This window comes from Parvibacter caecicola, from assembly GCF_003725335.1.
GTDB lineage: Bacteria > Actinomycetota > Coriobacteriia > Coriobacteriales > Eggerthellaceae > Parvibacter > Parvibacter caecicola.
Map to the genome: position 1 here is coordinate 1 of NZ_QIBY01000014.1, position 56391 is coordinate 56391.

The 56391-nt window shown below is 64.6% G+C and carries 43 protein-coding genes and 1 tRNA gene; 36 read left to right on the forward strand and 8 right to left on the reverse strand.

What is annotated here, in order from left to right:
* Positions 1-129: 129 nt before the first annotated feature.
* The 6 genes from DMP11_RS07735 to DMP11_RS07760 all read left to right on the forward strand — a co-directional run bounded on the left by DMP11_RS07735 (position 130) and on the right by DMP11_RS07760 (position 6280).
* The gene (locus DMP11_RS07735; RefSeq protein ID WP_123185923.1) at positions 130-1128 is read left to right on the forward strand and encodes a hypothetical protein; all 999 of its coding nucleotides are present in this window, start codon (positions 130-132) and stop codon (positions 1126-1128) included.
* A gap of 358 nt (positions 1129-1486) precedes the next feature.
* Complete coding sequence (locus DMP11_RS07740) at positions 1487-2383, forward strand: patatin-like phospholipase family protein (protein ID WP_211329091.1); 897 nt, start codon at positions 1487-1489, stop codon at positions 2381-2383.
* Between the two features lie 301 nt (positions 2384-2684).
* Positions 2685-3839: a TrmH family RNA methyltransferase gene (locus DMP11_RS10535; RefSeq protein WP_235869426.1), complete on the forward strand. Its 1155-nt coding sequence runs from the start codon at positions 2685-2687 to the stop codon at positions 3837-3839.
* A gap of 402 nt (positions 3840-4241) precedes the next feature.
* Complete coding sequence (locus DMP11_RS07750) at positions 4242-5618, forward strand: NCS2 family permease (protein ID WP_169301869.1); 1377 nt, start codon at positions 4242-4244, stop codon at positions 5616-5618.
* Positions 5619-5800: 182 nt separating this feature from the next.
* The gene (locus tag DMP11_RS07755) at positions 5801-6121 is read left to right on the forward strand and encodes a Veg family protein (RefSeq protein ID WP_123185924.1); all 321 of its coding nucleotides are present in this window, start codon (positions 5801-5803) and stop codon (positions 6119-6121) included.
* Positions 6122-6204: 83 nt separating this feature from the next.
* Positions 6205-6280 (forward strand) — tRNA-Ala (locus DMP11_RS07760).
* Between the two features lie 520 nt (positions 6281-6800).
* Here the strand turns inward: DMP11_RS07760 and DMP11_RS07765 are convergent.
* The 4 genes from DMP11_RS07765 to DMP11_RS07780 form a co-directional block, all read right to left on the reverse strand.
* Positions 6801-8204 (reverse strand): sensor histidine kinase, encoded by a 1404-nt coding sequence (locus tag DMP11_RS07765; protein ID WP_123185925.1) that lies wholly within the window; start codon positions 8202-8204, stop codon positions 6801-6803.
* Positions 8201-8968, reverse strand: coding sequence for a winged helix-turn-helix domain-containing protein (locus DMP11_RS07770; protein ID WP_123185926.1), 768 nt, complete (start codon positions 8966-8968; stop codon positions 8201-8203). The genes DMP11_RS07765 and DMP11_RS07770 overlap by 4 nt, the downstream gene beginning before the upstream one ends.
* 38 nt (positions 8969-9006) lie before the next feature.
* The gene (locus tag DMP11_RS07775; protein ID WP_123185927.1) at positions 9007-10038 is read right to left on the reverse strand and encodes a Na/Pi cotransporter family protein; all 1032 of its coding nucleotides are present in this window, start codon (positions 10036-10038) and stop codon (positions 9007-9009) included.
* A 374-nt stretch (positions 10039-10412) separates the two neighbouring features.
* Positions 10413-11399 (reverse strand): L-lactate dehydrogenase, encoded by a 987-nt coding sequence (locus tag DMP11_RS07780; protein WP_123185928.1) that lies wholly within the window; start codon positions 11397-11399, stop codon positions 10413-10415.
* Between the two features lie 269 nt (positions 11400-11668).
* Here DMP11_RS07780 and DMP11_RS07785 point away from each other — a divergent pair, with 269 nt between their 5' ends.
* The 27 genes from DMP11_RS07785 to DMP11_RS07920 all read left to right on the forward strand — a co-directional run bounded on the left by DMP11_RS07785 (position 11669) and on the right by DMP11_RS07920 (position 50489).
* Positions 11669-16438 (forward strand): acyl-CoA dehydratase activase-related protein, encoded by a 4770-nt coding sequence (locus DMP11_RS07785; protein WP_183621457.1) that lies wholly within the window; start codon positions 11669-11671, stop codon positions 16436-16438.
* A gap of 201 nt (positions 16439-16639) precedes the next feature.
* Entirely contained in the window at positions 16640-17509 is an 870-nt protein-coding gene (rsmI, locus tag DMP11_RS07790) for a 16S rRNA (cytidine(1402)-2'-O)-methyltransferase (protein ID WP_123185929.1), read from the forward strand.
* A 2-nt stretch (positions 17510-17511) separates the two neighbouring features.
* Entirely contained in the window at positions 17512-17721 is a 210-nt protein-coding gene (dmpI, locus tag DMP11_RS07795) for a 4-oxalocrotonate tautomerase DmpI (protein ID WP_123185930.1), read from the forward strand.
* A gap of 13 nt (positions 17722-17734) precedes the next feature.
* Positions 17735-18304 carry a M48 family metallopeptidase gene (locus DMP11_RS07800; RefSeq protein ID WP_123185931.1) on the forward strand — a complete coding sequence of 190 codons (570 nt, stop codon included), beginning with the start codon at positions 17735-17737 and terminating at the stop codon, positions 18302-18304.
* Between the two features lie 183 nt (positions 18305-18487).
* Positions 18488-20164: an LCP family protein gene (locus tag DMP11_RS07805; protein ID WP_161555335.1), complete on the forward strand. Its 1677-nt coding sequence runs from the start codon at positions 18488-18490 to the stop codon at positions 20162-20164.
* Between the two features lie 171 nt (positions 20165-20335).
* Positions 20336-21556, forward strand: a complete 1221-nt coding sequence (locus DMP11_RS07810) for an LL-diaminopimelate aminotransferase (RefSeq protein WP_123185933.1) — start codon at positions 20336-20338, stop codon at positions 21554-21556.
* A 183-nt stretch (positions 21557-21739) separates the two neighbouring features.
* Entirely contained in the window at positions 21740-22159 is a 420-nt protein-coding gene (locus DMP11_RS07815; RefSeq protein ID WP_123185934.1) for a peptide deformylase, read from the forward strand.
* Between the two features lie 159 nt (positions 22160-22318).
* Positions 22319-22639 carry a 50S ribosomal protein L21 gene (gene rplU, locus DMP11_RS07820; RefSeq protein WP_123185935.1) on the forward strand — a complete coding sequence of 107 codons (321 nt, stop codon included), beginning with the start codon at positions 22319-22321 and terminating at the stop codon, positions 22637-22639.
* 20 nt (positions 22640-22659) lie between these two features.
* The gene (rpmA, locus tag DMP11_RS07825) at positions 22660-22911 is read left to right on the forward strand and encodes a 50S ribosomal protein L27 (RefSeq protein WP_123185936.1); all 252 of its coding nucleotides are present in this window, start codon (positions 22660-22662) and stop codon (positions 22909-22911) included.
* A gap of 114 nt (positions 22912-23025) precedes the next feature.
* The gene (gene obgE / locus DMP11_RS07830) at positions 23026-24420 is read left to right on the forward strand and encodes a GTPase ObgE (RefSeq protein ID WP_123185937.1); all 1395 of its coding nucleotides are present in this window, start codon (positions 23026-23028) and stop codon (positions 24418-24420) included.
* The gene (gene proB, locus DMP11_RS07835; protein WP_123185938.1) at positions 24420-25559 is read left to right on the forward strand and encodes a glutamate 5-kinase; all 1140 of its coding nucleotides are present in this window, start codon (positions 24420-24422) and stop codon (positions 25557-25559) included. The genes obgE and proB overlap by 1 nt, the downstream gene beginning before the upstream one ends.
* Before the next feature lie 10 nt (positions 25560-25569).
* Entirely contained in the window at positions 25570-26850 is a 1281-nt protein-coding gene (locus DMP11_RS07840) for a glutamate-5-semialdehyde dehydrogenase (RefSeq protein ID WP_123185939.1), read from the forward strand.
* Positions 26851-28353, forward strand: a complete 1503-nt coding sequence (gene nadD / locus DMP11_RS10540; RefSeq protein WP_214646989.1) for a nicotinate-nucleotide adenylyltransferase — start codon at positions 26851-26853, stop codon at positions 28351-28353. It abuts the gene before it with no gap.
* Positions 28337-28789, forward strand: coding sequence for a ribosome silencing factor (rsfS, locus tag DMP11_RS07855; RefSeq protein WP_123185940.1), 453 nt, complete (start codon positions 28337-28339; stop codon positions 28787-28789). The genes nadD and rsfS overlap by 17 nt, the downstream gene beginning before the upstream one ends.
* A gap of 186 nt (positions 28790-28975) precedes the next feature.
* The gene (locus DMP11_RS07860; RefSeq protein WP_123185941.1) at positions 28976-31105 is read left to right on the forward strand and encodes a sodium-translocating pyrophosphatase; all 2130 of its coding nucleotides are present in this window, start codon (positions 28976-28978) and stop codon (positions 31103-31105) included.
* 245 nt (positions 31106-31350) lie between these two features.
* Positions 31351-33969, forward strand: a complete 2619-nt coding sequence (locus DMP11_RS07865) for an ATP-binding protein (protein WP_123185942.1) — start codon at positions 31351-31353, stop codon at positions 33967-33969.
* Between the two features lie 142 nt (positions 33970-34111).
* A complete protein-coding gene (gene secA, locus DMP11_RS07870) occupies positions 34112-36913 on the forward strand; it encodes a preprotein translocase subunit SecA (RefSeq protein ID WP_123185943.1) in 2802 nt (933 codons plus the stop codon).
* A 55-nt stretch (positions 36914-36968) separates the two neighbouring features.
* Positions 36969-38063 (forward strand): peptide chain release factor 2, encoded by a 1095-nt coding sequence (gene prfB, locus DMP11_RS07875; RefSeq protein WP_123185944.1) that lies wholly within the window; start codon positions 36969-36971, stop codon positions 38061-38063.
* 8 nt (positions 38064-38071) lie between these two features.
* Positions 38072-38887: a transketolase gene (locus DMP11_RS07880; RefSeq protein WP_123185945.1), complete on the forward strand. Its 816-nt coding sequence runs from the start codon at positions 38072-38074 to the stop codon at positions 38885-38887.
* An 18-nt stretch (positions 38888-38905) separates the two neighbouring features.
* Positions 38906-39889, forward strand: a complete 984-nt coding sequence (locus DMP11_RS07885; protein ID WP_123185946.1) for a transketolase family protein — start codon at positions 38906-38908, stop codon at positions 39887-39889.
* A 215-nt stretch (positions 39890-40104) separates the two neighbouring features.
* Positions 40105-40947 carry a cell division ATP-binding protein FtsE gene (gene ftsE / locus DMP11_RS07890; protein ID WP_235869427.1) on the forward strand — a complete coding sequence of 281 codons (843 nt, stop codon included), beginning with the start codon at positions 40105-40107 and terminating at the stop codon, positions 40945-40947.
* On the forward strand, positions 40940-41851 hold the full coding sequence (ftsX, locus tag DMP11_RS07895; RefSeq protein WP_123185947.1) for a permease-like cell division protein FtsX: 912 nt from the start codon (positions 40940-40942) through the stop codon (positions 41849-41851). The genes ftsE and ftsX overlap by 8 nt, the downstream gene beginning before the upstream one ends.
* 27 nt (positions 41852-41878) lie before the next feature.
* The gene (locus DMP11_RS07900; RefSeq protein WP_235869428.1) at positions 41879-43165 is read left to right on the forward strand and encodes a S41 family peptidase; all 1287 of its coding nucleotides are present in this window, start codon (positions 41879-41881) and stop codon (positions 43163-43165) included.
* Positions 43166-43172: 7 nt separating this feature from the next.
* The gene (locus DMP11_RS07905) at positions 43173-45197 is read left to right on the forward strand and encodes a ribonuclease R family protein (RefSeq protein ID WP_123185948.1); all 2025 of its coding nucleotides are present in this window, start codon (positions 43173-43175) and stop codon (positions 45195-45197) included.
* 90 nt (positions 45198-45287) lie between these two features.
* Positions 45288-46667: a sodium-dependent transporter gene (locus tag DMP11_RS07910; RefSeq protein ID WP_123185949.1), complete on the forward strand. Its 1380-nt coding sequence runs from the start codon at positions 45288-45290 to the stop codon at positions 46665-46667.
* A 511-nt stretch (positions 46668-47178) separates the two neighbouring features.
* Positions 47179-50142 carry an FAD-dependent oxidoreductase gene (locus DMP11_RS07915; RefSeq protein WP_211329092.1) on the forward strand — a complete coding sequence of 988 codons (2964 nt, stop codon included), beginning with the start codon at positions 47179-47181 and terminating at the stop codon, positions 50140-50142.
* A gap of 2 nt (positions 50143-50144) precedes the next feature.
* Positions 50145-50489 (forward strand): hydrogenase maturation nickel metallochaperone HypA, encoded by a 345-nt coding sequence (locus tag DMP11_RS07920; protein WP_123185950.1) that lies wholly within the window; start codon positions 50145-50147, stop codon positions 50487-50489.
* Between the two features lie 65 nt (positions 50490-50554).
* Here the strand turns inward: DMP11_RS07920 and DMP11_RS07925 are convergent, their stop codons facing one another.
* Positions 50555-51853 (reverse strand): aminoacetone oxidase family FAD-binding enzyme, encoded by a 1299-nt coding sequence (locus DMP11_RS07925; protein ID WP_123185951.1) that lies wholly within the window; start codon positions 51851-51853, stop codon positions 50555-50557.
* A gap of 201 nt (positions 51854-52054) precedes the next feature.
* Between DMP11_RS07925 and thyX the strand changes: the two genes are divergently transcribed.
* The 3 genes from thyX to DMP11_RS07940 all read left to right on the forward strand — a co-directional run bounded on the left by thyX (position 52055) and on the right by DMP11_RS07940 (position 54555).
* The gene (gene thyX, locus DMP11_RS07930) at positions 52055-52741 is read left to right on the forward strand and encodes an FAD-dependent thymidylate synthase (protein ID WP_123185952.1); all 687 of its coding nucleotides are present in this window, start codon (positions 52055-52057) and stop codon (positions 52739-52741) included.
* 9 nt (positions 52742-52750) lie between these two features.
* Positions 52751-54040 carry a DUF1385 domain-containing protein gene (locus DMP11_RS07935; RefSeq protein ID WP_214646988.1) on the forward strand — a complete coding sequence of 430 codons (1290 nt, stop codon included), beginning with the start codon at positions 52751-52753 and terminating at the stop codon, positions 54038-54040.
* Between the two features lie 143 nt (positions 54041-54183).
* Positions 54184-54555, forward strand: coding sequence for an Hpt domain-containing protein (locus DMP11_RS07940; protein ID WP_123185953.1), 372 nt, complete (start codon positions 54184-54186; stop codon positions 54553-54555).
* Positions 54556-54558: 3 nt separating this feature from the next.
* Here the strand turns inward: DMP11_RS07940 and DMP11_RS07945 are convergent, their stop codons facing one another.
* From DMP11_RS07945 to DMP11_RS10430, 3 genes are all read right to left on the reverse strand, one after another.
* A complete protein-coding gene (locus tag DMP11_RS07945) occupies positions 54559-55272 on the reverse strand; it encodes a hypothetical protein (RefSeq protein ID WP_123185954.1) in 714 nt (237 codons plus the stop codon).
* 54 nt (positions 55273-55326) lie between these two features.
* A complete protein-coding gene (locus tag DMP11_RS07950) occupies positions 55327-56196 on the reverse strand; it encodes a TIGR03915 family putative DNA repair protein (protein WP_123185955.1) in 870 nt (289 codons plus the stop codon).
* On the reverse strand, positions 56196-56391 hold a 196-nt coding region (locus DMP11_RS10430), incomplete at its 5' end, for a hypothetical protein (RefSeq protein ID WP_211329093.1). The genes DMP11_RS07950 and DMP11_RS10430, both read right to left, overlap by 1 nt.

The following is a 56391-nucleotide window of genomic DNA, read 5'->3' on the forward strand; positions in this document are numbered from 1 at the left end:
CCCCAACCCCAACCCCAACCACTCATCCCTCCTTGCCCCGTTGCGCAATATTGCAGGTTGATGGCTAATCCGGGCCGGAGAGGGGAGTGCCGCTACCATGAGGCGAAAAGCTTGAGAAAGGCGGCGCAGATGGCTTCTGGCAAGAAAAAGATGACAGTGGGGAAGGGCTTGGCCATTGCGGTCGGCTCGCTGCTGGGGCTGGCGGCTGTGGCGGTGGCCGGCTTCAACATCTATATCCACGCCACGTACGCCGATTTCTACCAACAAGCGCGCCAGGAATTCCCCATTCCCGACATCAACGGCGGTTTCGTGCCCCAAGACATGGCGTGGCTTGAAGGCAGCCAGCAGTGGCTGTTTTCCGGGTACATGGGCGACCACGGCCCTTCGCCACTGTACCGCACTTCCGAGAGCGGCACTAATGTGGTCAAGTTCTTCGTCACCAACCCCGACGGTAGCACCTATGTCGGCCACGGCGGGGGAGTGACGGCCGACGGGCAATTCACCTTCCTCACCACCGAGGGCGGTTACCTGGTGCTGAATACCCAAGAGGTGGCCACTGCCGAGGAAGGGGCGCAGGTGCAGGCCATAGCGCAGGTGGACATCGGCATCGATCCCGCTTTCATCAACATCCAAAACGGCGCCCTGTACACCGGTGTGTTTTACTACGAAACTGATTATCCCACGCCGGCCGAGCAGCACCTCACCGCGCCCGATGGCACCCAGAACAAAGCGGTGATGTACGTGTTCGACGCCGACGCGGATGGCGAATTCGGCTACGCCAACGGGCCCAGCCGGGTGTTCTCCATACCCGACCGCGTGCAGGGGGTGTGCTTCAACTCGCAGGGGCAGATGGTGCTTTCGTGTTCGTGGGGGCTGCAGGCGTCGTCGTTGCCCACCTACGATGTGGAAGGCTTGCAACAGCGGGGCACCTATCGCGCCATGGGGGCCGATGTGCCGCTGTACTTCCTGGATTCCAGCAACAAGGTGGCGGATTTCTTGGCGCCGCCCATGAGCGAGGGGCTGGTGCAGAAGGACGGCCGCGTATGGTATGCCAGCGAATCCGCCTGCAACAAGTACATTTTCGGAAAGCTCTACGCCTCCGGTTTCGTGGTTAGTTTGCCGCTGTAGGCTGCCCGCACCGCGCTGTGGGCAGCGGGTCTTCTCTCGGCGTCTTCCGCTGTCTTCGGCGCCTGCGGGATTGCCCCCGCTTCCGCCCGTGGGGCTGCGTCGCAGCGCCCCGCGTGCCGGAACTAGCCGCCTATTTCCGCCCCGGCGCCCCTGAAACGCTTTGCGCTCGCCTCCGTGCCGGAACTAGCCGCTTAATTCCGCCACGGAGGCGCCAGAAGCCGCGGTTGAGCTCGCTCTGCCGCGCCCGTGCCGGAACTAGCCGCCTATTCCCGCCACGGTGCGGCGTAAGGGGCCCGTTCCCGTCCGCCGATTGGAGCACTGCTGCAACCGGTGCGGTGCCTACAATCGAATCATGAGCATGGACATCAACATACCCGATGTTGCCCTCGTTTTCGAAGGCGGCGGCATGCGAGCCAGCTATACGGCCGGCTTCGCGGTCATGCTGCTGGAGAACGGCCTTAACTTCCCCAAGGCATACGGCATTTCCGCCGGGGCCAGCCACGCGGTGAATTACCTCTCCCGCGACGCCGCCCGCACCAAGGCCTCGTTTGTGGACCTAGTGAACGACCCGCAGTTCGGCGGTTGGCGCAGCTTTCTGCGCGGCGAAGGCTACTTCAACGCCCACCACCTCTACGAGGGCATTATCTGCGAGCGCCGCTTCCCTGACGAGCCTATGGGCTTCGATTTCGCTACCTTCGCCGCCAACCCGGCCGATTGCCATATCGAGGCATTCGACTGGGAAGACGGCGAAACGATTGCTTGGACGAAAGCGGATATGCTCACCCCCTTCGATGCCGGCGTGCGGGTGCGCGCTTCGTCCACCATGCCCATTTTCATGCCGCCCACCCCGGTGGAGGGGCGCATCTTTATGGATGGCGGCATGGGTTCTAGCTGGGGCGTTTGCCTGGACGCGGCGCTGGCTGACGGATTTCAGCGCCTGGTAGTGGTGCGCACGCAGGAGCGCGCTTACCGCAAAAAGGAGATGGGTGCTGCCGCTCAGGTTGCATTCCGTGCGCTTTTCCGCAAGCACCCGCTGGTGGCGGAGAACACTATAGAGCGGTGGCGCCATTACAACCAGTTGCTCGACCGCATCGATGCGCTGGAGGCAGAAGGGCGGGCGTTCGTGTTCGCGCCCGAGCGCATGGACATCACCAACCGGGAAACCGATTTCGCCACCTTGCAGGCCACCTACGAGCGCGGTTATAACCAGGCGAACCGCGAACACGAGCGCTTGACCCGCTGGCTGCAGAGCTAGAAAGCCGAGTGAGTCGCCCGAACGCTCCGCGCCGCTTCATACCGCCCTTGCGATTCCCGTTCCGATTGCCGCTCGGCCCGCTCCGCGCGCTCCTGCGCGTTTTTGCCATATCCTCGTTTTTATTACGACGGCTGTCACGAATTGGAGGATGTGGTAATTTTTCCCGCTCGTTTTTGCCATATCCTCGTTTTTTCGCCCGATTTCGCACTTTTGAAGAGGATGTGGCAATTTTCGCGGCTCATTTTTGCCATATCCTTGAATTCGTGACTTTTCATGCAGGAAAAAAGAGGGTGTGGCAAAAATGATCATTCGGCTGGAAACGTTGGACGATGCGCGGCTGGACGTGTTCGCGCGCCTGACCGATGTGCAGTTGCGCAGCCGGCTGGAGCCCGAGCGGGCCATCCTCATCGCGGAGTCGGACAAGGTGGCGGCCCGTGCCTTGGAAGCGGGGCTTCAACCGGTGTCGCTTTTGGTGGGGGAGAAGTGGCTGCAACCGCTGTCAGGGCTGTTGGACCAGGTAGAAGCGGCGGCGCCTGGCACGCCGGTGTTCGTGCTGCCGCCGGAAGAGCTGCAGCGGCTCACTGGATTCGAGCTCACCCGGGGCCTTTTGGCCACGTTCCGCCGCCCCGCCCCGCTCACGGTGGCCCAGGCGGTGGAGGGCGCGCGGCTGGTGGCGGTGCTGGAGAACATCACCAATCACACCAACGTGGGGGCCATCTTCCGCAGCGCGGCGGCGCTGGGGGCCGATGCGGTGCTAGTGTCGCCTGCCTGCTACGACCCGTTCTACCGCCGCGCGGTGCGCGTTTCCATGGGCACGGTGTTCCAGATTCCCTGGGCGCGCATTCCCGCAGACGGTGAGGGGGAGGATGTGCAAAGGCCGGAAGGGAAAAGGACCGAGCGCGAGACGATGGGCGAGGACGGGGCCGATGGGGGCCGAAGCCGCGGCGGCGATTGCGGAACGCTGTTTGGAACCGGAGGGGCCGGTGAGTCCGGGGAGGACGAATCCAGCGGACGCGGCGGTATGGGCGCCAAGGGGTTTCAATCGGCGGAATACGAGAGCGCTCGGAAGGGGAGCGGTGGAAAGGCGGCCTCTGGTGGCGACCGCGTGATCCTTGCGGCCGATGGTGCGCCTTCGGTGCACCGGGGCGCGACGGTGCGGGCGGGGGCAGCCGCCGGCGTGCAGCAGCTGCAGCGGCTGGGGTTCACGGTGGTGGCCATGGCGCTTGAAGAGGATTCCCTGCAGCTTTCCGCGCCGCTGTTGCAGCGGGCGCCCCGTGTGGCGCTGGTGTTCGGCACCGAAGGGGTGGGGCTGGAGCCGGCCACCATCGCCGCCTGCGACGCCACGGTGTGCATCCCCATGTTCCACGGGGTTGATTCTCTGAACGTGGCCGCGTCGTCTGCCGTGGGTTTCTATGCCCTCAAGGGCCGTCCCGGCGAGGCGCTGCCCTGTTTCTAAGGGGGGTTGGGCGGCCAGTAGCCCAAACAGACATGGAATGCCCGCCCCGCAATGCACCTGTTTTGCGGTTCTGCCCCAATACGTCCATACCCGAGGGTGGCCATTGCTCGACCGTGCGCTCCAACGCGCCCGGCCCAATGCATCTGGTTCGCGGGCAGCTGCGGCACGGCCATCCTGCTCCTGTCTGGCCGCTCCGTCCCGGATGCACCCAGGTTTGTGGGCCGGCACCGGCCTGGCGAGTGGGCGTTCTTCTGGGGGCGGGCACGTCCCGCCAAAAACTTGCACTCTGCTTCAAAAAAGTTACGTTCCCCGGCCCCGCGTGCGGTGCTCTGCCCGTACAATGGGCCTGTTGCGCTTTAAAGGAAGGCGCTTATGTTTCCGTGAAAGGGAAAGAGGGTGTTCATGGCTCAAGGAGAATCGTTTTTGGAACGTTGCTTCAAGCTGAAGGAGCACGGCACAAATGTTAAAACCGAGGTTATGGCTGGTGTCATCACCTTCTTGGCCATGGTTTACATTCTGGCTGTGAACCCGAGCATTTTGTCGGCTTCGGGCATGGAGCCGGGAGCGGTGTTCACGGCTACGGCTGTTTCGGCTTGTTTCGCCACGTTGTTCATGGCGTTTTACGCCAACTACCCCATTGCCCTTGCATCGGGCATGGGCCTGAACGCCTACTTCGCCTACTCGGTGTGCATTCCGCTGGCGAAAGAGGGCATCAACGACCCCTGGACGGTGGCGCTCACCGCAGTGCTGGTGGAAGGTCTCATTTTCATCCTGCTCACGCTGTGCAAGTTCCGCGAAGCGCTGGTGAACGACGTTCCCACTAATCTTAAAAACGGCATTGCTGTGGGCATTGGCCTGTTCATTGCGCTGGTTGGCCTGGAAAACGGTGGCGTGGTGGTGGCCGATGCGGCCACTCTGGTGAACTTGGGGTCGTTCGCTTCGCCGAGCATGGCCCTCGCGGTGATCGGCCTCATTGCCTGCGCCATCATGTACAACTACCGGGTGCCCGGTTACATTTTGTGGAGCATTCTGGGCACGTGGGTGCTGGGCATGATTGCCCAGCTCATCGGCTGGTACCAAGTAGACGTGGCGGCGGGCGTGTATTCGCTGTTCCCCGATTTCTCCAGCGGCATTAACCTGCAGGCCCCGTACCTGTTTGCCTTCAACTGGGAATTTGTGGCGAACCACCTGGTGGACTTCGCCGTAATAGTGTTCTCGTTCCTGTTTGTTGACCTGTTCGACACCGCCGGCACCTTGATCGGCGTTGCCAGCAAGGGCAACCTGCTGGATAAGGAGGGGCGCCTGCCCCGCGCCAAAGAAGCCCTGATGGCCGATGCTGTGGGCACCGTGTTCGGCGCTGCTGTGGGCACCTCCACTTGCACCAGCTACGTGGAAAGCTCGGCCGGTGTTGCAGCGGGCGGCCGCACGGGCCTCACTTCGCTCACTACGGGCATCCTATTCGCAGTGGCGCTGGTACTTTCGCCGGTGTTTTTGGCCATTCCCAGCTTCGCCACCGTGCCGGCGCTGGTTTGGGTGGGCCTGCTGATGATGTCGTCGGTCACCAAGATGGACTTCTCGGAAGACCCGGCTGGCGCCATCGGTGGCTTTCTCGCCATCATCATGATGCCCTTCACCTACTCTATCGCCAACGGCATCATGTTCGGCATCTTGGCCTTCGTCATCGTGCGGGTGTGCCAGGGTCGCGCCAAAGATGTGCACTGGGTTATGTGGATTGCGGCGGCGCTGTTTGCGCTGCGCATTATCACGCTGGTGGTATAGCGCTGCCTTTTAAGGCTCTTCAGCAATGGCCCCGTAGCGATGCGGGGCCATTTTCGTGCTTGGAGGTTGTTCGTTGTGCAGCGAGCGGTTGCCTATTGTCGGCGGTGGTTAACAGGCCTTGACAGGCGTGGTATCGTGTTCATTTGTCACGTGTGTTTTTGGCAGTAGTTAGGATTTCATCCATGGATTTGGCTAAGCAGGCGCAGCTCGTTGGTTCCATTCACGATACCCTCAACGACTTTCTGGGACAGCGGCTCAAGGTGCGGGCGAACATGGGACGCTCGAAGATCGTGGAGAGCGAGGGTGTTCTGACTCAGGTGCATCCGCAGCTGTTCATCATGGAGATTGACCGCAAGCGCGGTCGTACAGCGCGCCAATCGTATCAGTATGCTGACGTGCTGACCGGTATGGTGGAGCTTTCTCAGAACGATGAGCCCCTGTTCGCTCCGTTCGTGGAAGAGACACCGCTCGAAGACGAGATGCCGGAGCAGATTCTGCTGTAAGCGGGTTTTCCCCGTTTTGCGGTTGACAAACCGCACCGCTACCTTCAGAATGTTCACTTGCCCATTTGCGGGCACAAACCTTTGGGGCATTAGCTCAGCTGGGAGAGCGCAAGGTTCGCAATCTTGAGGCCAGGGGTTCGATCCCCCTATGCTCCACCATAAATGTTACGGTCGGCTTTTCAGCCGACCGTTTTTGTTTCCATGCTGCGGAACGGCCGGGCACCCCATCTTGCCCTTCATCTCCTTCCTTCGCGTACCTTAAGTACGCTCAGTCGGAATTCAGGGCGATCTGGGGCACCGGGCCGCCCCTCGCTTGGACCTGGCAGTTTCGCGCTGTTGGCAGGTGACGGGGTGACAGGGCATGACAGGGGACGGGGATAATGTCAGGATTTTGACATCCTGGCTGGGCCGACCCGGCGGGGCGAAGCGAGGTCCGGCCAAGTGGAGTAGAGGGGAAATCCACTCGACCGCAGGTCGAGTTAGTTCCCCTCGTACGGAGCGTCGAGCGCAGCCCTGTCGGGTCGGCCCACCCTCCAGAAGCGCCGCCACCTGCGTGCCAAAAGTGAACGTCCCCCTGGCATAGGCCCACCCTCCAGAAACATTTAGGCAGAGATAGAATCTCTGCCCTACGAAAGGCCCTCCGCCTGCTCTGGAAATATGACGTTATCCCCGTCCCCTGTCATGGGGTGGGGAGGTGGACGGTGAAGGTGGCGCCTTGGCCTTCTTCACTTTGCAGCTCGACGGTGCCGCCGTGGTGGAGGGCGGCGTGCTTCACGATGGCCAGCCCCAGCCCGGTGCCGCCGGTTTCCTTCGAGCGGCTTTTGTCCAGGCGGTAGAAGCGCTCGAACACCTTGTCCTGGGCATCGGCGGGGATGCCGGGGCCGCTGTCGCCCACCTGCACCAGTGCCTCTGTGCGCCCTTCGGCATCGAGGGCCGTGGCCGTTTTCACTGTTACGCGGCCGCCGGGGCGGTTGTAGCGGATGGCGTTTTCTACCAGGTTGTGGATCATCTGCTCCAGCAGGGTTTCGTTGCCCTGCACTTGCGCCGGCTGCAACTGCAGCCCTACGGCCACATCAGCCTCCCGCGCCAGCGATTCCAGCCGCCCCGCCGCCCGCTCGGCCACCGACGCCAGATTCACCGGCGCCGCTTCGTCGGCGGCGAGGGCCTTTTCGTCCAGCCGCGATAGAATCAGCACATCGTTAATGAGTGCCCGCATTGCCTGGGACTCCTGGTAGATGACGCTGCCGAATTTCCGCACCTCGTCGGGGGGCACCATGCCGTTGGCCATCAGCTCGGCGTAGCCGGAAATTACCTGCAGCGGCGTTTTCATTTCATGGGACACGTTGGCGGAGAAGTCGCGACGTAAACTTTCCGCCAGCGCCAGCTCTTGGTTTTGGGCCCGCAGGGTGCGCTGTTGCGAATCGATGCGTTCCAGCAGCGGTGCCATTTCCGCGTAGCCGCCCCCCTGTAGGGGCGACGAGGCGTCGATGCGATCGAGCGGCCGCATGAGGTGACGGGTGAGCAGCCGCGACAGGGCAAGCACCAGCGCCACTGCCGCCAACAGCGTAAACGCCACTGGCACCATCAGCCCGTTGGCGAAAAACGCCACGATGGAGTCGCGGGTTTCGGCCAGTCGTATTACCGAGCCGTCCGAGAGCGGTGCGGCGGCGTAGAGGGTGTCGGTGCCCACGGTGGCGGACATGCGGCTGGTGGCCCCTTCACCGCTGGCCAGCGCCTCGCGCACTTCGGGGCGGTTGCCGTGGTTTTCCATCTGCGGTGCGTCGGCTGCCTCAGCAGCGCTGTCGAACAAAACGGTGCCATCGGCGCCCACCAGCGTGTAGCGTACTGTGCCGTCGAATTGCTCGGCCAGCACTGCCGGCCGCTTCGAGGCAGGTTCACTGTCCAGAAGCACGGCCGCACGGTGGGCCTGGTTCAGCAGCCCGTCGGCTGCTTTATGTTCGAAGGACAGGTAGAAGATGGCGGCCAGCGCCAGCGAGAAAGCCACAATGCCGGTGAGGGTGAAGGCAAGGATGCTGCGGAAGATGCGCCCCGAGAGGCTGGGGGCGGCGGGGGAGCCCCTCATCGGCCGCCCCCTTCAAACCGGTAGCCCACCCCGCGCACGGTGCTGATGAGGGCTTCGGTGCCGGGGGCCGCTTCGGCCAGCTTCTGGCGCAGGGTCTTCACGTGGGCGTCCACCGTGCGGGTTTCGCCGGCGAAATGGATGTCCCATACGTCTTGTAGCAGCTGGTTGCGGGTGAGTACCCGCCCTTCGTTTTTCATAAGGGCTTCAAGTAGGGCGAACTCTTTAACGGTGAGGGGAACGGGCCGCCCGCCCGCCACTGCGCGATGGGCAGCCAGGTACAAGGAGATGCCGCCGGAATGCAGCGGTTGCTCCTCCCTGCGGCTGGGTTCGCCGTGGTTGGCGGGGGCGGCTTCGCCACTGCCCGCTGCCGCGCCGCTGGAAGGCAGCGAGCTTCGGCGCAGCAGGGCGTTCACCCGCGAGAGCAGCTCCATCATGCCAAAGGGCTTTGCCAGATAGTCGTCGGCGCCAGCATCAAGCCCGCATACGGTGTCGTACTCGGCGCCTTTCGCGGTGAGCATCATCACCGGCAGCGCGGCGGTGGCGGGGTTTCCCCGCAGTTGCCGCAGCAGTTCCAGCCCGTCGTCGCCGGGCAGCATGATGTCCAGCAGCACGGCATCGGGGGGTTCGGCGGCGCACAGGGCGGCGAACCCTGTGCCATCGGGGAAGGTGCGCACCGTGTGCCCGGCCTGGTGCAGGGCGTAGGCGGCTAAATCGCGAATGTGCTGATCGTCTTCCACGTAGTAGATGAGGCCCTGTGCTGCCATTTCGCCCTCTTTGCTCGTTCCGCGCTCGGATGCCTCCATCAGGCGGCGTTGCCGGCCAGCTCGTCGCGGCTGCCCAGCGGGTTGCGCGGGGTTTGGTCTTTCTCGGGAAGTATAGCCGAAACAATTTTCGCCATCAGGGGAACGAAGGGAAGCCACAGAGCCGTCATGGTGACGTTGAACAGGGTGTGGGCGTTGGCGATTTGCCGGGCAATCACATCCATCTCGGCGCCAGTGGGCGGGATGGCGGCCACCACGCTGGCGAACGGCCCCACCAGCCACACGAACAGCAGACAGCCGGACAAGTTGAACAGGCAGTGGGAGAGGGCCACCCGTTTGGCATCGCGGCTTTGGCCGATAGCGGCCAGCAGCGCGGTGATGGTGGTGCCCAAGTTGTCACCCAAGAGGATAGGGATGGCGCCGTCCAGCCCGATAATGCTGCCGCCGTCGGCCGCCGGTTGCGCTGCGAAATTCTGCAGCACCGCGATGGTGGCGCTGGAGCTCTGCACCACTAAGGTCATGATGGTGCCCACGGCAATGCCCAGCACGGGGATGCCGGTCACTTGGGCAATCATGTCGGTGAACACCGGGTTCTCGGCCAGGGGTTTCATCACGGCGCCCATGGTGTCGATGCCAAGGAACAGGAGGCCGAAGCCGAACATCGCTTGGCCTCCCAGCTTCAGCCGCCCCTGCTTGGCTAGCTGCATCAGCACAAAGCCGCCGATGACGAAGGCCAGCACGTAGTCGGAGAGCTTGAAGGCGATGATCTGGGCCGTGATGGTGGTGCCGATGTTGGCGCCCATGATGATGGGGATGGCCTGGGGCAGCCGCATCATGCCGGCGCTCACGAAGCCGATGGTCATCACCGTGGTGGCGCTGGAGCTTTGCAGCACCGCGGTGGCCACGGCGCCGGTGATTACCCCCAAAAGGGGGTTGCGGGTGACGGCGGCCAAAATGCCGCGGATGCGCTCGCCGGCCGCCTCTTGCAAGCCGCCGCTCATCAGCCCCATGCCGTATAGGAAAAGGGCCAGGCCGCCAAACAGTCCCAGACCCAGTTGCAGCATCTCCTGCATGCGCTCTCCCTTCGCCCCGTCGGGGCCCTGCCCGGGCGCTTTGCGGCGCCCGGCCTTCCGTCAGATGCTACTTAAGATATGAAAGGTGTGCGAGGGGGCGGTGAGAGGTTTGTAAAGAGAGCGTGAAGTTTTGTGGGGGTGAGGCGGCCAGTTGCGGCAGCGAGGTTAGATGGAGCGGAGGGGGAGCCCAGGGTGGCCAGAGGCTGGACGCTCTGACGTAAGCGAGGTTTTGGCCGGATAAAAAATAGTCCCTGAGCTGGCAATCGATGAGATAATGCCTGCTCAGGGGTCTGGACAAAAAACCATTTGCGTCAGGGAGAAACGCCGCAAAACGCCGCGAAATGCCGTAAAGCTCCGGGAAGCATCGCGAACGCCTATTCCGCCGCCTCGCCCGCGTCCGAGCCCGCGCCAATGAGGTCCAGCGCGTCAATCACCTCCCGCAGCATGGCGGCGCTGGCCTTCAGCTCCTGCTGCTCCTGGTAGTTCAGCGACGGCGGGATGCGCACCTCGATGCCTCTCTTCCCCACGATACAGGGAGTGGAAAGCGCCATATCGGAAATGCCGTACTCTCCCTGCATGTAATTGGACACCGACAGCACCGATTTCTCGTCTCTCACGATGGCGCCGCAGATGCGGGTGACCGCCATGGCGATGCCGTAGTAGGTGGCCTTTTTCTTGGCGATGATCTCGTAGGCGGAGTTGCGCACGATGTCGCTCATGGATTGACGAAAGTCATCGTAGCTGCCTTTGGCACGCATGTGGTAGAAGTCTTCCAGCGGGATGCCGGCCACATGGGCGCTCGACCAGGCGATGAGCTCGCTGTCGCCGTGCTCGCCCAAGATGCGGGCGTGTACGTTGCGCGGATCCACCGACAGCTTCTCGCCAATGATGTGCTTCAAACGGCCGGTGTCCAGCACGGTGCCGCTGCCGATTACCCGCGACTCCGGCAGCCCCGAGAGCTTCACCGTCACATAGGTGAGGATGTCCACCGGGTTCGACACCACCAAAATGATGCCGGCGCACTGGCGTGCGCGAATCTCCCCCAAGATGCCCTTGAACACCTCGACGTTCTTGTTCACCAGGTCGATGCGGGTTTCGCCAGGTTTCTGGCCGATGCCAGCCGTGATGATGATCACGGCGGCGTCGGCTATGTCGTCATAGCTGCCGGCGTAGATCTCCATGGGGCTGGAGAATGCCGTGCCGTGGGAGATGTCCAGCGCTTCGCCTTCGGCTCGGGCGTGGTCCACGTCCAGCAACACCATCTCGGTAAAAAGCCCCGACTCCATGAGGGCAAAGGCCGAGGCGGAGCCCACGAACCCGCATCCGATGATGGCCACTTTCCGGTTGTTGACTTCCTCCATTGCGTGTCCTTTCTCGCGGCCCCGATGGGGCGTTTTCGTCAGGGTCATTGTAGAGGCCTCCCCACACGGCGGCGGCGTCCGTCACCAATCAGTTAGGCGTCTGGCGCATGGTTGTCCTGGCGGCGCCCTGTCCCGGTTGCATGGCGCATGAATATTCGCTGCTGGCAGGAAATGGTGGGGTCACGACAGATAAAACCCCCTATAATTCTAAGGTTGAAAAAGAATAGAACCGGATGGTTTTTCGGGGGCCGAGGAGGGCCCGGTTTACGATGCTGAAGAACAACAAAGTGAATAACTATGTAACGGTGGGACAGGAAGAGGCGGCCAATCAGTGCGCTGTGCGGGTGACCCGCGTGGAGGAGGCCGAAGCGGCGCCCGCAAACGCCTCTTTGACCTTCGCCATGGCTGACGCGCCGGAGGCGACGGGGGAAGAGGTGCTGCACATCGGCATCGACGTGGGTTCCACCACGGTGAAGCTGGCGGTGCTGGACAACAGCTGCGAGATACTGTGGGCGGTGTACCGCCGCCACCACGCCGATGTGCGCGCCACCATCGTGGAGGTGCTGAAAGAGGCGGCGGCCCAATTCCCCACGCGTCTCATGACCATCGCCATTACCGGCTCGGGCGGCCTGCTGCTTTCCCAGTGGCTGTCTATCGAGTTCGTGCAGGAGGTGATCGCCTCCAAAACCGCCGTGGAAACCTTCATCCCCGCCACCGACGTGGCCATCGAGCTGGGGGGCGAGGATGCGAAGATTATCTACTTCGACAACGGCATCGAGCAGCGCATGAACGGCACCTGTGCCGGCGGCACCGGCGCCTTCATCGACCAGATGGCGGCGCTGCTGGACACCGACGCCGGCGGCCTGAACGAGCTGGCCAAAAGCCACACCACCATTTACCCCATCGCCAGCCGCTGCGGCGTGTTCGCCAAAACCGACGTGCAGCCGCTGCTGAACGAGGGGGCCCGCAAGGAGGACATCGCCGCCTCCATCTTCCAATCAGTGGTAACCCAAACCATCTCCGGCCTTGCCTGCGGGCGCCCCATCAGGGGAAACGTGGCGTTTTTGGGCGGTCCGCTGCAGTATCTGCCCCAGTTGCGCGAGCGGTTCTACGAAACCCTGGGGCTTGCCGACGAGGCCATTATCGTGCCCGATAACGCGCACCTGTTCGTGGCCTGCGGTTGCGCCCTGGCCGGAGCTGCGGCCGGCGCCAAGGTGGAGCGGCTGGCGGATGTGCTGAAGCGGCTGGAGAACTTGGGCGACATGCAAGGCTCTGAAGTGGTGCGCTTGGCGCCGCTTTTTGCCGACGAGCAGAGCTATGCCCGGTTCAAGGCCCGCCACGACCAGGAAAAGGTGCGCCGCGCCTCCCTGGAAGACTACCGCGGTGTGGCGTTCTTGGGCATCGACGCCGGTTCCACCACCTTCAAGGCGGCTCTCATTTCCGAGTCGGGTGAGCTTCTGTGGAGCACCTATGCCTCCAACAAGGGCGATGTGCTGAAGTGCGCCAAGGCGGCCCTGGCCCAGCTTTACCGTGCGCTTCCCACCGACGAGGCGGCCCGTCCGCTGGTGACAATCGGCCACGCCACTGTGACCGGTTACGGCGAGGGGCTGCTGCTGGAAGCGCTGCGGGTGGATTCCGGCGAAATCGAGACGGTGGCCCACCTGCGCGGCGCCCAGGAAATGCTGCCGGGGGTGGAGTTCATCCTCGACATCGGCGGCCAGGACATGAAGTGCCTGCGGGTGAAAGACGGCGTGATCGACTCCATCATGCTCAACGAGGCCTGTTCGTCCGGCTGCGGCAGCTTCATCGAGTCGTTCGCGAGCGGGTTGAATCTCGACGTGGCGGAATTCGCGAAAACCGCCATTGCCGCCGAGAACCCGGTGGATCTGGGCAGCCGTTGCACCGTGTTCATGAACTCCCGCGTGAAGCAGGCGCAGAAGGAAGGGGCGACGGTGGGCGACATCGCCGCCGGCCTGGCCATTTCCGTTATCAAGAACGCCCTGTTCAAGGTGATTAAAATCCGCGACCCGCGTGACGTGGGCACCAAAGTTATCGTGCAGGGCGGCACGTTTTTGAACGACGCGGTGCTGCGCGCCTTCGAGCAGTTGTCGGAAGTGGACGCGGTGCGCCCCGACATCGCCGGCAACATGGGCGCCTTCGGCGCGGCGCTTCTGGCCCGCGACCGCTACGAGGATAAGCGCCGCCACACCGAGGGAGTGCCCCTGTCGCCGGACGTGGGCCCGAAGGTTTTCACGAGCGGGTTGTTGTCCCTCGCCGAGATCGAGGCCCTGGCCCCCACCCATAAGACCGTGCGCTGCAAGGGCTGCTCCAACGCCTGCCTGCTCACGGTGAACGACTTCGGCCGCGATCCGGCCACGGGCGTCCGCCGCCGCTTCATCACCGGCAACCGCTGCGAGAAGGGCGAGAGCCTGGGCACCGGCACCGAGAAGTCCGACGTGCCGAATCTCTTCGAGTGGAAGTCCCGGCGACTCTTCGACGCCTACGAGCCCATCCCCACAGAAGACGCCTGCGGCACCGTGGGCATCCCGCGGGCCCTCAACCTGTACGAGAACTACCCCTTCTGGTTCACGTTCTTCACGAAGCTCGGCTACCGGGTGGTGCTGTCCGACCCCTCCACGAAGAAGACCTACGAGGCTGGCATCGAGTCTATGCCGTCGGAGTCGGTGTGCTATCCGGCAAAGCTCTCCCACGGCCACATCATGAACTTGCTGGCCAAGGAAGGCGACGACGCCGTGGACTTCATCTGGATGCCCTGCAGCAAGTGGGAGCGCCAGGAGGACGAGACGGCGGGCAACCATTTCAACTGTCCCATCGTGGCCAGCTACCCCGAGGCGCTGCGCCTGAACATCGACGAGCTGCGGGAGGCGCCCGTGGCCTTCGTCGCCCCCTGGCTGCCCTACCACGACAAGGACAAGCTGAAAGAACGCCTGTACGCCGAGCTGACCGGCACCTTCCGCGATGAGGTGGGGGCCCACGAGTTCCCCATCACCCAGAAGCAGATCGACGACGCCGTGGACGCTGCCTGGGCCGAGGATGAGGCCTTCAAGCGCGACATCCGTCGCAAGGGCGTGGAAACCCTGGCCTGGATGGAGGAGACCGGCACCCGCGGTATTGTGCTGGCGGGTCGCCCCTACCACCAGGACCCGGAGATCAACCACGCCATTCCCGAGCTGCTCACCAGCTTCGGCCTGGCGGTGCTCACGGAAGATTCCGTGGCCCATCTGGGGCAACTGGAACGCCCCATCCGCGTGGTGGACCAGTGGATGTACCACACGCGCCTCTACGCGGCGGCCAAGGTGGTCACCCAGCGCAAGGATCTGGACCTCATCCAGCTGAACTCCTTCGGCTGCGGTTTGGACGCCCTGACCACCGACCAGGTGCAGGAGGTGCTGGAGGCGGCCGGCAAGGTGTACACCGTGCTGAAGATCGACGAGGTGTCAAACCTGGGCGCCGCCCGCATCCGCGTGCGCAGCCTGCTCGCAGCTTTGAAGGACCAGGCGGACCGTGAGGCGGAGGCCCTTTCCGACGCCCGCGCCGAGGGGCGCGCCTGCCCTGCCGCCTCCATCAAGCTGGAGGACGTGGACAAGCTGGTACCGGAATCTTTCACCGAGAAAGCCGACGGCGTGACCGCCGCCGCCGAGGTGGAGCAGCGCGAGGGCGCCTCCACCGAGTTTGAGCGCGTGCAGTTCACCGAGGAAATGCGCGACGCGGGCTACACCATCTTAGCGCCCCAAATGGCTCCCTACCATTTCGAGCTTTTGGTGCCCATCTTCAGGCGCGCCGGCTACAACGCGGTGCTGCTGCCCTCGGTGGACCACGGCGCGGTGGACGCGGGCCTGAAGTATGTGAACAACGACATCTGCTACCCGTCCATCCTGGTCACCGGCCAGATCATGGAAGCGGTGCTGTCGGGAAAGTACGACACCGACAAGCTGGCCGTACTCATCACCCAGACCGGCGGCGGCTGCCGCGCCACCAACTACATCTCGCTCATCCGCAAGGCGCTGAAATCGGTGGGGCTCGGACATATCCCCGTCATTGCCATTTCGTTCAAGGACTTAGGCGAGGAGAATCCCGGCTTCAAGATCACGCCGAAGATGCTCTACCAGGCCATCTACGCGCTGCAGTACGGCGACTTGCTCATGATGTGCCTGTACCGCACGCGTCCCTACGAGGTGGAGCCCGGCAGCGCCAACCGCCTGTTCGACTACTGGATGGACGCCTGCAAGCACCAGCTCGAGCGCGGCGTGCGCCAGTCGGAGTTCCGCCGCACGGTGCGCCGTATCGTGGAGGACTTCGACACCCTGCCGCTGGCCGGCGAGGGCACCAAGCCCCGCGTGGGCGTGGTGGGCGAGATCCTCGTGAAGTTCCATCCCACGGCCAACAACCAGATCGTGGACGTCATCGAGCGCGAGGGCTGCGAGGCCGTGGTGCCCGGGCTCATCGAGTTCTTCCTGTTCGGCATCGCCGGCGGCATCTTCCAGCAGCCCATCGGCAAGTCGAAGAAGAGCGCGCTGGGCAGCCGCCTCGGCCTGGCCGCGGTGAAGAAGCTGCGCAAGCCGGTGAGCGATGCCCTGGAGAAGAGTGCCCGCTTCCACCCGCCGGCGGACATCTACGAGCTGGCCGAGTACGCCGAGGAGATTTTGTCTCTGTGCAACTCCATGGGCGAGGGGTGGCTGCTCACCGCCGAGATGGTGGAGCTCATCCGCAGCGGCTGCCCGAACGTGGTGTGCACCCAGCCCTTCGCGTGCCTGCCGAACCACGTGGTGGGCAAGGCCACCATCAAGGAGCTGCGCCGCCGCTACCCCGAGAGCAACATCGTGGCAGTGGACTACGACCCCGGCGCTTCCGAGGTGAACCAACTGAATCGCATCAAGCTGATGATTGCGGTGGCCAAGGCCAACCTCGCCGAGAAGGAGGCCCAGGCCAAGGCGGCCCGCGATGCTTTTGTGGGCGACGTGGACAAGCGGGCCCGCGCCCAGGAAGTGGGCCAGTTCGAGGCGGAAATTCAGAACTAGCGCAGCGCGTGGGGGCGGCCTTCGCTGGCCGCCCCCGCTTTTGCCGCCGCCAATCCGCCCGCATTTCGCCCCGGCCGCCAATCCGTCCGCACCCGTAGCTGGCGCCTCGTTTCGCCTCGCGCTTTGCCCCCGCGTTTTACCCTTTGCCGCTGCCCTTGCTGTGGGCGGGGTGCCTGGCGGGGCGAGGGGTATAATCTCCCTATGAGCGAAAACGGAAAACTGGTAATCGTGCCCACCCCCATCGGGAACTTGGGGGATATGACGCTGCGCTCGCTTGAGGCGCTGCGGGCCGCCGATGCGGTGTGCGCGGAGGACACCCGGGTAACGGGGAAGCTGCTGGCGCATTTCGAGATTCGCAAGCCGTTGGAGCGGCTGGACGAGGCCATGATCAGCGCGAAGGCAGCAGCGGTGATGGAGCGCGTGGCGGCGGGGGAGGTTGTTGCCTACTGCTCCGATGCCGGCATGCCCGGCGTGTCTGACCCCGGGTTGCGCCTGGTGGCGGCGGCGCGGGAAGCGGGCGTGGCGGTGGAGGTGCTGCCTGGTGCCTCGGCGGCGTCCTGCGCCTACGTGGCCTCGGGTACGGTGTGCCCGCGCTTCTACTTTGGCGGCTTCTTCCCGCGCAAGGGCGTAGAGCAGCGGGCCGTTTTGGAGCAGCTGCGCGGCCTGGATGCGGCACTGGTGTTCTATGAGAGCCCGAATCGCCTGGTGACGGCGCTGGAAGCCGTTGCCGAGGCGCTGCCCTTGCGACAGGTGGCGGTGTGCCGCGAGCTCACGAAACTGCACGAGGAAGTGGCCCGCGGCGCAGCGGCCGAGCTGGCCGAGCGTTTCGCTGCTCGCGCTGCGCAGCCGGGCGGCATCCGCGGCGAAATTGCCCTCGTCATCGACGCGCCGAACGTGGCCGAAGGCGAAGCGGCGGCCGAAAGCGCCGCCGCGAGCGCCCAGGTGCGCGCGGCCGACCTGGCTACCGAGGGCTTGCGCACCAAGGAAATCGCCCGCCGCTTGGCCGCCGAGTTCGGCATTTCCCGCAATGATGCTTACGAGATTGCGATGAGAGTCCAAGGAGAAAAGTAACCATGCCCTACATTTCCGTAGAGAGTGGTGCCCTGACAGATGCGCAAAAGGAGCAGCTGATCGGGCGTTTAACCGAAGTTGCGTCTGAGGTCATGTCCGTGCCCCCCGAGTTTTTCTCGGTCACCATTAAGGAGCTTCCCGATAAGAATTTCGGCATTGGCGGTAAAACCATCGACCGCGTGAAGGCCGAGTACCGCGCATCTCGCGGGTAGGTGTTCTCGGCCAATGGCGCGGCCCCGTGCAAAACAGCCAGCTGAGCTGGTGTTCATCGGCGAGTTTGAAGTCTGGCTCACTCGCAAGCCCATCAAGAACCTGCACCTGCGGGTGAAGCCGCCGGATGGGCGCGTGGAGGTTTCGGCCCCGCTGCGCATGCCGTTGCGGATGATCGAGGGGTTCGTGCGGGAGAAGCGGGACTGGATCGCGGCCCAACAGCGGGCCATCGCCGCATCGCCGCGGGCGGAGGCGGCCCAGGCCAGCCCGGAGGAAGTTGCCCAGTGGAAGGCGGTGGTGGCCGCCTGCGTGCCGCCGCTCATCCAGGCATGGGAGCCCGTCTTGGGGGTGAAGGCGGGCAAAATCGCCTACCGCAATATGACCAGCCGCTGGGGCAGCTGCCAGCCGTCAACGGGGCGCATTTGCATCAACGTGCGGCTGGCCCTCTACCCGCCGGAGTGCCTGGAGTACGTGGTGGTGCACGAGCTGTGTCATCTGCTGGAGCGCGGCCACGGCCCCCGCTTCCACGCCCTCATGGATTCCGTGATGCCCGACTGGAAAGCCCGTCGCGCCAAGCTGCGGTAGCGCCACGGATGTCGGTGCCGCCCGCAGCGGTGGGCATCCCTATCCGCTTTGTTGCCAATCTTTAGGAAAACCTTTCGTTTATCTACATTTTTAATCCACGGGGGCTTCGTAAGTGGTTGCTATAGGCCGCGCGAGAGTAAAATGAAGCAGTTGGTCTGTGGTTTTTCAACAGGAAGTGTGCCCATGAAGAACGATTCTCAGAAGTCCGCCTCCGAAACAGAAGCTCTCAGCAAGGCGAGCGCCGCCGGCGCCCATGCCGCGCCCAGTGCCTCCGGGCCCGTACCCGATGCGCCCCCCGCCGCTGACGCGCCCCCGAAAACCCCCATGAAGAAGCGCAACATCGCCATCGCCATTGTTGCGGCGGCCCTGGCGCTGGTGGCCATCGGCTGCGGTGTGGCCTCCGCCTTCCTCAACAACGTGTCCCAAGAGCTCAACCAGGGCGCTAAAACCGAGCAAGAAATCAAAGATATCGAAAGGGCGCTGCCGGAGAAGAAGAAAGAACCCGGCGAGCCTTTCTACATGCTGCTCATCGGCTCCGACCGGCGCGAGGGCGACCCCTCCATGGGCCAGCGTTCCGACACCAACATCGTGGCGCGCATCGACCCCGCCAACAACACCGTCATCCTGCTGTCCATTCCCCGCGACACCAAAATCCAGATAGAAGGCTACGGCACCAACAAGTTCAACGCCGCTTACGCCTTCAAGGGCACGGCCGGTGCCATCGAGGCCGCCAACGAGCTGCTGGGCATCGAGATTTCCCATTACGCGGAAGTGAACTTCAGCGAGCTGGTGGGGCTGGTGGACGCCGTGGGTGGCGTGGACATCGACGTGGATACCCGCATCAACGACACCAAGGCCGACCTCGACAGTGACAGCGCCCATGTGGTGCTGGAGGAGGGGCCGCAGCATTTGAACGGCACCCAGGCGCTTTCCTACGCCCGCAGCCGCAAGTTCGTGGACGGCGACTTCACCCGCACCTCCCATCAGCGGCAGCTGGTGGCGGCCATCGTGCAGAAGGTGATGAGCCTGCCCCTCACCGACCTGCCCGGCGTTATCGAGAAGGGCGCCAAGTGCGTGACCACCGATCTCACCATCGCTGAGCTGCTGGATTTGGCCCAGCGCTTCGACGACCCTTCGCAGCTGAAGGTGTACTCGGCCATGATTCCCTCCACCACTGCGAACATCAGCGGCATTTCCTACGTGATCAACGACGCCGAGGCCACCAAGGAAATGATGGCCCTGGTGGAGAAGGGGCAAAACCCCGGTGAGATTGTGTCGAAGCTTTCCACCCAAGAGGCCATCGCCCAGGATCCTTCCGTGAAGAAGAACGCTGACAGTTCGGCGAATTCCAGCTCTTCGGGCAACAAGTCCTCGTCCTCTTCCGGCAACAAGGGCACCTCTGGCGGCAATAATTCCGGCTCCGGCAACAAGGGCACTGCATCGGGCGGCAACAGCGGTAATTCCGGCAACTCCGGCAGCGGCTCCGGCTCCACTGGGCCCTCCAACGGCGGCACGGCTTCGGGGGGCAACGCGTCTTCCGGCGGCAACGGCGGCAATTCCGGCAACGCGTCTTCCGGCGGCAACGGCGGCGCCACCGCCCCCGACCCCGGTGACTCCGGCAATTCCGGCTCCGCTGGCGGCTCCAACGGCGGCACCTCTTCCGGCGGCAACAGCGGCGGCGATTCCGGTTCCGCCGGCGGCAGCTCCGGCGGAACCACCGCCCCCGACCCCGGGCCCTCCACCGGCGGCGACACCACCCCCGATTCGGGTCCCTCTACCGGCGGCGATGCAGGCAGCGGCGACGCGGGCGGCTCCGGTGAGGCCAACAAACCGGCCGGTGCCGGCGGCGAGGGCAACTAAGTTCCATCCGTGCGAGAAAGGCCGGGCCAATAGGTCCGGCCTTTTTCATGCCGAAGCGGCGGCCGAGTGCATTTTGCCCACCGCTTCGGCTCATTTCACAGAACGGAAACCTTGGATGGCTACAGTGGCCCCATTGAAGGAAATTCGCGCCCACGCCCCAAGGAGGCCCCCATGGCTCATGTGAACCCTCATTTCCAGCAGCTGCCCGGCAGCTACCTGTTCTCCGAAATAGCCCGCCGCACCGCCGCCTACCAGGAGGCCAACCCGCAGGCTGCGCTCATCCGCATGGGCATCGGGGACGTCACCCAGCCCTTGGCGCCGGCGGTGGTGGAGGCCATGCACGCCGCGGTGGACGATTTGGCGGCCGCCGAATCCTTCCACGGCTACGGCCCCGAGCAGGGCTACGGCTTTCTGCGCGAGGCCATCGCCCAGCACGACTTCGCCGCCCGCAACATCGCCATCGGGGCAGATGAGATTTTCATTTCCGACGGGGCGAAATCCGATTGCGGCAACATCGGCGACATCTTCTCGCTGGATTGCAAGGTGGCGGTGTGCGATCCGGTGTACCCGGTGTACGTGGACAGCAACGCCATGGCCGGCCGCGCCGGCGACTGGGACCCGGCCGCCGAATGCTGGACCAACATATACTATATGCCCACAACGGCGGAAAACGGCTTTGTGCCCGCGCTGCCCGATCAGCCGGTGGATCTGGTGTACCTCTGCAGCCCCAACAATCCTACCGGCACGGTGCTGGGGCGGGAGGCCCTGGAGCGCTGGGTGCGGTGGGCCAACCAGCACGACGCGGTGATTCTCTTCGACGCCGCTTACGAGCGCTTCGTGGTGGAAGAGGGGGTGCCCCGCTCCATTTACGAGATTGACGGCGCCGAAACCTGCGCCATCGAGTTTCGCTCCTTCTCCAAAACCGCCGGCTTCACCGGTGCCCGCTGCGGTTACACGGTGGTGCCCAAGGCGCTGGTGCGCGACGGCCAGAGTCTGCACGGTTTGTGGAACCGCCGCCAGTGCACCAAGTTCAACGGTGCCTCTTACGTTATCCAACGGGGCGCGGCGGCGGTGTACACGGCGGAAGGGGAGGCCCAGGTGGAGGCAACGCTGGACATCTACCGCGCCAACGCCGCCACTATCCGTGCTGGCCTTGAGGCGGCCGGTTTCGCCGTGTACGGCGGCGTGAACAGCCCCTACATTTGGTGCAAGACCCCCGAGGGCATGGGGTCTTGGGAGTTTTTCGACTTGCTGCTGAACCGGCTGTCCATCGTCACCACGCCCGGCGCCGGCTTCGGCCCGGCGGGGGAGGGCTACATCCGCCTCACCGCTTTCAACTCCCCCGAAGCCACCGCCGAGGCCATGGAGCGCATCAAGGCCCACTTCGCTTAAGGCAAAAAAAGGGGGGTGTCAGGGGGACGTTCACTTTTGACACATGGAAAAGCACTGCCGGGATGGCAGCCAATAACGTGTGTCAAAAGTGAACGTCCCCCTGACACCCCCCATTGGCTCCCTGTCGTGCGGTTGTGCTATAGTTTCGCGAGCAATTTAACTCTTTAGCTAGAAGGTGGCCCCATGATCAAAGAAGTAATCACGGACGAAGAGATCCTTTCGAAGAAGTGCGAGCCGGCGGTGGCCGAAGACGCCCCCGTTGCGCAGGATCTGGTGGACACCCTGCTGGCCAACGACGACGCTGCCTGCCTGGCCGCCAACCAGATTGGAGTCACCAAGTGCATCGTGGCCTATTTGAACGAGGCGGAGAAGCCGGTGGTGCTGTTCAACCCCCGCATCACCCAGAAGCTGAAGCCCTTCGCGGCGGTGGAGAGCTGCCTGTCCCGCGAAGAGCCGGCGGCGGTGCAGCGCTACAGCTGGATCCGCGTCGCCTACGACCGCCTGGAGGACGGCCGGCTGGTGCCCGCCAAGAAGAAGCTGGAAGGCTACGGAGCCCAGGCGGTGCAGCACATGATCGACCACTGCAACGGCGTGCTGGTATAGGGCGTTCCGCCCCAAAAGCCCCCCGCTTTTGCTACAGGGCGGGGGAGCGGCGGCGCTGGTGTGCCGCTTGCGTGAAAGCAGCAAAAAATTTGTTGACGGCGGGAAATCCCGCTGCTAGCATATTCCCTTGCGTTTACTGACCTATAAGGAGAACATACCATGTACGCAATCGTAAAAACGGGCGGCAAGCAGTACAAAGTTGCCCCTGGCGACAAGATCAACATCGAGAAACTGGATGCCCAGCCCGGCGATCAGGTTGAGCTTCAGGCCATCTGCATCGTTGACGATGGCAAGGTGGAGGCCGATCCGGCCAAGGCTGCTAAGACCAAGGTGACCGCTACCGTTCTGGAGCAGTTCCGCGGCGAGAAGCAGCTGGTGTTCAAGTTCAAGAAGCGCAAGAACTACAAGAAGATGCAGGGTCATCGTCAGAACCTGACCCGCGTCAAGATTGATGCCGTCGGCGCTGCCGTGGCTGAGTAAAGCAAGAAGGAGGCAATCTCATGGCTCATAAGAAAGGTCTCGGCTCTACTCGCAACGGCCGCGATTCCCGCGCACAGCGTCTGGGCGTTAAGAAATTCGCTGGCGAGAAGGTAAAGACTGGCATGGTTATCGTGCGTCAGCATGGCACCCACTTCCATCCCGGTGAGAATGTGGGTCGTGGCGGGGACGACACCCTGTTCGCCCTGTGCGACGGCACTCTGGAGTTCACCCGCGGCCAGAAGCGCCGCGTGCACGTTCGTCCTGCTGAGTAAACGCTCCCCAACACGACTGCGTTACATTTTTTGCCTTTTCAGTGCTCCACGGGTTTCCGGGAGCACTTTTTCTATATCGGGGAAGCGGGCGTTTCCCCAGATGCGGAGGATAGCATGTTCATCGACAAGGTGCGCATTCATGTGAAGGGCGGCGACGGCGGCGCCGGCTGTATGTCGTTTCGCCGCGAGGCCCACGTGCCCAAGGGCGGCCCTGATGGCGGCGACGGCGGCCACGGCGGCAACGTGGTGGTGCAGGCGGACGCCAGCCTTTCGTCGCTGATAGAGTACCGTTTCAAGCACCATTTCAAGGCCCAGCGGGGCACCCATGGCAAGGGCAGCCGCATGCACGGTGCCACTGGGGAGGACCTGGTGCTGAAGGTGCCGGTGGGCACTGTTGTGCGGGAATACTTCGAAGAAACCAAGGAAACCGGCGAACTTATAGCCGATCTTACCCACGACGGGGAGTCGGTGGTGGTGGCCCGCGGCGGCTGCGGCGGCCGGGGCAACATCCACTTCGTCACTTCCACCCGCCGCGCGCCTGCCTTCGCGGAGCTGGGGGAGCCGGCCATCGAGGGCTGGATTGAGCTGGAGATGAAGCTGATGGCCGACGCTGCCCTGGTGGGCATGCCCTCGGCGGGCAAGTCGTCGCTCATCGCCAAGATGAGCGCCGCGCGGCCGAAGATCGCAGACTACCCCTTCACCACGCTGGTGCCCAACCTGGGCGTGGCTACTAGCGGTGATCTGTCGTTCGTGGTGGCCGACATCCCCGGCCTCATCGAGGGGGCCCACGAGGGGCGCGGCTTGGGGCACGAGTTTCTGCGCCATATCGAGCGCACCGCCCTCATCGTGCAGGTGGTGGACCTCACCGGCGATTGGGAAGGGCGCGACCCGCTGGAGGACTACGAGGTGATCAGCCGCGAGCTGGCGCTGTACGCCAAAGAACTGGCGGAGCGGCCCCGCATCGTGGTGGCCAACAAAACCGACGTGCCCGGCATCGAGGAGGTGTGCGAGCAGCTGGCGGCTCGCGTGAAGGCGGATTCGCTGGCGGCCGCTGGCGGCAACGAGTTTGTGGAAAGCCCCATCGACCCCAAGCTGTACCGCATCAGCGCCCTTACCGGCGCGGGGGTGGAACAGCTGAAGGCGGCCATCGCCCACAAGGTGCATCAGCTGCGCGAGGCGGCCCGCGAGCAAGCGGCGGCCGAGGTGCAGTACGACTGCATCTGGGAGCACAAGCGGGCCGAGCGGGACAAGCGCTTTACCGTCACCGAGGAGGAAGAAGGGGTGTTCCGCGTCAGCGGCCCGCAGGTGGAGCGCATGGTGGTGCAGACCGACTGGGACAACGAAGAGGCCATCACCTTCCTGCAGCATCGGCTGAAGCGGGTGGGCGTTGACGACGCCCTGCGCCGCGCTGGCGCCCGGGACGGCGACGAGATTCGCATCGTGGGGTACTCTTTCGATTACGAATCCCCCGAAGGGGCAGTGGACATCTACCAGGAATTGGACATCTAATGAACAGCCACGAGGCCGCCGGCGCGCGGCGCCGTTTGGTGGTGAAGATAGGCTCTTCCACTCTCACCACCTCCGAGAGTTCCATCGACTACGGGTTTTTGGACAGCCTGGCCCGGCAACTGGCCGCCGTTCGGGCGGCCGGATGGGACGTGGTGGTGGTCACCTCCGCCGCCATCGCCTGCGGGCTGGAGGCGCTGGGCATCGCGAAGCGGCCCACCGACATGCCCAGCTTGCAAGCGGCCGCTTCGGTGGGGCAAAGTGCCCTTTCCACCGCTTACTCCAACGCGTTCGGCGCGCTGGGCATGATCACCTCGGTGGTGCTTCTCACTCGCCGCGACACCGCCGACCGTAATGCCTACCTGCACGCCCGCGACACCTTGAACCGGCTGCTGGAACTTTCGGTGGTGCCCATTGTGAACGAGAATGACACGGTGTCGGTGGAGCAGATTCGCTTTGGCGACAACGACACATTGGCCGCTTTGGTGGCTTGCCTCATTGACGCTGACCTCATGGTGATCCTCTCCGACATCGACGGCATGTACACGGCCAACCCCCAGGTGGACCCATCGGCCACGCTGATTAGGGAGATAAGCCGCATCGACCGCTCCATTTTGGACGCGGCCGGCGGTGTGGGTTCCAGCGTGGGCAGCGGAGGTATGGTGACGAAGATAAAGGCGGCCCGGGTGCTGATGGCGGCAGGCATTCCCATGGTGGTGTGTCACGGGCGCCGCCCCCGGTGCATCGAGGAGGCGGCGGCCGGTGAGGACGTGGGCACCCGGTTCGTGGCGCCCCATCGCCCCCATGAGATAAGCGCCAAGAAACTGTGGATTGCCCTGGGCGATACCTCGCGCGGCACCGTGACCGTGGACGACGGGGCGAAGGAGGCCCTGGTGAAGCACGGCAGCTCGCTGCTTTCCGTGGGGCTGCGGGCGGTGGAGGGCCGTTTCGACTGCGACGACATCGTGGACGTGGCCGACGGCACCGGCCACGTGTTCGGCCGGGGGCGAGCCGCTGCCGGCAGCGACCTTCTGCAGCTGGCGGTGGGGCGCAGCCGCGAGGAAGTGGCCGAGAACTGCATTCTGGCGCCGCTGGCGGAGCGGCCGGTAATCCACCGCGACGAGCTGGTGCTTTTTGAATAGGAGTGACTTCGTGGAGCAAGAGGTAATCGAACTGGCGAAGGCGGCGAAGGCGGCCAGCGCCGCGCTGGCGCAAACGAGCGCCGACGAGCGCAACGCTGCGCTTGGGGCCATGGCGGCGGCTCTGCGCGCCCACAGCGGCGCCATAGTGACCGCCAACCGCCACGACATGGAGGCGGCCCGGCGGGCGGGCACCAAAGAATCGCTGCTGGACCGTTTGATGCTGGACGAAGGGCGCGTGGGCGCTATGGCCGATGCGCTGGAGGAGCTGGCGGCGCTGCCCGACCCGCTGGGGCGGGTGCTGAAGCAGGAAACCCTCTACAACGGCATCCAGCTGACCCAGGTGAGCGTGCCTTTGGGGGTAGTGGCGGTGGTGTACGAGGCGCGCCCCAACGTGACCGCCGACGCTGCCGGCATCTGCCTGAAGTCGGGCAACAGCTGCATCTTGCGCGGCGGCAGCCTGGCCCTGCGCTCCAACCGCGCCATCGCCGACGTGCTGGCGGCCGCCGCCGAGGGGGCAGGCATGCCGAGGGGCTGCATCGTGGCCCTCACCACCGCCGACCGCAGCGCCACCGATGTGCTGATGGGGCTGCACGGGCTGGTGGACGTGCTGATTCCCCGCGGAGGAGCCGGCCTCATCCGTCATTGTGTGGAGTGCGCCAAGGTGCCCGTGATTGAAACCGGCACCGGCAACTGCCACGTGTACCTGCACGCCACCGCGCCGACGGAGATGGCGGCCGCTATCGTGGAAAACGCCAAATGCCGCCGCTACGGGGTGTGCAACGCTGCGGAAACCCTGCTGGTGGACCGCGCTGCCGCCCCCTGGTTGTTGCCGGAGGTGCTGGCGCGGCTGGCCGCCCGGGGCGTCGCTGTGCACGGCGACGGGGAAGCGCTGGCCATCGCCGCCGCAACCCCTGGCCTAATCGCGGTTGCCGCCACCGACGAGGACTGGGAAACCGAGTATCTTTCCCCCGACATCGCCGTGAAGGTGGTGGCGGGCCCCGAAGAGGCCATTGCCCACGTCAACCGCTATGGCACCATGCACTCCGAGGCTATCGTGGCAAACCCGACGGACGGGGCGGGGGCGGCGGCCATCGAGGCGTTCCTGAACCAGGTGGACGCCGCGGCGGTGTATGCCAACGCTTCCACCGCCTTCACCGACGGTGGCCAGTTCGGGCTGGGGGCCGAGATTGGCATCTCCACCCAGAAGACCCACGTGCGCGGCCCCTTTGCGTTGGAGGGCCTTACCTCCACCAAGTACCAGCTGCGAGGGTCGGGCCAGGTGAGGGCCTAAGTGGCCGCCGCGATTTCCGCCCGCTTCGATGGGCTGGGGCAAGACGGCGCGCCGGCGCGGCTGGGCATTATGGGGGGCACTTTCGACCCCATCCATATTGGGCACTTGGCCTGCGCTGAGCAGGCGCGGGAGGCCTTCGGACTTGATGCGGTGATATTCATTCCCACTGGTAACCCCGCCCATAAGCAGGGCAAAACGGTGACGCCAGCGGAGATGCGTCTGGAGATGTGCCGCCTGGCCTGCCTCCCCAACCCCCACTTCGATGTGAGTGCCATTGAGGTGGAACGGGCAGGGCTCACTTACGCAGTGGACACGGTGCGGGCGTTGCGGCAGCACTTTCCGGAAAGTGTGGAACTGTGCTACATCACCGGCGCCGATTCCATCCTCTCTATCGCCCGTTGGAAGGACAGCCGCGAAATTGCCCGCATGGTGCAGTTCGTGGCCGCTACCCGTCCCGGTTACGAGGTGGGCGCCGCCTTCAAGGAGGAGTTGGCCCAGCTGGGGGATTTTCGCGTGAGCTACTTCGAGGTAACGTCGCTGGCGATTTCCTCCAGCGAGCTGCGGGCCATGGTGGCCGAGGGCTATTCGCTGCGCTATCTCACCACGCTGTCGGTGTGCGACTACATTTTTCGCAACGGCCTGTATCGCGCTCCCTCCACCGTTCTGAAAACCACGGGGCAGGGGTGCCTGCAGCCGGCACTGGAGGCAGCGCGGGAAGGGGGCGAGCCATGCAGCCTGGGGGCCAAGGAAGTCCAGATGGGCAAGCAGCCGCGTCCGGCCGATACTCCCTTGAGCTCGCGGCAGTTGGAGGAAATCCGTCGCTCGCAATTCGTGGATGTGCCCCCCGATAACGTCCCCCAGTGGGGGCTGTCCCTGGAAGAGGTGCTGAGCGAGGAGTTCTGGGAGGCCCGCAAGGCCGAACTGGAGAAGCGGGTGAGCAAAAAGCGCTTCGCTCACAGCCTGGGGGTGGCCGCTACGGCCGATCAGCTGGCGGCCATCTACGGGGTAGACCGCCGCAAGGCGCGGCTGGCAGGGCTCATCCACGACTGGGACAAGGGCTTCGATGACGATGGTATCCGCGCTCGCGTGCGCCAGCTGGGGCTTGAAGGGGCCATTGCGCCGGAAGTGGTGGAGAAGATGCCGCAGGTTTTGCACGCCCACACTGCTGCTGCTGCTCTGGCGCGGGAGTTTCCCGCCCTGCCGTCCGACGTGGTGCAGGCCATCGACCGCCACACCACCGCCGCCCCCGACATGATGCCGCTGGACATGGTGATCTACGTGGCCGACTGCCTTGAGCCCCATCGCCGCTTCGGCGAGGTGGACAAGCTGCGGCAGCTGGTGGGCGAAGTGAGCCTGCCCCAGCTGTTTCTGCAAGTGTACGAATACTGGGTATACCTGCTGATGTCCCGGCAAAAGCCGCTGCATCCTGCTACCATTGAAGTGTGGAACGCCTACGCCAAGGGCCTTCTGAAACGAAAGGAACATAATGGAGAACACAACTGAGAACCAGGCCGCCGAGGCGCAGCCGGCTAGCTCTCGCACCGCCGCCCTGATCGCGGCCCGTGCCGCTGACGATAAAAAGGCCACTGACATCATGGTGCAGGAGGTGAAGGAGCTCATCGGTGTCACCGATTACTTCGTCATCGCCACCGCCTCCAATAACCGCCAGGTAGAGGCCATTATAGATGAGATAGAGGAGAAACTGCGGGTAGAGGGGCACTTAAAGCCGCTGCACCGGGAAACAACTTCCGACGGCTCGTGGGAACTTTTGGATTATGGCTCGGTGGTAGTGCATGTGTTCCAGCCGGAAACCCGTGAGCATTACCGCCTGGAAGCTTTGTGGAACGATGCGCCAGTGGTGGACCTGGAGTCCGAGGCCGGCATCGCCGACTTGGTGTACAGCGAGCGCATCGCCAAGTTGCTGGGACGCGAGGCTTAAAAACTCCTCTGTTGCCGTCCCGTTGCCGGCGCCACCCGAAGTCGGGCGGCGCCGCGCGATGGAGAAATTCGCGCAGGAAAACAACCCATTTGATGGTATAAAAGCACGCGGTGCCCGAAGTGGGCGCCGCGTTTCGTTTGGGGCCTTGCCTCGGGCGCAGCGTTTTCAACATTGGAAGGGAGACTCATGGAAGCTTCTATTCCCTTGATCTTGGGCTTGCTGGCGGGTATCTTGGCCGCCGTGTACGCGGGCGTCTTGATCAAGCGCATCAACGGGTTGCCTGCCGGCAACGAGAAGATGCGCAGCATCGCCTCCGCAATCCAGGAAGGCGCGATGGCATATCTGGCTCGCCAGTACAAAACCGTCGCCATTGCCGCCGTGGTGATTGCGATCATTTTGGTGATTCCCGGTTTCATGGGGGTTTCCGGATTCGGCATCTGGACCGCTCTCGGCTTTTTGCTGGGCGGCGCTGCTTCTGCCGCCGCTGGCTACATTGGCATGCGCATCTCAGTGGCCGCCAACGTGCGCACTGCTGAAGCGGCCCGCACCGGCCTGGGCGCCGCCCTGCGCGTGGCGTTTCAGTCGGGCACCGTTACCGGCATGTTCGTCATCGGCCTGGGCATCCTGTCGGTCTCCCTCTTCTCTTTCCTGGTGTACTCCGGCACCGCTTCCTGGAGCGCGCTGGTGGGCCTGGGCTTCGGCGGTTCGCTGATTTCCGTGTTCGCCCGCTTGGGCGGTGGCATCTTCACCAAGGCGGCCGACGTGGGCGCCGACCTGGTGGGCAAGGTGGAAGCCGGCATCCCCGAGGACGACCCCCGCAACCCCGCCGTGATCGCCGACAACGTGGGCGACAACGTGGGCGACTGCGCCGGCATGGCCGCTGACCTGTTCGAGACCTACGTGGTTACCACGGTGGCCGCCATGCTCATCGGCAACCTGGCCTTCGGCGAATCTTCCATCGCCATGTCGCTGGGCTTCCCGCTGGTCATCGGCGCCGCCTCCATCATCGCCTCCATCATCGGCACCGTGTTCGTGAAGATGAGCCCGGGCGGCACCATCATGGGCGCCCTGTACAAGGGCCTCTGGATTGCCGCTGGCATCGCCGTGGTGGCGTTCTTGCCCATCACTTTCTGGATGCTGGGCGATGTGACGGTGGCCAACCCGGTGCTGGCCCCCGAGGGCATCACGCCCTTGTCTGTGTGGATCTGCGCCGTCATCGGCGTGGCCCTCACCGCTGCCATGGTGTACATCACCGACTACTACACTTCGTCCACTAAAAAGCCGGTGGACTCCATTGCCGAGGCCTCCGTCACCGGCCACGGCACCAACGTCATCCAGGGCCTGGCCGTGGGCATGGAAGCCACGGGCCTGCCCATTCTGGTGATTGTCATCGCCACGCTGGTCAGCTTCTTCCTGGGCGGCGTGTTCGGCATCGCCGTGGCGGCGCTGGCCATGCTGTCGATGGCCGGCATCGTGGTGGCCATCGACTCCTTCGGCCCCGTAACTGACAACGCCGGCGGCATCGCCGAGATGAGCGGCCTGCCCGAGAGCGTGCGCGAGAACACCGACGCGCTGGACGCGGTGGGCAACACCACCAAGGCGGTTACCAAGGGCTACGCCATCGCCAGCGCCGCGCTGGCGGCCGTGGTGCTGTTCGCCGACTTCACCCACACCGTAACCGAGGAAACCGGCTTCACGGTGCTGTTCGACCTGTCCAACCCGTTCGTGCTGATCGGCCTGTTCGTGGGTGGCCTTCTGCCGTACCTGTTCGCCTCCCGCGCCATGACCAGCGTGGGCCGCGCCGCCGGCGACGTGGTGAAGGAAGTGCGCCGTCAGTTCAAGGAGATTCCCGGCATCATGGAAGGCGAGGGCAAGCCCGACTACGCCACCTGCGTTGACCTGGTTACCCAGGCAGCCCTGCGCGAGATGGTGCTGCCCGCCTGCCTGCCCATCGGCACGCCGGTGGTCATCATCGTCATCGGCTTCATCTTGAACGCCTGCGGCTACCCACTGGCCTTCGAGTTCACTACCCAGGTGCTGGGCGGTGCGCTGGTGGGCACCATCATCACCGGCCTGTTCGTGGCCATCTCCATGACCTCCGGCGGCGGCGCTTGGGACAACGCCAAGAAGCTGATCGAGGAGGGCAAGTACGGCGGCAAGGGCTCGTTTGCCCATCAGGCGGCCGTTACCGGCGACACTGTGGGTGACCCCTACAAAGATACCGCCGGCCCGGCTTTGAACTCCATGATCAAGGTGTTCAACATCGTGGCACTTCTGCTGGTGCCGCTTTTGGCCCTGCTGGCTCCGGCCCTGTAGCCTTCGGGCTTGGCATAAGTTCTGCCCGATGTGGCGCCGCACCTTGCGGCGCCGTTTTTTTGCCTGTGGCCCTGTGAGCTCCCCCGCGATGCTTTGCGGTTGCGAATCCCGCTGTGACGACTGACATCGATTGAGACATATATGGCACAGCCGGTGAGAAGGGAAGGTGCCCGTTGCCGTCGCTCTTCCCTTAGCTCTACCATGGCCCTCCCGCAAACGAGGATGGGTATGGAAGGGGTACGAATATGACTAATTTCATCCGCGATGCCGCATGCAAGGGCCATCAGCCACAGGGAGCCATACCGTTGCGGCACAATCCGCGGCCGCATTTGGTGAACCAACTTCTGGCAGAACGGCACCTCCCGCGGTTTTTGGTGGCTCCGGCCGGCTTCGGCAAGAAAACCCTCATGGCCGAATACGCCGATGTGGTGTTTTCTTTCGAGCATGTTTCCTGGGTCAACGGCGGCTCGCCCTGCTTTCTGCGGGATTTGGACGCCGGTACCATCGATTCCGATTTGCGCCGCTTCGACGGTGGCCTGCGACTGGCAGTGTTTCAGGATGTGCCGGTTATGGACGAGCAACGGGCCGAGGCCTTTGGGCGTTTGGTGAATGCCTTGGCGGCCGCCGAGGTGGAGGTGCTGTGCTCGTTGGCACCCTCGGCCGACTTGTACGGGGAGCTGGTGCCCGGCCGCGTGCTCATTGACGGCCATCGACTGCTGGTGAACGCCGAAGAGCGCGTGCCCCGGCTGGCGGAAGAGGATGCCGTGGTGGCTGACGGGCTTGCCCCCAGTGCCTGTGTGCCCTGTCTTCTGTGGGATGAGCGGGGAACGGCGCAGCTGCTAGAGGGATTGCGGAAAGAGGCGCTGCCCAAAGAGATGTTCCTGGCTCTGGTCGCCATGTTGCTGATGGGGCGCGGGCGGTTGGAGGATTTGGAGGGGTTTATCGGCGCCGAGCGGCTGGGGGAGACGTTGGAGCTGCTGGCGGCCTGCTATCCCTATGCTGGTATCAGCTTGGAAGAGGGTCGCTTCGAGGCGACGCAAGTGGGGGTCGAAGAGCTGGGGCGGGCAGTGGGGGCCGTCATCGGCGCCCACTGCGTCCAGCTGCCCTGCCGCAACCGCGATGGGATGGCCATGCTGGCGGCCGACCTCATGCTTGGGCGCGGCGAGAGCGTTCGGGCTTTTGAGACCGTGGGCTGTCTCGCTTCCCGCGGAGCGGCGATGCGTTGGCTGGGCCATCATGGATGGGACCTGGTAGGTGGCGGTTACTCCCGCGAGTATTGCGTGGCGTTCCTGCAGGCTAGCCGCAGCCACAGTTCGGTACCGCCCCATGCCAGCTCGGCGGCCGCCTGGGGTTTTGCCGAAATGGGCGACGTGAAGGAGGCGCGGCGGCTGGCGCGGGCCGTAGTGGCGTCTTCCGGCAGCGACGACGCCTCTCGCTCGATGGCAGCGCTGCTTCTGGCCATGGTGGGGGAAGGGGAGGCCCTGGATCGGGCCGATGAAGCGGTAGAGCCTCTGCTGCGCAAGATGCAAATCCAAAAATCCAACGGTCAGCCATTGCCGGTATCGGCAGAGGTGCTGGATTCCATGGCGGTGCAGGCGGCCCTGCAGGACGGCACTGCTCTGGCGGTGAGCGTGTTTCACGAGCAGTGCCGCCGGTCCGGTGGCGGTCGACGCTCGTGGAGCCGCCAGCTGCTTTTCTCAGCTGCCCTGATACTGGCGCATTTGGCGCGCTGGCAGTTGGAGGAAGAGCCCCCAGCCTTTGAGGAGGAGGAGATGGCGGAGGATTTCATCCAGGAGTGCATGCTGGCGCTGGACGCCCTGGCCGTTAGCGGGGAGGAGTTTGGCTGGGCCCAGGTGCGCGTGGGCGATTTGCTGCAGGAGTTGGTAGAGTCGCGCCGCTTCAGTGTCAGCTTGCGGCTGCGGCCCCTGACAACGGTTGCCTTGAAGAGGGCCCGGGAGGAGCTGGCGGCCGAGCAGGGGGCCTACCGGCGCAGTTGCCGCCAGATGGACGCCGAGCGCTCCTCCCGCGAGGCTGCCCGCCAAGACGAGTTCCGCTCCGATTCCGCCCGCCGTCAGAAATCCTCCGCGGCACGGGCGGCGGTGTTTCCCAAGTTGCGAGTGAGCTTATTCGGGTCATTTGTGGTGCACGTGGGTGACACGCGGGTGGACGACCGGCTGCTCACCCGCCGCAAGAGCCGCACGCTGCTGGCGCTCCTGGTGCTCAACCACGGCCGAGAGGTGTCGGTGGATTACCTCAGCACCACCTTCTGGCCCCAAACTGCTCCGGCGGCGGCCCGCAAGAATTTCTACGCCCTGTGGTCGCTGCTACGTCGGGTGCTGTCAGTGGACGGCCAGTGCCCCTACCTCATCCGTACCGAGATGAGCGTGCGGGTGAACTACGATCTGGTGGAAAGCGATTTAGATCCCTTCGAGGAACTGTGCCGCCAGCTATTGTTCAGCGGCCGTACCGAAACCAACTGGGAAGAGCTGCTGTCCCTGGCCAGCGGCCGTTTCGGCGGGGTGCTGCTGCCAGCCGAGCGGGAAAACGCGGTGATTCAGGAGAGCCGTCACCGACTGCATACCAACATGACCGATGCGCTGGTGGCCGCCTCGGGACGGCTGCTCACCGGCGGTGAGCCGCAGGGGGCGCTGTGGTTCGCCCGCGAGGCGCTGCGGCGCGACCAGTCGCGGGAAGACGTGTACTTGGCTCAGATGCGGGCCCAAATCGCCTCGGACCAGCGAGCGGCGGCCCTGGACACTTTTTTCGCCTGCCGTTCATACCTTACCGAGCAGCTGGGCATTGACCCTTCGCCCCGGTTGGTGGAACTGTACCACTCCATCATCGAGGAGGAGGTGGCGCTTTAGGCTGGTGCTGGGGGCTTTTCGCTGTGGAGACGATGAAAAGCGGCGTCCCATTGGCCGGTTCCTGTTAGAATACCGAAGGTTCGCACAACGCGGCCCACGCACCTTTAGCGCGGGGCCTTTTCGAGAGAAACGGTTGACACCTATGGGTTTCCTTTCAAAGCTGCTCACGGTGGGCGAGGGCAAGCAGCTCAAGCGCTACCAGGCCATTGTGGACAAGATTAACGGGTTGGAGCCGCAGATTTCGGCCCTTTCCGATGCCGAGCTGGCCGCGAAGACCGAAGAGTTCCGCCAGCGCTACGCCAATGGCGAAACCCTCGACGACCTGTTGCCGGAGGCCTTCGCCGTGGTACGGGAGGCCAGTGTGCGCACCACCGGTCTGCGCCACTTCGACGTGCAGCTCATCGGCGGCATGGCGCTGCACGAAGGGCAGATCGCCGAGATGAAAACCGGTGAAGGCAAAACGCTGGTGTCCACCTTGGCCGGCTACCTGAACGCCATTCCCGGCAACAACGTGCACATTGTGACGGTGAACGATTACTTGGCCCGGCGCGACTGCGAATCGATGGGGCGCATCTACCGCTTCCTCGGCATGACCACCGGCCTCATCCAAAACGGCATGAACCCCAAGGACAAGATCCCCGCCTATAGGGCCGACGTCACCTACGGCACCAACTCCGAGTTCGGTTTCGACTACCTGCGCGACAACATGGTCACCCGCGCCGGCAACCGGGTGCAGCGGGGCCACAGCTTCTGCGTGGTGGACGAGGTGGACTCCATCCTCATCGACGAGGCCCGCACTCCCCTCATCATCTCAGGCGCCGGCACCCAGGCGGCCGATACCTACAAGCGCTTCGCCCGCGTGATGCCCGGCCTGAAAGAGGGCAAGGACTTCGACATGGACGAGGCCAAGAAAACCATCAACGCCACCGAGAGCGGCCTGGAGAAGATCGAGGCCATGCTGGGCATCGACAATATTTACGCCGACCCTTCCGGCCAACTGGCCAACCACCTGCAGCAGGCGCTGAAGGCGCAGTTCCTGTTCCACCGCGACGTGGACTACGTGGTGGTGGACGGCGAAGTGAAGATCGTGGACGAGTTCACCGGCCGCATCATGGAGGGGCGCCGCTGGTCGGAGGGCCTGCACCAGGCGGTGGAGGCCAAAGAGCACGTGCTGGTGCGCGAGGAGAACCAGACGCTGGCCACCATCACCCTGCAAAACTACTTCCGCCTTTACGACAAGTTGTCGGGCATGACTGGTACCGCCATGACCGAAGACGCTGAGTTCCGCCAGATTTACAAGCTGCCGGTGGTGGCCATTCCGCCGAACAAGCCGGTGATTCGCGTGGACGAGAACGACCTCATCTACCGCACCATCGATGCTAAGTTCAACGCCGTGGCCGACTTCGTGGCCGAGCGTCACGCGGCGGGGCAGCCCTGCCTCATCGGTACCGTTTCCATCGAGAGCAGCGAGCGGCTGTCGCGCCTGCTGAACAAGCGGGGCATCAAGCACGAAACCCTGAACGCCAAGAACCACGAGCGCGAAGCCCTCATCGTGGCACAGGCGGGCCGCAGCGGCGCCGTCACCATCGCCACCAACATGGCCGGCCGCGGTACCGACATCTTGCTGGGGGGCAACCCCGAGGTGATGGCGGATGAGATTCTGCGGGTGCGCGGCTTCGACCCGGCCGCAGCGTCGCTGGACGAAGAGGGCAACCCCAACCCGCTGTTCGCGCCCAAAGAGGAGCGGGCGCGGGCGCTGGCGGAGGCGCGGGAGAGCTGCGCCATCGAGCACGACCAGGTGATCGCCGCCGGCGGCCTGTGCGTCATCGGCACCGAGCGCCACGAGTCGCGCCGCATCGACAACCAGCTGCGCGGCCGTTCCGGCCGTCAAGGCGATCCGGGCCGCTCTCAGTTCTACCTTTCTTTGGAAGACGACCTCATGCGCCTGTTCGGCGGCAACAAGATGGAGTCCATCGGCGCCATGATGCAGAAGACCAACATGCCCGATGACATGCCCATCCAGGCCTCCATGGTTTCCAAGTCCATCGAGAACGCCCAGCGCACGGTGGAGCAGATGCACTTCGCCGCCCGTAAGAACGTGCTGGAGTACGACGACGTGATGAACCTGCAGCGCAAGGCCATTTACGAGGAGCGCAACGCCATTTTGGACGGCAAGGACATCTCGGCCCGCATCCCCGAGCTGATCGGCGACGCCGTCTACGACGTGGTGGCCGACGACTGCGCCGAGGAGGACGCCCAGGACTGGGATCTGAAGGCGCTGGACCTGTGGGTGGCCAACATGACCGGCCGCACCGACTTCTCCTCCCGCGAGGTGGCGGCGAAGGAAGATTCCCCCGAGGCCATGACCAACGCCGTGAGCGGTTATCTGCAAGAGCTGTACAACCAGAAGGAACAGCAGCTGGGGCCCGAGATGACCAAGAACCTGGCGGCCCAGGTGATGCTGCGCATCATCGACACCCGCTGGATGGCCCACCTGCAAGAGATGGACTACCTGAAAACCGGCATCGGGTTGCGCGCCTTCGGTCAGCGCGACCCGCTGGTGGAGTACAAGAACGAGGCCTACGAAGCCTTCCAGGGGCTCACCGCCACCATGTACGACGACTTCCTGCGCACCCTGCTGCGGCTGGAAATTGCCGCAAAGCCTCAGGGGACCCCGGGCGGCGCCATCCCCGAGCATCCGGACCCGCTGGCCCGCAAGGTGAGCTACTCCGCCCCTGAGCAGGCGCTGGAGGGTTCCGCCGCCAGCCGTGCTGCGCGCCCGGCCCCTGCCGGCGCTGCCGGCGCGCCGCCGAAGCCGGCGCCGGCGAAGCCCCAAACCTATCAGAAAGACGCCGACGACCCCTACGCCAACGTGGGCCGCAACGATCCCTGCCCTTGCGGCAGCGGCAAGAAGTTCAAGAAGTGCCACGGCCGCGACCTTTGACGGCTTTCCGCAAACGGCAAGTGAGACGGAAAGCGCGTTTTAAGGAGAGAGGTTCGTGGTAGAGGCACGGGAGCTGGAAGCGGCGGCCAAGCGGGTGGAAGAGGCCCGCGGATTTTTGAAGATCGACGAGAAGCAGCAGCAGCTGCAAGAGCTGGAACGGCAGCTGTCCGACTCCGGCGTGTGGGACGACCCCGCCGCCGCTAGCCGCCTGTCGAAGGAGGCGGCCGATTTGCGCTCGGTGATAGAGGGCCATCGGTCCGCCGCCGCCACGCTGGAGGAGGTGCGGGCGGCCCTGGAACTGGCGGACGAGGACGAATCCTTCGCCGAAGAGGCGGACTCCCAGTTCAAGGCCCTTTGCGAGGCGCTGGACGCGCTGGAGCTGGAAAGCTGGTTCACCGGCCCCTTCGACGGGGGAGACGCCATCTTGTCGGTGAACCCGGGGCAGGGGGGCCTGGAGGCTCAGGACTGGACCGACATGCTGTACAAGATGTACGTGCGCTACGCCGAATCGAAGGGCTGGAAAGTGACCGGGCTGGACATCGTGCCCGGCGAGGGCATCGGACTCGATCGCGCCACCATCCAGGTGGAGGGGCGCAACGCCTACGGCATGCTGTCCAGCGAGGCGGGGGTGCACCGGCTGGTGCGCATTTCCCCCACCGACGCCAAGAAGCGGCGCCAAACTACCTTCGCCAGCGTGGAGGTGCTGCCGGTGATGCCCGACGACATCGAGGTGGATCTGAACCCGGCCGACGTGCGGGTGGATGTGTACCGCTCCAGCGGTCCCGGCGGCCAATGCGTTAATACCACCGATTCCGCCGTGCGCCTCACCCATATCCCCACCGGTATCGTGGTAACCTGCCAAAATGAGAAATCGCAGATTCAGAACAAGGAAGCGGCGTTTCGGGTGCTGAGGGCCCGGCTCTACGAGTTGGAGCAGCGCAAGCGGCAGGAGGAGCTGGATCAGTTACGGGGGGAGCGGATGGAAAACTCCTTCGGCTCGCAGATTCGCAACTACGTGCTGTACCCGTACCAGATGGTGAAGGACCTCCGCTCGGGCGTGGAAACCGGCAACGTCGATTCTGTTTTGGGCGGCGATTTGGACAATTTCGTGATCGGCTATCACAAGTGGAACGTCTCGCAGAAGGGGTAGAGGTAACTATGCAAGACAACCAGGCGCTGGCGCGTCAAATCCGCCGGGACATCGTGCAGATGGTGTGCGAAGCCGGCAGCGGCCATCCCGGCGGCTCCCTTTCGGCCACCGACATTCTGGTGGCCCTGTACCTGAACGGCGTGCTGGCCCACAACCCCGAAGACCCCCGGTGGGAGGGGAGGGACTGGTTCTTCCTCACCAAGGGGCACGCGGCGCCGGCTCTGTACGCCACGTTGGCCCGTGCCGGCTATTTCCCCGTCGAAGAGCTGAAAACCCTGCGCAAGCTGGGGTCGCGGCTGCAGGGGCACCCCGATTCCAGTATGGTGCCCGGCGTGGAAGTGGGCACCGGCTCGCTGGGGCAGGGCCTTTCCATCGCCGCCGGCACCGCCTGCGGTTTGCGCCTGGCCGGCAGCCAGAGCACCGTTTTCGCCCTGATGGGCGACGGCGAGTGCGAAGAGGGGCAGGTGTGGGAAGCGGCCATGTTCGCCGCCCACCAGCAGCTGGGGCGCCTGATTACCATCGTGGACCACAACGGTTTGCAAATCGACGGTCCTGTGACCGAGGTGTGCAGCCCCGAAAGCCTGAAGGAGAAGTTCGCCTCCTTCGGCTGGCGCGTGGCGGAAGTGGACGGCCACGATATCAACGCCATCACCGAGGTGCTTAACAGCTGCAAGGCCCAGCCGGACGGCGCGCCGTGGGCGATCATCGCCGAAACGGTGAAGGGCAAGGGCGTTTCCTTCATGGAAAACCAGGCCGGTTGGCACGGGAAGGCCCCCAATGCCGAGCAATGCGCGGTGGCTCTGGCCGAACTAGGCGACGAATAGCTAAGGGGGACGATTTCCATGGTTAAACTTGCATCCGCCGAGCAGCGTTCGGTGAAGAAGGCCACCCGCGCCGCCCTGGGGGCAACCCTTGCGGCGCTGGCGGAAGAGGGCGTGCCGGTAGTGGCGGTGGACGCCGACTTGAGCGGTTCCACCACGATGGGAAAATTCGCCGCCGCGAAGCCGGAATACGGTCAGCGGTTCTTCAACTGCGGCATTGCCGAACAGAACATGATAGATGTGGCGGCGGGCCTGTCGCTCACGGGCAACGTGGCCTTCACCGGGTCGTTTGCGGTGTTCGGCACCGGGCGCGCCTACGACCAGATTCGCAACACGGTGTGCTATTCCAACCTGAACGTGAAGATCACCCCCACCCATGCCGGCGTTTCGGTGGGCCCCGACGGGGGCAGCCATCAGATGCTGGAGGACGTAGCGCTGATGCGGGCGCTGCCGCGCATGCGGGTGTTTGTGCCCGCCGACTACCCGTCGGCGGTGGCGGCCATTCGCTTGGCGGCGGAAACCCCGGGCCCGGTGTACGTGCGCATGGGGCGCGCCGCGGTGCCCTGCGTGTACGAGGACGGCGTGCAGCTGGAATGCGGCCGCGCCTATGTGGTGCGCGAGGGCTCCGACTGCACCATCGTGGCCAACGGGGTGGAGATCCGCGAAGCGTTGATGGCGGCGGAATCGCTAGCCGAGCAGGGCATTTCCGTTGAAGTGGTGGACGCGTTCTGCGTGAAGCCCTTGGATGAGGACACCATCGTGGCCTCGGTGTGCAAAACCGGCTGCGTGGTTACCGCCGAAGAGCACTCCCGCATCGGCGGCCTGGGGGCGGCGGTGGCCGACGTGCTTTCCCGCCAGTGTCTGGCGCCGCTGGAGATGGTGGCCGTGGACGACTGCTTCGGCAAGTCCGGCGAGTTCGAGGAGCTGCTCTCTTACTTCTCCATTGACGCCGCTGCCATTGAAGATGCGGTGAAGAAAGCCATAGCCCGCAAGCCCCTCTGTTAAGATTAGCGGTTGTGTTTCTGACTAAGAATTATGGCAAGGCGGTCGTGGCGGAGCGGAGCGAGGTCCGGTAAAGCCAAAGGGGTGCTTGAGACTACAGGCTCAAGCACCCCGACGCGTCGAGCGCAGCTCTGTCGCGACCGCCTATCCTCCAGAAAGCTCTCAGCCCGAAACCGCATCTGCCGAAACAGCTAACCCAACCCGAAAAGGAGCATGCTGTGGCCAATGAAATGAGCCAAGGAGGCCGTGGGGCCCACGGAAGGCACCGAAGCGCCGGTGGCGCCGGTTCGCTTTCCGCCACCTCCCAGCTGTCCCAGTCTCTGCCCGAGCTTGATGTGAACGATGTGCCCACCCGCATGGGCATGCCGGTCATCACGTTCGATCATGTGACGAAAGTTTATGCCGCCCAGCCTAAGAAACCGGCGCTGGACAACATTACCCTGGAAGTGTTCGCTGGCGAGTTCATCTTCTTGGTGGGCCATTCCGGTTCCGGCAAGTCCACCTTCATCAAGTTGCTCACCCGCGAGATCAAGCCCACGTCGGGCAAAATCTACGTGGCCGACGAGGATCTTACCACCATGCGCAACTGGCGCGTTCCCTACCTGCGCCGCAACATCGGCTGCGTGTTCCAGGACTTCAAGCTGCTGCCCAACAAAACCGTGTTCGAGAACGTGGCCTTCGCCCTTGAAGTGATTGGCAAGAGCCGCCACGTGATCAAGACACAGGTGCCCGAAGTGCTGCGGCTGGTGGGCCTGGCCGATAAGCTGAACAAGTATCCCGATCAGCTGTCCGGCGGCGAGCAGCAGCGCGTGTCCATCGCCCGAGCCATCGTGAACCGCCCGCCGCTCTTGATTTGCGACGAGCCTACCGGCAACCTCGACCCGCAAACGTCCCGCGGCATCATGGATCTGCTGGAGCGCATCAACCGCACCGGCACCACGGTGGTCATCGCCACTCACGACCGCGAGATGGTGGACAACATGCGCCGGCGCGTGATCGTGTTGGACCGCGGCCATCTCACCCGCGACCAGGAACGGGGGGTGTACGGTTCCGATGTCTAGTTTGTTCTATTTTTTGAAGGAGTCCTTCCAGGGGCTCACCCGCAATCTGTCCACTACGCTGGGCTCGATCATCACCATTTTCCTGTCGTTGCTGATTATCGGCGTGTTTCTGGTGGGCGGCGTGATTGTGGAGCACTTGGTGCGCAACATCGAGAACGAAGTTACCATCACCGCCCATGTGGGCGACAATGCCTCGCAGGAAACCATCGATAAGGTGATGAACCAGATCACCGCCCTTGCCGATGTTTCGTCGGTCAGCTTCACCACGAAGGACCAGGCTCTGGAGGACTTCCGAGAAACCACCATCAACCCCGACATCATCGACCAGCTGGACGGCCAGAATCCGCTGCCCGCTTCCATCGAGGTGGAGCTTTCCGACCCCTCGCAGGTGGAGACGGTGGTGCAGCAGATTCTGGATAACACCGACTACAAGTCCATCACCGACAACCCCGATGATCCCCACGAGGCCATCCGCTACGGCCAGCGCACTGTGGACAAGCTGTTCACGGTAACCGGGTACCTGCGCTACATCGGCGCGGCCCTCATCCTGCTGCTGGTGTTCATCGCGCTGGTGTTCATCAACAACACCATCCGTCTTGCCATCATGGCGCGTCGCAAGGAGATTGCCATCATGCGTCTGGTGGGCGCCTCCAACGGCTTCATTCGCGGGCCCTTCCTCATGGAGGGCGCGCTGCACGCGGTAATCGGCGCCGGTTTGGCCATTGTGGTGCTGCAGGTGCTGCGGGCCTATGCGCTGCCCCGCTTGCAGGACGCCATCTCGTTCTTGTCGCTGGACGTGTCCGGCCACACCTACGTGATGATTTACCTGGCCCTTCTGGGGGCCGGCCTGGTGATCGGCCTTCTGGGCTCGGCGTTCGCCATGCGCCGCTACCTGAAGGTTTAGGCGCGGCCGAGGGGCTGACGGGCGATTATGGGACAAGCAGAGCAGCAGAAGCGGGCGCGGAAGGTGTCGCTGGCCATGAAGCGCCAGCGGGGTCACATGCGGCGCATCGCGGCTGCCCTGCTTGTTTTTTTGCTGCTGTGCGCCGCCTTCATGGCGGGCTTCTTTCTGCGCAGCCAGCCGGCTCTCATGGATTCGCTGGGGTTCCCCGCCCTTGAGGGGCAGAGCGCCGCCAACGACTCCAGTTCCGGCAAAACCACTTTTGATTCGGTGAGCATGCGGGTGTCCGATGTGGAGAACCTGCTGGCGGAGTTCAGCCTCGACTCGGTGAACCTGGACGAGGCTACGGTGGGGGTGCTGGGCGCCATGATGGCTTCCACTGACGACCCGTACGCAATGTACTATGACCCCGATCGCTACAACAGCTACATCAAGGAAACCAGCGAGCGCAGCTATGCCGGCATCGGCGTGGTATTTTCCGAGTACAACGGCCGCGCCTACGCGGCGGACGTGTTCGAGGGCTCGGAAGCGGAGGCGCGCGGCGTAGTGCCCGGCGATTTCGTGGTGGGGCTGGATGGCGATGAATCCCATGTCTGGACCATGACGGAAGTGGTGAACTTCCTCTCGGATCACGATGGCACGTCGGTAGTGGTGTCGTGGATGCGCCCCACCAGCCTTGATGCCGAAACCGGGCTGGAGTATTCCACTACGCTTCTGTGCAAGGAGTACGTGGAAGAAAACGTTTCCACCGAGCTACGAGAGAACGTGGGGGTTATTCGACTGCGGCAGATTACTGCTAACTCTACCGATCTTGTGCGCCAGGCCATCGAGCAGCTTACCGCCGAAGGGGCGGCCGGCTTCGTGTTGGACCTGCGCAGCAACCCCGGTGGTTACCTGTCCCAGGCGGTGGACCTTGCGGGTTTGCTGTTGCGCAGTGGCGTGGTGGTGGAGGTGCAGACCAATGAAGGGTCTTCTACCAAGAAGGTTTCCGGGGTTACCGTGACCGATGCGCCGGTGTGCGTTATGGTGGACGAATTCACTTCGGCGGCAGCGGAAGTGCTGGCGGCGGCGCTGCAGGACAACCAGCGGGCCACGGTAGTGGGGCAAACCAGCGCCGGCAAGGGATCGGTGCAGGTGACTCGCGAGCTTACCTGGGGCGGTGCGGTGCGCTACACGGCCGCTTATTACCTTACCCCCTTGGGCCACGAGATTTCCGGCGTGGGCGTGGTGCCCGACATTCGGGTGAGCGCTAACGAAGGCGTGGACAACCAGATCATCGTAGCTGTGGACTCCGTTCGCTCCCAGCTTTCCTCCTAGGGGCGCCATGGCGCGCAAACGTTCATCGGTGCGGCACAAGCCCCGGGCGCTGCTGCGTGGAGTGCTGGACTCCCGCGACGGAAAAAACTCCTTCGTCACCACCGCCGAGGGCGATTTCTTCATTCCCGATTCCGCCCGCGGCGGCGCTTCCGACGGCGATTTGGTGGAAGTGGCCCCCGTCGGCGGCCGCAAGGGCGGCGGACGCGGCCGCGGCTCCGAACGGCCCCAGGGGCGCGTGGTGCGGGTGATAGAGCGGGCCAGCGAAGTGGTGTGCGGCCGGGTGGAGCTGGCCGACCCGTTCGCCGTGGTGGTGCCGGACAACTCGGGTATCCCCTTCGACATCTTCACCTTGCGCGCTGATGCCCCCGATGTGCCGGAGGGGGCCTTCGTGCAGGTGCGCATCACCCAGTTTCCCACCCGCCACAGCGCCTGCACCGGCGTGATCGAGGCAGTGCTGTCCGAAGAGGGCGGCGGCAGCGGCGGCATCGACATGATCGTGGCCCGTCACAAGCTGGAAACTGTGTTCTCAGAATCGGCGCTGGCGGAAGCGGCCCAGGTGGCGGTGGACGAGGCGGAGGCGCTGGCAGAGGGTTATGCGGACCTGCGCCAGAGAGTGGTGTTCACCATCGACCCGGCCGATGCCAAGGACTTCGACGACGCCCTTTCGCTTGAGCGGGTGCGGGATGCATCGGGCCGCCTGCTGTGGCGGCTGGGGGTGCATATCGCCGACGTTTCCGCCTACGTGCCCTGGAACAGCGCGCTGGACATCGAGGCGCGCCGCCGCGCCACCAGCGTTTACCTGGCCGACCGGGTTATCCCCATGCTGCCGCCGGCCCTCTCCGAAGAGGTGTGCTCGCTGAAGCCGGGCCAGGTGCGCCGCGCCTTCACCTGCGACATGCTGGTCACCGACCAGGGGCAGGTGCTGCAGGCCCAGTTCTATCCCAGCCTCATCTGCTCGAAGACGCGCTTTACCTATGGCCAGGTGCAGCAGTTGCTGGACACCGAAGGGGAAGGGCCCGTTTCTTTGGAGGGGACGGGCGTGGGGGAGACCATGGTGCGCAAGCTGAAGGCGGCCAGCGTCCTGGCCCAGGCGATGGGCCGGCGGCGCGCGACGGCCGGCGGCATCGATTTCTCCACCGTGGAGGCGAAGGTGCGCCTGGACGGGGAAGGGGCGCCTGTGGGGGTGGAGCTTCGCCAGAAGACGGACGCCACCATGCTGGTGGAGGAGGCCATGATCGCCGCCAACGAGGCGGTGGCCCGCCATCTGTTCGGCAAGGACTTCCCCTGCTTGTACCGTGTGCACGATGCGCCGGCCGGCGAGGCCTTGGCGGCTTTGGTACCGGTGTTTCGGGAGTTCAGCTGGTTCTCCCGTTCCGGGGCGGCGCTTTTGGGCCATGGCAGCCCGTTCGTCATCCAAAGCGTGCTGGAGGAAAGCCACGGCCGTGCCGAGGAGGAGTTGGTGTCGAACCTGCTGCTGCGGGCCATGAAGCGGGCGGTGTACCGTCCAGTGAACGACGGCCACTACGGGCTGGCCAGCAAGGCCTACTGCCATTTCACCAGCCCCATTCGCCGCTACCCCGACTTGGTGGTGCACCGCATGCTGAAGGCGGCCCTGTTCAAGCGGCCGCAGCTGTTCGACCAAGAGGTGGCAGCGCTGGCCTGGATCGGCGAGCATTCCTCCTACATGGAGCGGGTGGCGGAAACGGCGGCGCGGGAATCCCAAACCCTGAAGCTAGCGGAGTATTTGGAGCCGCGGGTGGGGGAGACCTTTGCCGGCGTGGTGTCGGGGGTGTCTTCCCAAGGGCTGTTCGTGCGGCTTGAGCGGGGCGTCACCACAGAGTTGCAGCTGGGGGGCGCCATCGAGGGCTTTCTGCCCCTGCGCTACCTGGGCCCCGAGTACTTCATGTTCGACCCCGACCGTTACACCCTCACCGGCGCCGACACCGACCAGGTGTTCAGGCTGGGGCAGCCCTTGCAAGTGGTGCTTTCGCGGGTGGACTTGGCCACTTCGCGGCTGGATTTGCGCCTGTAGTTACGCGCCGGTGGCAAGTGCCCTGTGCGCCGCAGCGCAAGCCCTATACTGGTTGGGCGCTGCGTTTCGCCACTGGTTGAGAGGATTTCGATGCAACGAGAAAAGTTCGGCTCCCGTTTGGGGTTCATTCTGATCAGCGCCGGCTGCGCCATCGGCCTTGGCAACGTATGGCGCTTTCCTTACATCACCGGCCAGTACGGCGGCGCCGCTTTCGTGCTCATGTACCTGGTGTTCTTATTCATCCTGGGGCTTCCCATCATGGTGATGGAATTTGCGGTGGGGCGCGGTTCCCAAAGCTCCATCGCCCGCGCCTTCAACCGGCTTGAGCCACCCGCCACTCATTGGCACAAGTACAAATGGCTGGGCATCGGCGGCTGCTACCTGCTGATGATGTTCTACACCACTGTGGCCGGCTGGATGCTGGCCTACGTGCCCAAGTTCGCCTCCGGCACCTTCGCCGGTGCCGATACCGCTCAAACGGCGGAGGCATTCAATAATATGCTGGCCAGCCCGGTTGAGCTGGTGTTTTGGATGGTGGTGGTGTGCGCGGTTTCCATCCTGGTGTGCTCGCTGGGGGTGCAGAAGGGCGTGGAGCGCATCACCAAGGTGATGATGGTGGCGCTGCTGGCCATTCTGGGCGTGCTGGTGGTGCGTTCCCTCACCCTACCCGGCGCCGAGGCGGGGGCGGCCTTCTACCTGCTGCCCGACTTCTCCAAAATCTTCGGCAGCTTCGACACCTTCTGCGAAGCCGCTTACGCCGCCATGGGCCAGGCTTTCTTCACCCTGTCCATCGGCATGGGGTCCATGACCATCTTCGGCAGCTACATCGGGAAGGACCGCTCCCTTCTGGGAGAGGCGGCCACCATCGGCGTGCTGGACACCTCGGTGGCCCTGGCCACGGGCCTTATCATCTTTCCCGCGTGCTTCGCCTTCGGCGTGGCCCCCGATTCCGGCCCTGGCCTAGTGTTCATCACGCTGCCCAGCGTATTCCAGCAGATGTGGGGCGGCCAGCTGTGGGGCACGCTGTTCTTCGTGTTCATGAGCTTCGCGGCGCTTTCCACCGTCATCGCCGTGTTCGAGGGCATTCTGCGCTTCGCCATGGACGAATGGGGGTGGAGCCGCAAGAAGGCGGTGGTGGTGAACCTCATCGCTATCCCGCTTTTGTCGCTGCCCTGCGCGCTGGGGTTCAACCTGCTTTCCGGTGTGGTTATGCCCGGTGTGGGCGATATCCAAACCATCGAGGACTTCCTGGTTTCCAGCAACATCATGCCGCTGGGGTCGCTGGTGTTCGTGCTGTTCTGCACCAGCCGTCGCGGGTGGGGCTGGAAGAACTTCCTGGCCGAAGCCAACGCCGGCAAGGGAGCGAAGTACCCTGCCTGGCTGTACGGTTGGATGCATTACGGCGTGCCGGTGCTGGTGGCCGTCATCCTGGTGATGGGCTGGCTCCCCATAATCCAATCCTGGTTCTAACCCCCGTCTTCGACACCCACCATTCGCAGGTGTCACGGGGACGTTCACTTTTGCCACATCCGTTGGCCCGTTCTTTTACGGGGCAGGGGGAAGGGCAGGGGCAGCCCAAGTCGCTCAAACAGTCCTGCTTTGGCGAAAGTGCCACTGGCACTTTCGCGTCGTGCGGAACTCGCTTTGTTGGGCCACCCCCGCCCTTCCCCCGCACAACTGCGACCGCAGGTGTCATGGGAACGTCCCCATGACACCCTACCGGACCATTTTCGTAGGGCCGAGATTCTATCTCGGCCTAAAGCCGCAGCCCCGCACGGGCCGTCCGTTTAGGCAGAGATAGAATCTCTGCCCTACGAATTCAACCTGCGATGGCGTTCTGGTTGGGCCGACCCGGCCTCCGATGATAAAAGGGGATTTCGTAGTTTCGCAACGGCTCGGGTTACCTGGGGTTTTAGCCGATATAATGGGTGGCTCGCATTCGAGGGAGTGCCTGAGGGGGCCTCTGGAGAGGATGGACGCCATGGCGAAACCAGCTGAGAACGGAACACTTACCGTAGTTGAAGAGCCCTACGGCGGCTCTACGGTGGAAGAGCGCAAGCAGGCGATGCTGGAAGGGTTGACGCCTGAGGAGATTGCCGAGCGCAACGCGATTCCCACGGCCGCCCCCAACGGCGAGCCCCATCGCGTGATCGTGCCGGAGCTCTATAGCGAAAACGACACCTTCACCGCCTACTGTCCTGCCCAGCCCAACGATCCCGGCCCGGCGGCTGCCCTTCCGCTGAAGCCGGGGGTACTGGCGGAAGCTCAAAAGATCACCGACCGCATCGGGGTGAAGGTGCAGCCGGAAAGCCCTGAGTACTGGGGCCTTGCCAGCGTGATGACCGATGAGGAGGCGACGCTCACCGCTCACATGAAGGTGCGCCACCCTCTTACCTTCGCCCAGCTGCAGGAGCGCAGCGGGCTTGAAGCGGGCAAGCTGCAACAGCTGCTGGACAGCTTGGCGCTGAAGGGCGTTATCGAGTACAACTGGGAAAACCTCGACGGCGCGAACCCCGCCCACGAGAAGCGCTACGTGCTGCCCATGTTCGTGCCCGGCTCCGCCGAGTTCACCGTGATGAATCAGGCGCAGATGGAAGAACACCCCGAGTTGGCCACGTTCTTCGAGCGCATGTCGTTTCTGCCGCTCACCAAGGTTACCAAAATGGTGCCGCCGGGCGGCGCCGGCATCGGCATGCACGTCATCCCGGTGCAGCGGGCCATCGAGAGCCACAGCGAGGCGGCCGACGTGGAGCGCATTTCCCACTGGCTTAAGAAGTACGACCGCTTCGCCGCCGGTTCCTGCTCGTGCCGCACCGCCGAACGGGTGCGCGGCGCCAACGACGGCAGCGACCCCCAGAACTGGTGCATCGCCATCGGCGATATGGCCGATTACCTGGTGGAAACCGGCAAAGGCCACTTCATCACGCTGGACGAGGTGCTGGGCATCCTGCTTCTGGCGGAGAAGAACGGCTACGTGCACCAAATCACCAACATCGACGGGCAGGACAAGATATTCGCCATCTGCAACTGCGACGTGAACGTGTGCTACGCGCTGCGCACTTCGCAGCTGTTCAACACCCCCAACATGAGTCGGTCGGCCTACACCGCCGAAGTGGACGGCGCCGCTTGCGTGGCTTGCGGCGGCTGCGTGGAGGTGTGCCCCGCCGGCGCCGTGCAGCTGGGGCAGAAACTGCCCGCCGAGGGCGGCCCCATCAGCTATCCACGACAGCCGCTGCCCACGCTTTCCTGGAGCGAGAAGGACTGGGACCCCGATTACAAGAACAACAACCGCATCGAATGCCATGAAACCGGCACCGCCCCCTGCAAAGTGGCCTGTCCGGCGCACATCTCGGTGCAGGGCTACCTGCGCATGGCCGCCCAAGGGCGCTATCGCGACGCGCTGGCCCTCATCAAGAAGGAGAACCCCTTCCCAGCGGTGTGCGGCCGCGTGTGCAATCGCCGTTGCGAGGCCGCCTGCACCCGCGGCACCGTGGACGAGGCGGTGGCCATCGACGAGGTGAAGCGGTTCATCGCCGAGCACGACCTGAGCGAGGAGCACCGCTTCGTGCCGCAGGTGGTGCCTCCCACCACCCGGGGGGCGTTTCCGGAGAAGATCGCCATCGTGGGGGCGGGCCCGGCGGGCCTCACCTGCGCGTATTACCTGGCGCTTTCCGGCTATAAGCCGGTGGTGTTCGAGAAACGGGGGAAGCCCGGCGGCATGATGGCCTACGGCATCCCGTCGTTCAAGTTGTCGCCCGAAGTGGTGGCGGCCGAGATAGACATCCTGCGGCAGCTGGGGGTGGAGATTCGCTGCAACACCGAAGTGGGGCGCGACGTTACCCTGCAGCAGCTGCGCGATGAGGGCTTTTGCGCCTTCTACTTGGCCGTCGGCGCCCAGAAAGGGCGCTTGGCCGGTGTTGAGGGCGAAGAGGGCCCCGGCGTTTCCACGGCGATGGATTTCCTGGCCGAGGCGCTGGGCAATCCCGATGCCGCCGTTGCGGAATCGGTTACGGTGGTGGGCGGCGGCAACGTGGCCATCGATGCCGCCCGCTGCGCCCTGCGGCTGGGGGCGTCTTCGGTGCGCATGGTGTGCTTGGAGCAGCCAGACGAGATGGCGGCTTCGGCGGAAGAAATAGAAGAGGCCCGTGCCGAGGGCATCATGATCATGAACGGCTGGGGCCCGGCGGCAGTGCTGCGGGGCGAGGACGGCCGGCCCCGGGCGCTGCGGCTGCGCCGCTGCGTGCGGGTGTTCGACGACGAGGGACGTTTCGCGCCGGTCTACGACGACGGCGATACCTGCGAGGTGGAATGCTGGCAAGTGGTGATGGCCATCGGCCAGGCCATCGACTGGGGGCAGCTGCTGGAGGGCAGTGCGGTGGAGCTGCGCCAAAACGGCACTGTGGTGGCCGATTCCGCCACGTTCCAAACGGCCCAGCCAGACGTGTTCGCCGGCGGCGACGCCCTCACGGGGCCGCGGTTCGTCATCGACGCCATCGCGGCCGGCCATGAGGCGGCGGTGAGCCTGCACCGCTTCGCCCAGAAGGGCAGTTCGCTCACGCTGGGACGCAACCCGCGCCACTACGTTGAACTGGACAAACAGCACGCGCTCATTGCGCCGGGCAGCTACGACGAAGCGGGGCGCAACGCCCCCGTTTGCGCACCTGCCGCCAGCTCGCGCTACAACTGGGAAGACCCGCGCGGGGTATTCACCGAGGCCCAGGTGGCCGCCGAGTGCGCCCGCTGCCTGTCCTGCGGCGCTTCCGTCGTGGATCCGAACAAGTGCATCGGCTGCGGCCTGTGCACCACCCGCTGCGAGTTCGACGCCATCCATCTGCGGCGCGACCACCCCGAATGCTCCACCATGGTGCCGTCCGAGAAGAAGATCGGCAAGATTCTTCCCCACGCCGGCAAGATGCTGGTGAAGAAGATCACGGGGCGGGAGTAGCCGTGCACGAGCTGGGACTGGTGTTTGCGCTGAGCGACCTTCTGGAGGAAGTGTCCGCTGAACAGGTACTTTCCCGCATCTGCCGGGTTACGGTGGAGCTGGGGGAAGTGTCGGGCGTGGTGGCTGGGCAGCTGCAGGATGCCTGGGGCTGGGCCTCCCAGAAGAGCGACCTTTTGCGCGGCTGCCAGCTGCAGCTGAAAACGGTGCCGGCCGTGACGGTGTGCAACAGTTGCGGCCGCACGTACCCCACCGTGCCCCAAGGGCGCACCTGCCCCCACTGCGGCAGCGCCGACACCCAGCTCCTCCGCGGCAACGAGTTCGAAGTAGCCGAAGTGGAGGGGATGTAGCCGCCTTAGCGGCGCCAGCGCCTTTCGTTCTACCCCGACACGCCAGGTTTTCTGGGCCGGTTTCGCTACTCAGCTAACATTTTGGCGGCGCTGGTGCCGGCCAGATAGCCGCTGGCCCAGGCCCACAGCAGGTTGAAGCCGCCGCAGTCGGCGTCCACGTCCACGGCTTCGCCGGCGGCGAACAGCCCCGGCGCGCTTGCAATCTGCAGGGTTTCCGGCACCAGCTGGCCCGTAGCGATGCCCCCGCGGGTGATTTGGTGGGAAACGTTGTTGGCAAGGCCGGTCACGGTGAGGGAAAGGTTTTTCAAAGCGGCCGCTAAGCGATCGATGTCGCCGGGCGCCACGGGGCGGCCGCCCTCCAGCCCCAGCTGCCCCAGCACCACTTCGGCAACGCGGGGGAGCACCAGGCCGGCCATGGTTTCCTCTACGGTGGGGGTGCGCCCCAGCGCCGCGCCCATCGCTTCCATCCGATGGAGCAAAAACGGCGTGGCTTCCCCTTCGCCAAGCGCCGGCAGAAGGTCCAGCGCCAGCTCGTCTCCCGTGCGGGCTTCCCGGCTTAAATTGAACACGGCGATGCCCGACACGCCGAACTTGCGAAACTGCACCTCGCCCGTCTGCCGCCTCACTGTTTGGCTGCCGCGCACCAGGCGCACCTTGGCCCGCACCCGGATGTTCTCCAGGCTGCGCACCCACTTCTCCCGCACCGCCAGCGGACAGAGCATGGCTGTGGGGGGCTCCACCGCTATGCCGCCGGGCAAAAGGCCGTCCGCAAGCCCGCTGCCCGTTGCCACCACCACGGCATCGGCGTGGCAAATGCGCCCGTCGGCCAGGCGCAGAGCGAAGCGGCCCCCCTCGCCGGTGCGCTCGATGCGCTCCACCGGGCTGTTGCAACATTCCCGCGCCCCGTTCGCGCGGCACCCGGCGCGCAGCACGTCCAGCACCGTGGAGGCCTTGTTGGTTGCCGGCCAGCAGCGGCCCTCCTCGTCTTCCCTCCAAACCAGCCCCAGGCCGGAGAAGAAGCGCTCCACGGCGGTTTGCCCCTGCACCGCGGCCAGGGGCGGGCGGCAGCTTTCCGCGGCGCGCAGCACCGCCTGGACAAGCGGGCGATTGCGGTAGCTGCCGGCCTCGGGCCGTGTGTTGAACACGTTGCAGCGGCCATTGCCGGTGGCCAGGACGGAGCGGCCCATGCGGTCGTCCTTCTCGAAGATGCGGATGTCGAGCAGACGTCCCGCCGCCGCGTGCGCTCTGCCGCCTCCGCAGGCACGCCACGTCTGCGCGGCCGCGATGGCCGCCGCCAGCCCCGATGCCCCTCCGCCCACGACGGCGATGGCGGGGGTGGCGGCTTCGGCCCTTCTGTCTTGCATGGCTGCTCCTGTTCTGTCCGGCCCGTTTCCCCAAGTATAGGCCAGCGCCGCCCCCTTGACACCTCCGCGCCGGCCGTCCGGACGCGCCCGCACTGTCGCTTTCCGCTTATTGGAGAGATGGGGGAGCCGCCCGCCCCGCGCCGCTGCGGCCGCATCGGCTTTGGTAGAATTCCCTGAACGCAAATTACCGGAAGGAACCCCATGCACATCGAGCTTCTGTACCACACGCCCGACCCCGAGCGGGCCATCGCCACCGCCGCCCGCCTTTGCTACGCGCCGGTGGGTGCGGCCGAGCTGATGGAAACCATGAGCGAGGAGCGGATGCACTCGGTGCTCTCCACCATCATGCGCTCCGGCCATTTCTCCACGCTGGAGCACGCCAGTTACACCTTCGCGGTGGAGGGGGTGTCCCGCGCCCTTACCCATCAGCTGGTGCGCCATCGCCTGGCAAGCTTCAACCAGCAAAGCCAGCGCTACGTGAAGTACAAGGACGGCCTGCCGGTGGTGACGCCCCCCTCCGTTGAGGGGGACGCCCAGGCGAAAGAGGCCTTCGACCAGGCCATCGAAGCCGTGATCGGCGCGTATCAGCAGCTGCTGGAGGCCGGCATCCCCGCCGAGGACGCCCGTTACCTGCTGCCCAACGCCGCCGAGACGAAGATCGTCATCACCATGAACGTGCGCGAGCTGCTGCACTTCTTCAACCTGCGCTGCTGCAACCGCGCCCAGTGGGAAATCCGCGACATGGCCTGGCAGATGCTGGAGCTGGCGCGCCCCACGGCGCCCTTCGTGTTCGCCACCGCCGGCGCCCCCTGCGTGTCGGGCCCGTGCCCGGAGGGGAAGATGTGCTGCGGCAACCCTTACCCGCGCGCCGAGGCCCCCTGGAACTAGAGGCGCCCTGTGAGCGAGCAGCAACCCAAAAAGAGCGACCTGTCCCGCGCTTTCAGCGAGGACGGCGCCAAGAAAACCCACATCGGCGGCCAGGCCCTCATCGAGGGCATCATGATGCGGGGCAAGCTGAATTGGGCGGTGGCGGTGCGCACCCCCGACGGCGGCATTTACCTGGAAGAGCACGATCTGGCCAGCGGCAAGCAGAAGAACGGCTGGATGTACTGGCCGTTGGTGCGCGGCTGTCGGGCGCTGGTGGAATCGCTGGTGCTGGGGTTCAAGGCGCTGGAGATTGCCGCGATGCACGCCTTCGGCGATGAGGAAGGGGAGGAAGAGGCCCTTGCCCAGGCGCAGGCCGTGGAGGTGCAGGAGGAGCTGGCCGCCGCCGGCGCGGTGGCGCTTTCTGAGGAAAAGCATTTCGTCTGGAAGCGGGATTTCGGCAATCCGGACACCATGGTGGACGGCCTGGGGGCCCAGCGCACCCTGGAAGTGGTGCAGGGGCCCGAAGGGGACGCGCCCGAGGGCGCAGAAGAGGCTGCCGAAGCGGCTTCCGCCGAGGCAACCCCCGGCGAGGCGGCCCCCGACGAAGGCGGCGCCCCTTGCGAGGTGCGCGAAGTGTCCGCCGACGAGCCGGAGATGGAGTTCGGCCACAAGGAAATGGTGTTCTCCATGGTGTTCGGCGTGGTGCTGGGGGTGGTGCTGTTCATCGTGGCGCCGGCCGTGATCACCAACCTGCTGGTAGGGGAGTACGACGGCAACCTGGTGCTCTGGAACGTGGTGGACGGCATTCTGCGCGTGGCGGTGTTCGTGTTCTATCTGTGGCTCATCGGCCGCATGGAGGACGTGCGGCGCATGTTCATGTACCACGGCGCCGAGCACAAAACCATCCACTGCCACGAGCACGGTCTGCCGCTCACGGTGGAGAACGCCCGCAGCTTTCCGCGGCTGCACGTGCGCTGCGGCACGGCCTTCCTCATCATGGTGATGATTATCGCCATTTTGGTGTACACCATTTTTCCGCTGAATTCCCTCATCGGCGCCTGGGGCGTGCCGGAGGGGCTGCCCAAGTTGGCGCTGGTCATCTTGGTGCGCATTCTGCTGATGCCGGTTATTGCCGGCATTTCCTATGAGATAACGGTGCGCTGGGCCGGTTCGCACCCGGACAATCCCCTGGTGAAAGTGGTGTTGTGGCCCGGCATGCAGATGCAGTACCTTACCACCAACGAGCCCGACGATCGGCAACTGGAATGCGCCATCGCCGCCATGGAGCGGGTGCTGGCGCGGGAGTGCTCGGCTGCCTGATTTCTACAGACCAGTCACAAAAAGGTAACAGAGAGGCAAGTTTTTGCTGCCGTTTTTTGCGCTCTACTACACTTGATTAGAGAGGTTTGGAAGCCCGGCCGCCGTGTTTCGCGCCAGGTTATGCAGGAAAGAAAGAGGTCGTTATGGCTGAATCACTCACCACCGCGTTGGCTGCTTACGGAATCGATTACGTGGATGCCATGGACCGTTTCGGCGACAATGCCGAGCTGTACGAGCGCTTGGCGCTGAAGTATCTCAACGACAACCATTACGTTTCTTTGGTGGCCGCCATGGAGGCCAAGGATTACGAAGAGGGCTATTCGCAGGCCCACAGCCTGAAGGGGGTTTCTGGTAACCTTTCCTTCCGTGAGCTGTTTCAGGTGGCGGCTTACGTGTCGGACGCCCTGTTCTCCGGCGAAATCGACGCCGCCCAGAACCACATGGCCGCTTTGGGCGACGCCCACAAGAAAGTGGTGGAGGGCCTGGAGGCCTGGAAGAGCGGCCAGCTGGCCTAAGCCCTACCGGTCGCGGAACGTCAGCTTCCGCAGCGGAAGCCCCAACCGAAAGCACTTGTCCCTGAGCGCCTCTGCGGAGGCGCTCAGTTCTTTTTCGGCGGCGGCGCTGCTCACCGTGGCGTTGCAGAAGTACCACTGGCGGGCCGAGCGGTACTCGATGGAGGAGGCCGCAGCGGGGGTGACCTTGGCGCCCGTGATAGCGGCGGCCTTCGGCAGCGCTTCCTCCCCGAACACCACGATGCAGGCGCGGCGCAGCACGGCCAGGGCCTCCGCTTCGCTCACGGGGGGTTTCTTCGGAGCGGCGGTCGGCGGCGCCGGCGGGGCGGCGCACAGGTTCTTCAACGGATGCCGCTGCAACATGCCCCGCTTCGAGGCGCCGATGCGCAGTTCGTCGCAGGAGATGCCCCGCAGCGCCAGGTTCAGCTTCAGGCTCTCGCGGCGGGCGTTCAGCTCGCTGCGGCTCATGGCGTCGGAGAGCATCACCTCGAACACCGTGGTGGGCACGTCGCGAAGCCGGCCGCCGCGCGGCTGCTCGGTGCGCAGGTAAACGGCGTTCACCTTGTCCAGCAGGTACTCGGCCGCGGCCGGGTTGTCGGCCCAGGTGGCGCGCACGCCGTCGATGAAAGTGCGGTACAGCGGCATGAGCCCCAGCGTTTTCGCGAACTGCGGGGGCATGTCCTTCAACAGCGTTTGGGATTCCAGGCTTACGTGGCGCATGATGGCTTTCGACGAGGTTTGAACGGGGCTCCATTATAAGGCACGCCAGCGCCCTTACGCCTCGCCCTTCACTTCCGTGATGTTCTTCCACAGGCGTTTGGGCATCAGCTGGCGGCGCAGCTCGGGGTTGTAGCGGCAGTTCACCGACAGCGCCCGGTAGAAGCGGCGCCAAGCATCGGCCATCACCGCCTCGGTGGCGGTGGCGGGCGGCAGCTTCAGTTCGTGGTCGGGCCAATCGCGGGTGTTCACCAGTTGCCAGTCGCCCCCTTCGCTGATGCCGGCGATGGCGTGGTTCTCGTCGTAAATGATGAAGGGCTGTACGTTGAAGCGCTCGGCGAAGTGGTCCATGATCAGGGGCACCACGTTGGCTTTCGGATTGCAGCGGGCGTAGAACAGGCCGCCTTCCAGCTCTTGGAAGCGCAGGAACTGGCGCATGTGCTCGCATTCGCGGTTCACGGCCACCGACAGTTTGTGCACCGGTTTCACGGCGGGGTTGGTCACATCGTCTATCAGGCGCCCCACCACTTTGGGGCAGCTGGATTGCCGCGGGCTGCAAAAGGCGCTGCGGCAGGTGCCGCGCCGCGGGCAGCCGTGGCAGGGGCGCTTGGCGTTTTCCGCCATGGCGAAGGCGACGAAGCGGTACACGTCGGTGCCGGCGGAGGAATCGTCGGACAGGGCGGCCCGGCGCACCCGGCGATACCCCCGCCTCCCGCAGGCGCGCAGGATGCCGGCCCGCACACGGTCGGCCTTTTGGAGGGAGGTTTCGATGGTGATGGTCAGCTGCGACAGCCGGGGCTGGTAATCGGCCTCGCGGCACACATCCGTGGGCACCTCGTGGCGCTCGAAGGCGCAGAACACCGCCGTGAACAGACCTTCCAGCGTGCCGTCGTACAGATAGGCTATGGAGTCGTACACTTCTTGCATCAGAATAGCGCCTCCACGGCGGGCTTGAGGGCAGCAAACGCCCGCGGGGCCGTTTGGGGGCGCGGGGCGGAGCGGCCGGCGCCTGGGCGGGCGCCGTTGCCCGGCACGGCCCCGCTTTTGGGCTCCAGGCGCCTCTGGGCGCCCGTCCGCCGCTCTTGCAGCGGCAGCGCCGCCGCGCCCCCGCCCGCCAGTAAG

Bases quoted from the DNA above. Each gene is read 5' to 3' on its own strand.
- DMP11_RS07735 (WP_123185923.1), top strand. From the start codon at position 130: ATGGCTTCTGGCAAGAAAAAGATGACAGTGGGGAAGGGCTTGGCCATT.
- DMP11_RS07740 (WP_211329091.1), top strand. From the start codon at position 1,487: ATGGACATCAACATACCCGATGTTGCCCTCGTTTTCGAAGGCGGCGGC.
- DMP11_RS10535 (WP_235869426.1), top strand. From the start codon at position 2,685: ATGATCATTCGGCTGGAAACGTTGGACGATGCGCGGCTGGACGTGTTC.
- DMP11_RS07750 (WP_169301869.1), top strand. From the start codon at position 4,242: ATGGCTCAAGGAGAATCGTTTTTGGAACGTTGCTTCAAGCTGAAGGAG.
- DMP11_RS07755 (WP_123185924.1), top strand. From the start codon at position 5,801: ATGGATTTGGCTAAGCAGGCGCAGCTCGTTGGTTCCATTCACGATACC.
- DMP11_RS07765 (WP_123185925.1), bottom strand. From the start codon at position 8,204: ATGAGGGGCTCCCCCGCCGCCCCCAGCCTCTCGGGGCGCATCTTCCGC.
- DMP11_RS07770 (WP_123185926.1), bottom strand. From the start codon at position 8,968: ATGGCAGCACAGGGCCTCATCTACTACGTGGAAGACGATCAGCACATT.
- DMP11_RS07775 (WP_123185927.1), bottom strand. From the start codon at position 10,038: ATGCAGGAGATGCTGCAACTGGGTCTGGGACTGTTTGGCGGCCTGGCC.
- DMP11_RS07780 (WP_123185928.1), bottom strand. From the start codon at position 11,399: ATGGAGGAAGTCAACAACCGGAAAGTGGCCATCATCGGATGCGGGTTC.
- DMP11_RS07785 (WP_183621457.1), top strand. From the start codon at position 11,669: ATGCTGAAGAACAACAAAGTGAATAACTATGTAACGGTGGGACAGGAA.
- rsmI (WP_123185929.1), top strand. From the start codon at position 16,640: ATGAGCGAAAACGGAAAACTGGTAATCGTGCCCACCCCCATCGGGAAC.
- dmpI (WP_123185930.1), top strand. From the start codon at position 17,512: ATGCCCTACATTTCCGTAGAGAGTGGTGCCCTGACAGATGCGCAAAAG.
- DMP11_RS07800 (WP_123185931.1), top strand. From the start codon at position 17,735: ATGGCGCGGCCCCGTGCAAAACAGCCAGCTGAGCTGGTGTTCATCGGC.
- DMP11_RS07805 (WP_161555335.1), top strand. From the start codon at position 18,488: ATGAAGAACGATTCTCAGAAGTCCGCCTCCGAAACAGAAGCTCTCAGC.
- DMP11_RS07810 (WP_123185933.1), top strand. From the start codon at position 20,336: ATGGCTCATGTGAACCCTCATTTCCAGCAGCTGCCCGGCAGCTACCTG.
- DMP11_RS07815 (WP_123185934.1), top strand. From the start codon at position 21,740: ATGATCAAAGAAGTAATCACGGACGAAGAGATCCTTTCGAAGAAGTGC.
- rplU (WP_123185935.1), top strand. From the start codon at position 22,319: ATGTACGCAATCGTAAAAACGGGCGGCAAGCAGTACAAAGTTGCCCCT.
- rpmA (WP_123185936.1), top strand. From the start codon at position 22,660: ATGGCTCATAAGAAAGGTCTCGGCTCTACTCGCAACGGCCGCGATTCC.
- obgE (WP_123185937.1), top strand. From the start codon at position 23,026: ATGTTCATCGACAAGGTGCGCATTCATGTGAAGGGCGGCGACGGCGGC.
- proB (WP_123185938.1), top strand. From the start codon at position 24,420: ATGAACAGCCACGAGGCCGCCGGCGCGCGGCGCCGTTTGGTGGTGAAG.
- rsfS (WP_123185940.1), top strand. From the start codon at position 28,337: ATGGAGAACACAACTGAGAACCAGGCCGCCGAGGCGCAGCCGGCTAGC.
- DMP11_RS07860 (WP_123185941.1), top strand. From the start codon at position 28,976: ATGGAAGCTTCTATTCCCTTGATCTTGGGCTTGCTGGCGGGTATCTTG.
- DMP11_RS07865 (WP_123185942.1), top strand. From the start codon at position 31,351: ATGACTAATTTCATCCGCGATGCCGCATGCAAGGGCCATCAGCCACAG.
- secA (WP_123185943.1), top strand. From the start codon at position 34,112: ATGGGTTTCCTTTCAAAGCTGCTCACGGTGGGCGAGGGCAAGCAGCTC.
- DMP11_RS07880 (WP_123185945.1), top strand. From the start codon at position 38,072: ATGCAAGACAACCAGGCGCTGGCGCGTCAAATCCGCCGGGACATCGTG.
- DMP11_RS07885 (WP_123185946.1), top strand. From the start codon at position 38,906: ATGGTTAAACTTGCATCCGCCGAGCAGCGTTCGGTGAAGAAGGCCACC.
- ftsX (WP_123185947.1), top strand. From the start codon at position 40,940: ATGTCTAGTTTGTTCTATTTTTTGAAGGAGTCCTTCCAGGGGCTCACC.
- DMP11_RS07900 (WP_235869428.1), top strand. From the start codon at position 41,879: ATGGGACAAGCAGAGCAGCAGAAGCGGGCGCGGAAGGTGTCGCTGGCC.
- DMP11_RS07905 (WP_123185948.1), top strand. From the start codon at position 43,173: ATGGCGCGCAAACGTTCATCGGTGCGGCACAAGCCCCGGGCGCTGCTG.
- DMP11_RS07910 (WP_123185949.1), top strand. From the start codon at position 45,288: ATGCAACGAGAAAAGTTCGGCTCCCGTTTGGGGTTCATTCTGATCAGC.
- DMP11_RS07915 (WP_211329092.1), top strand. From the start codon at position 47,179: ATGGCGAAACCAGCTGAGAACGGAACACTTACCGTAGTTGAAGAGCCC.
- DMP11_RS07925 (WP_123185951.1), bottom strand. From the start codon at position 51,853: ATGCAAGACAGAAGGGCCGAAGCCGCCACCCCCGCCATCGCCGTCGTG.
- thyX (WP_123185952.1), top strand. From the start codon at position 52,055: ATGCACATCGAGCTTCTGTACCACACGCCCGACCCCGAGCGGGCCATC.
- DMP11_RS07940 (WP_123185953.1), top strand. From the start codon at position 54,184: ATGGCTGAATCACTCACCACCGCGTTGGCTGCTTACGGAATCGATTAC.
- DMP11_RS07945 (WP_123185954.1), bottom strand. From the start codon at position 55,272: ATGCGCCACGTAAGCCTGGAATCCCAAACGCTGTTGAAGGACATGCCC.
- DMP11_RS07950 (WP_123185955.1), bottom strand. From the start codon at position 56,196: ATGCAAGAAGTGTACGACTCCATAGCCTATCTGTACGACGGCACGCTG.